The following is a 57,671-nucleotide window of genomic DNA, read 5'->3' on the forward strand; positions in this document are numbered from 1 at the left end:
CTTGAAGCGGAACTGTTGGAATTAAAGGCCAATCCGGACAAATTAGCTTCGGGTACGGTTGTGGAGGCATTCCTTGATAAAGGAAAAGGATATGTTTCAACAATATTGGTTCAAGCGGGTACCTTGAAAATCGGGGACTACGTTTTGGCGGGTACATGCAGTGGTAAAGTAAAGGCCATGCATGATGAAAGAGGAAAAGAGATTAGTGAGGTAGGACCTTCACGACCTATATCCATACTAGGATTGGATGGTGCGCCTCAGGCGGGTGATAAATTCAATGTACTTGAGGATGAGCGAGAAGCGAAGCAAATTGCGACCCGAAGGTCCCAATTGCAACGTGAGCAATCCGTTAGGACACAAAGGCATATTACCTTGGACGAAATTGGAAGACGTATTGCTTTGGGTGATTTCAAGGAATTGAATATTATCCTTAAAGGTGATGTGGATGGTTCTGTTGAGGCATTGACCGATTCGTTCCAAAAATTATCCACCGAGGAAATACAAGTCAATATTATACATAAAGGTGTAGGACCGATTACAGAGTCTGATGTGCTCTTGGCTTCTGCTTCCGATGCGGTTATCATAGGATTTAACGTCAGGCCAATGGGTAATGCCAGGATGTTGGCTGAAAAAGAGGAAATCGATATTCGAATGTACTCTATAATCTATGATGCCATCAATGATCTTAAGGATGCCATGGAAGGTATGCTGTCTCCAGAAATGAAGGAAGAGATTACGGGTACGGCTGAAATCAGGGAGACCTTTAAAATATCCAAAATCGGAACCATTGCAGGTTGTATGGTTACCAACGGAAAAATATTCAGGAACTCCAATATTCGCTTGATTCGCGATGGTGTGGTTATCTATACGGGTGAATTGGCATCGTTAAAACGATTCAAGGACGATGTGAAGGAAGTTGCCAAAGGATATGATTGTGGATTACAGGTTAAGAACTACAATGATATTAGGGAACTGGATATCGTTGAAGCTTTCCAAGAGGTGGCCGTTAAAAAGAAATTGAAATCAAGATAGTGGTTACTATCAAATAGGATAAAAAAAAATCGACTTTTTCAAGTCGATTTTTTTGGTTTTAAAAGCATGGCATCCGGGTATTTTTCCCGAACCTCTATGAATTTTCGCTCGGCTTCAAGTTTGGTTTTGAAACGGCCAACCCTTACGCGATACGTAGGGGAGTCAAAATCTATCTTAGAAAATAGATTGGGAAAATCAACCTCCACACTCTTCTTGATGCCTTGGGCCTTGGCGTAAGATCCAAAACCTACCTGTATTCTATAATAGTCATGATTTTCATTGGAGGATTTGTAAATATCCAGTAGGTCCTCTATGCGGTTGTCCTGTTGAATGTTTACCTGTCCCTGTTGTGCAAGGCCTATGGTGGTGGAGAAAGTGATAATCCCGATAATTAACAGTGACTTCATTATGATGTGTTTATAAGGTATATTCGTTTGCACAAAAGTAAATTTTTAATGATTATTGAAAGCTTTTCGGTCTTATTTAGAATAATTATAAATTGGTATTATCAATACATTAACATTTTGCAGATAAAGTCTAATCCTTATTTTTGCCGTCAATGCAGGTACGGTTTTTTTAAATGTGTTTATCTTTTGATGTAGTAATAACCGTGCCAAAAATTTCGATTGAAATATTCTATATATGAAAAAGGTAACATACCGCAATCAAATTTCCAGGGTTTTAGGTGTTAGTCTAGTAGTTTTCCTGCTTTTTTCCATTTCTATTTTTGCACAGGATGGGGCTGTTGCTTCTGGTGATCCTGCAAAAGGAAAGGCACTCTTTAATCAGAATTGTGCTGCTTGTCATGCGTTGAATAGGAAGATGACAGGGCCGGCCTTGGCTAATGTGGAATCCCGTCTTAATGCCGATGAAGGTTTGGATCGGGAATGGATTTATGCTTGGGTTAAAAATAGCCCTGGAGTGATTAAATCAGGGGATGATTATGCCAATAAGGTGTTCAATGAGTATAATCAGGCTCCAATGACTCCTTTTCCTACCTTGTCAAATGACGATATTGATAATATTTTGGCCTATACTGCTGCGCCACCACCGGAACCGGTTGCTGCGAGTGCTGCTGTAGCCGAAGGGGGTGAGGGTGGTTCTTCTTCTACAGGAATATCCAATGAAATGATCTTAGGGGCTCTGGTTATTATACTGGGTCTTTTGGTGATGATGTTGGTCTTGGTGCAAGGAACCTTAAAGCGAATAGCGGTGGCCAATGGTCTCGATTTGGAGAAAGCCAAATCGGAGAGCGGTTTGCCTTTGTGGAAAGCATTCGCCCAGAATCAATTCTTGGTTTTGGTCACGGTGGTCATTTTGTTGTTGTCGGGTGCGTATTTTGTATATGGATGGATGATGCAAGTGGGGGTTGATCAAGGGTATGAGCCTATTCAGGAGATACACTATTCGCATAAAGTGCATGCGGGTGATAATAAAATAGATTGTAAGTATTGCCATTCATCGGCTAGGGTTTCCAAAACTTCGGGTATTCCTTCCTTGAATGTATGTATGAATTGTCATAAATCCATTTATGAGTATAAGGGTAACCCAGAAGGGCCTTCACAAGAGGATTTGGCCAATGGGTATACGAATGAGTTCTATACGGGTGAGATTAAAAAATTATATAAGGCCGTTGGTTGGGATGAGGAAAATCAAAGTTACACAGGGGAAAGCAAGCCGGTGGAATGGATAAGGATCCATAATCTTCCTGATTTGGTTTACTTCAACCACTCCCAGCATGTTTCTGTTGCGGGAATTGAATGTCAGACTTGTCACGGTCCTGTTGAGGAAATGGAAATCATGTCACAGTTTGCTCCCCTTACTATGGGATGGTGTATCAACTGTCATAGGGAAACCAATGTTAAGGTTGAGAATAACGAGTACTATGCAAAAATCCATGAAGAGCTTTCCAAGAAATATGGGGTTGAAGAGCTTACCGCTGCCCAGATGGGTGGTTTGGAATGTGGAAAATGTCATTATTAATAAAATAAAGTAGCTAATTACAGATAGATCGTATGGCATCAAACAAAAAATATTGGAAAAGCGAAGCGGAGTTAAATCCAAACGATTCCATTGTTGAGGCGCTAAGACAAAATGAATTTGTTGAGGAAATTCCAGTTGATGAATTTTTGGGCAACAAAGAGAATTTGTCTTCAACAAATACGAACAGAAGGGATTTCCTTAAATACGTTGGTTTTAGTACCGCTGCCGCATCATTGGCGGCGTGCGAGGGGCCGGTGAGAAAATCAATTCCTTACGTTGTTCAGCCAGAACGCATAATTCCTGGTGTTGCAAATTATTATGCAACGACTATAGCCAACGGATTCGACTTTGCTAGTGTCCTGGTTAAGACAAGGGAGGGTAGGCCGATAAAAATCGAGAATAATACCGATGCCAAAGTGAATGGGGGTGCAAATGCCCGTGTTCAAGGTTCTGTGTTGTCCTTATATGATAGTACGCGTCTGCAGGGTCCTATGAAGGCTGGTGAGCCGGTTGAATGGACTGCTCTTGATACAGAGGTGAAGGCCAAGTTGAATACTTTGAAAGCGTCTGGAAAACAGATTGCTTTGTTGACGCAGACCTATGCAAGTCCGTCGACTGCCAAACTTATCGCTGAATTCAAGGAGATGTATGGTGCGGTAAACCACGTGGTTTACGATGCAATTTCCGAAGATGCTGCCTTAACCGCTTTTGAAGCGCGCTATGGCGATAGGGCATTGGCGGATTATGATTTTGAAAAAGCTGAGGTAATAGTCTCATTTGGGGCAGACTTCCTTGCAGATTGGCAAGGGGGCGGATATGATAGTGGTTATTCCAAAGGGCGTATTCCCAAAAACGGGAAAATGTCAAAGCATGTGCAGTTCGAGGCTAATATGTCCTTGTCCGGCGCCAATGCGGATAAACGAGTGCCATTAACACCAATGCAACAAAAAATCGCACTTGCCAAACTGTATGCCAAATTAAATGGGTCTTCCGTTGGTGGTGAAATTCCTGAATATGCACAACAGGCCATTGATGGGGTTGTTGGTGAGATCAATAAGAATAAAAGTGCTGCCGTTGTAGTCACTGGTTTGCAGGACGTAGATGCCCAAGCCGTTGTTTTGGCTATAAACGAGATGTTGGGAAGTAAGGCTTTCGATGCCAAAGCCCCTAAATATGTCCGTCAGGGTAGTGTTAAAAATTTGAATGCCCTAGTGGCGGATATGAAGGCGGGTCGTGTTGGTGCCTTGATCATGGATGGTGTTAATCCAATGTATACATTGCCCAACGCTGTTGATTTTGAAGAGGGACTTGCTAAGGTCGATCTTTCTGTTACCTTTTCAGGTAATTGGAATGAGACTACGGAATTGACGGATTATGCCGCTGCCGCTAACCATTATTTGGAATCATGGGGTGATACAGAGATTAAAAAAGGGCATTTTGGTCTGATCCAGCCTACGATAAAAGAGCTTTTTGATACAAGACAGTTTCAATCGGCACTATTGAAGTGGATGGATAGCGATAAAAGCTATTATGATTATATAAAGGAAACTTGGAGTACGGATGTATTGGCTGGAAACGACTGGAATAAAGCCTTGCATGATGGTGTTTATGTATCGGCAGGTTCCAATGCTGTTGGGGAAATTGTTGAGGCGGTGGCTTCAGCGGTAGGTCTTGATGGTGCGGATACTTCTGGTATGGATGTTTCCTCTGCAGTGAAAAGGCTGTCAAATGCCGTTAGTGGTGGAGGTCTTGAGCTTACATTGTATTCAAAGGTAGGTATGGGTGATGGGCAACAAGCTGGAAACCCATGGTTGCAGGAATTTCCGGATCCGATTTCCAGAGTGTCTTGGGATAACTATGTTACCGTTTCCAAAGCGGATGCAACACGTTTGGAATTGATTAATGAGCACGCTGCCAACGGAGGTTTGGATGGTAGTTATGCCAAACTAACCGTGAATGGTGTGGCTTTGGATCAGGTTCCTGTGTTGATTCAGCCCGGTCAGGCTCCAGGGTCAATAGGTTTGGCGTTGGGTTACGGTCGTAAGGTCGGAATGAAGTCCGAGATGCAGACAGGGGTAAATGCCTATCCGTTATATCAAGGATTCAACAATGTGCAATCGGTGACCATTGAGAAGGCGGCCGGAATGCATGAATTTGCCTGTATTCAATTACACAATACCCTTATGGGTAGGGGTGATATTATAAAAGAGACCACTTTGGAAATCTTTAACACTAAAGATCATGCCGAGTGGAACAAGGTGCCAATGGTTTCTTTAAACCATCAGGAAGTAGAGGCTACAACAGTTGATTTATGGGATAGTTTTGATCGTTCTATAGGGCATCACTTCAATATGTCCATAGATTTGAACGCCTGTACCGGTTGTGGTGCTTGTGTTGTGGCATGTAGTGCGGAAAACAACGTACCGGTGGTCGGGAAGGAAGAAGTGCGACGTTCCCGTGATATGCATTGGTTGCGAATAGACAGATATTATTCCTCTGAGGATTCCTTTGAGGGTGATAATACCAAAAAGGATGAGTTCAGTGGTTTGTCTGGGGAGAAAGGTTCCCTTGGAGGCTTTGGTGAACTGGAACATCCTGCAATTAATCCTCAAGTGGCCTTTCAGCCTGTAATGTGTCAACACTGTAACCATGCTCCTTGTGAGACTGTTTGTCCTGTAGCGGCAACATCACATGGTCGTCAGGGTCAAAACCAAATGGCGTACAACAGATGTGTGGGGACTAGGTATTGTGCGAACAACTGCCCTTATAAGGTTCGTAGGTTCAACTGGTTCTTGTATAACAACAATGACGAGTTCGATTTCCATATGAACAACGATTTGGGGAAAATGGTCATTAATCCAGATGTTACTGTTCGGTCAAGGGGTGTTATTGAAAAATGCTCTATGTGTATCCAAAAAACACAGAAAACCATACTTGATGCGAAGAGGGATGGTAGGGTGATAAAAGATGGTGAATTCCAAACGGCCTGTTCCATGGCCTGTAATAATGGAGCCATTATATTTGGTGATGTCAATGATAAGGAAAGTAAGGTCGCTGAGTTGAAAGAGAGTGATCGTATGTATCATTTATTGGAACATGTTGGGACCAAACCAAATGTATTCTATCACGTTAAAGTGAGAAATAACAACGAAGCGTAAAAATATTATTTAGCAAAGTAACTATAAAAGATTATGGCGTCGCATTACGAAGCACCTATACGAAGACCCTTAGTACTTGGAGACAAAGGCTATCACGATGTAACAGTGGATATAGCCGCTCCTGTTGAAGGAAGAGCCAATAAGCATTGGTGGATAGTTTTTTCCATAGCCTTGTTAGCATTCCTTTGGGGGATTGGTTGTATAATTTATACTGTTTCTACCGGTATCGGTACCTGGGGTTTGAATAAAACCGTAAACTGGGCATGGGATATTACCAACTTTGTTTGGTGGGTAGGGATAGGTCACGCAGGAACCTTGATTTCTGCAGTACTATTGCTTTTTAGACAAAAGTGGAGAATGGCCATTAACCGTTCTGCGGAGGCGATGACCATATTTTCCGTAGTACAGGCAGGTCTGTTTCCCATTATCCACATGGGTCGACCTTGGTTGGCTTATTGGGTATTGCCGATACCAAACCAATTTGGTTCGTTGTGGGTGAACTTCAACTCTCCCTTGCTCTGGGATGTATTTGCGATATCTACTTACCTATCTGTTTCCTTGGTTTTCTGGTGGACAGGATTGTTGCCCGATTTTGCAATGATACGGGATAGGGCAGTACTGCCATTCCAAAAGAAAATATATAGCTTATTGAGTTTTGGTTGGACAGGCCGTGCGAAAGATTGGCAACGTTTTGAGGAAGTGTCCTTGGTTTTGGCTGGTTTGGCCACTCCGTTGGTACTTTCTGTACACACCATCGTATCTTTTGACTTTGCTACTTCGGTCATTCCAGGATGGCATACCACGATATTTCCTCCATATTTTGTGGCTGGGGCGGTATTCTCAGGTTTTGCAATGGTGAATACCTTGCTGATAATTATGAGAAAGGTATCTGGTCTTGAGGCTTATATCACTGTTCAGCATATAGAATTGATGAACATTGTTATCATGATTACGGGTTCTATTGTAGGTTGTGCCTATATTACGGAGTTGTTCATGGCTTGGTATTCCGGGGTTGAGTACGAGCAGTATGCTTTCTTGAATAGGGCAACAGGTCCTTATGCCTGGGCCTATTGGGCAATGATGAGCTGTAATGTATTCTCACCACAGTTCATGTGGTTCAAAAAGTTGCGAACTAGTATTATGTTCTCTTTCTTTATTTCGATCATCGTGAATATCGGAATGTGGTTTGAGCGTTTTGTGATCATTGTAACGTCATTGCACAGGGATTATTTACCTTCTTCATGGAGTATGTTCTCCCCTACGTTTGTAGATATAGGGACATTTATCGGTACCATTGGGTTCTTCTTTGTACTTTTCCTTTTGTATTCAAGAACCTTCCCTGTAATTGCACAGGCGGAAGTGAAGACGATTTTAAAATCCTCGGGGGAAAAATATAAGAAACTAAGGGAGGCAGGTAAGCCTTTGTACCAAATTAATGCGAATACCGTAATTAGGGAAGATGTGGTTGAAACGGCGACCGAACCTGTAGAGGAAAAACCTTCTGCTGCAAAAGAGAGCGTTTCCAGTCTATTGGACTCCATAGGAACGTTCGATGCTTCCAGGGATAAGGCGGATGACCTTAAGAAGGTGAAGGGTATTGGACCTCAAATGGAGAAGACCTTAAACCAAATAGGTATTTATACATTCGCCCAAGTTAGTCGAATGACCGAGAAGGAATATAATTTGTTGGACTCAATTACCGGTTCGTTCCCAGGTAGGGCGCAACGTGATGATTGGGCCAGTCAGGCAAAAAAATTAAATAACAAGTAAGAAGATATGGCATCTAAAGTTATACATGCATACTACGATGATGACGACGTGCTGATGCATGCCGTCAAAAAGGTGAAGGACGCCAAGCATCATATAGAGGAAGTGTATTGTCCTTTTCCAGTTCATGGATTGGATAAGGCCATGGGGCTTGCGCCCACTAGAATTGCCATAACCTCTTTTATTTATGGTTGTGTCGGTCTTGCGGTTGCAATAGTGATGATGAATTATATCATGATTCAGGATTGGCCTCAGGATATAGGTGGTAAACCTAGTTTTAGTTATTTGGAAAACATGCCGGCATTCGTTCCGATCATGTTTGAGTTAACGGTTTTCTTTGCTGCGCATTTAATGGTAATCACTTTTTACCTAAGAAGTAGATTGTGGCCTTTTAAAAAGGCAGAGAATCCTGATGTACGAACTACCGACGACCATTTTGTTATGGAGTTGGCCATTCACGACAACGAAAAAGAATTAAAGAACTTATTGATGGATACCGGTGCGGTAGAAATCAATGTTTCAGAAAAGTAGTCCTAAGATGATGAACAATTTTATTAAAGTAGGAATAGCATTTGGTTTGGTACTGTTAATGGCTTCATGTTCCAATAAGAGAAGACCTAATTATCAGTATATGCCTAATATGTATGAACCAGTGGGCTATGAGACTTATCAAGGTTTCAATGAGGATGAGGTCACTAGGATTGCATTGTTCAAAGGTGTTTCGGAAGCCATGTTGCCACCGGATAATACAATTCCAAGAGGTTGGATGCCTTATGGGTTGGAGAATACCATTGAAGGGAAGGAACTTTCCAGGTTAAAAACCAGTCCTTTGGATTCCTTGAAAAGTGAGGCCAATTTGGCAAAGGGCAAAGAGCTTTTTAATATCTATTGTGCTATTTGTCATGGACCAAAAGGGGATGGACAAGGTACATTGGTTAAAAGGGAAAAAATTCTGGGCGTGCCCAGTTATGCGGATGCAGCCCGCGATATTACGGTGGGTAGTACGTATCACGTAATATATTATGGTTTAAACTCTATGGGATCGTATGCCGTACAATTGAACCATGAAGAACGTTGGCAAGTTGCCGAATACGTTATGAAATTGAAACAAGATTTATAAAATAATACATAGAGTAAGATATGTACACGTTTTCAAGCAGACTAAGAATGGCTTCCTTCATCATGATGATTGTAGGCTTATTAGGTATCGGAATTGGTTTTATGTCGGCCCCAAGCACCGTTGAAGAGGCTAAGGCCATGGTCGCCAGTCACGATGGGGGTCATGGTGATGCACATGCCGAAGAGGTAGGACTCGCTGAGGCAAATGCCCATGGGGAGCATGCTGAGGCCCACGATGCAGCACATGATGAGCATGTTTTGCATCAATTGCAGAATAAACCATGGTCAGCGTTGTATGTGGCAGCATTCTTCTTTTTTATGATCGCATTGGGTGTTTTGGCATTTTATGCCATACAAAGGGCATCCCAAGCCGGTTGGTCTCCATTGCTGTTCCGTGTAATGGAAGGGATAACCGCTTATTTGGTCCCTGGGGGGATTATTATATTCGTTATTTTGGTATTGTCTGTTTTGCACATGAACCATCTATTTGTTTGGATGGATGCTGATGTTGTAGCGCATGATAAATTGTTAATGGGCAAGTCGGGTTATTTGAATCCTACTTTCTTCTTGATCCGTGCGGCTATTTTCTTGGGAGGCTGGATACTCTATAGGGAGTATTCCAGAAAGCTTTCCTTAAAGCAGGATGCCTCGGATGACAACTCGAATTTCAAATTGAACTTTAGGATATCCGCTGCATTTTTGGTGTTTTATTTGATCAGTGAGTCGATTATGTCTTGGGATTGGATTATGAGTGTGGATCCACACTGGTTCAGTACCTTGTTCGGATGGTATGTGTTTGCAAGTATGATCGTTTCAGGAATTACGGTTATTGCCATGGTAACGATTTATTTGAAGTCAAAGGATTACTTACCGGATGTCAATGATAGTCATATTCATGATTTAGCCAAGTTCATGTTCGGTTTTAGTGTTTTCTGGACCTACCTTTGGTTCTCGCAATTTATGTTGATCTGGTATTCGAATATCCCTGAAGAGGTTACCTATTATGTAACGCGTATCGAGGATTTTAAACTTCCTTTCTTTGGAATGGTCGTTATGAACTTTGTGTTGCCATTACTACTTTTAATGAATAGTGACTATAAAAGAATCAACTGGTTTGTCATCCTTACCGGTATTATCATACTGGCAGGTCACTATATGGATATTTTCAATATGATCATGCCTTCTACGGTAGGTGATCAATGGTCTATCGGAATTCCTGAAATTGGAGCCATTCTGTTCTTTGCCGGATTGTTTATCTTCTGGGTTTTTAGGGCATTGACAAAAGCACCTCTTCAACCTAAACGCAACCCGTTTATCGAGGAGAGTAGACATTTTCATTATTAATTTTAGAATAAATATATACCCTCCTTCCCAGTGTTTGCTGGGTAGTGGGGGATAAATGTTTTTACCCATCGTTGAAGGGTGTTACTTCGGGGATAGTGGGTTTAAGTTTTTTTTACTAAGTTTAAAGCGAAATTTTAAATATAACAATGACTACAATATTGATTTTAGCCGTTTTGGTTCTAGTGGCAATTGCCATTTGGCAAATGACCAAGATTTTTGAATTGTCACAGATTAAAGCAGTGGACTCCCAAATCGCCAATGACAATGATAATAAGTACAATGGGTATTTGTTGTTTGTGTTTTTGATCTTTATCTATGGTATTACCATATTTAGTTTTTGGAAGTACGGGAAAATGCTTTTACCAGAGGCAGCATCCGCACATGGCGCTGAATACGATAGTTTAATGCTTGTCTCTATGGCGATTATATTTTTCGTGCAGACAATTACCCAGGCATTATTGTATTATTTCGGTTATAAATACAGAGGTGTGGAAGGGAAGAAAGCCCTTTTCTATGCCGATAATGATAGATTGGAGTTTATTTGGACAATCATCCCTGTTATCGTTTTGGCTGGTTTGATACTTTGGGGACTTTATACATGGACCAATATCATGGATATCAACGATGATGACGACCCCATAGTTGTTGAGCTCTATGCACAACAATTCAATTGGACGGCTAGATATGCCGGTGCAGACAATGTTTTGGGAGGTGCCAATGTTAGGATGATAGATATTGATAAGGCCAATATCCTAGGTGTCGACGAATCGGATACTTATGGTAAGGATGACATTATCGTTAAGGAACTACATCTACCCGTAGGTAGAAAGGTGAACTTTAAAATGCGCTCACAGGACGTTTTGCATTCCGCTTATATGCCTCATTTTAGGGCGCAGATGAACTGTGTACCTGGTATGATAACACAATTCTCATTTACGCCGACAATCACGACTGCGGATATGAGGAACAAACCCGAGATTATAGAGAAGGTAAAAAGAACCAATGCTATGCGGGCTGAAAAGGCAGCGGCAGGGGCTGAAAATATGGATCCATGGGAATTTGACTATATATTGCTATGTAATAAGATTTGCGGTAAATCACATTACAATATGCAAATGAAGATTATTGTGGAAGAGGAGGAAGAATACAATAAATGGCTTGCTGAGCAGCAAACCTTTTCCCAATCAATGGTATCAGTTCAATAGAGTTAAGTTTAAAAAATAAAAAAAATAAATATTTATGTCGGCCACAGCACATGCACATATTGAAGACCACGTTGATGATCATGGGCATCATCACAAGGAGACTTTTGTGACCAAATACATTTTTAGCCAAGACCATAAAATGATAGCAAAACAGTATTTGATTACTGGGGTTTTGGTTATGGGCTTTATTGGTATAGCCATGTCCTTATTGTTTAGGATGCAACTGGCATGGCCAGGGGAATCGTTTGCGATTTTTGAGACCTTGTTGGGCAAATGGGCCCCAGAAGGGGTTATGGATGCGGACATATATTTGTCCTTGGTGACCATTCATGGTACCATTATGGTCTTTTTCGTACTAACAGCTGGGTTAAGTGGTACCTTTAGTAACCTGCTTATTCCATTGCAGATCGGCGCACGGGATATGGCCTCAGGTTTCTTGAATATGGTTTCCTATTGGTTGTTCTTTTTGTCCTGTGTAATCATGGTTTCCTCTCTTTTTGTGGAGGCTGGACCGGCAGCAGCGGGTTGGACGATTTATCCACCATTGAGTGCATTGCCCATGGCCCAATCAGGGTCAGGATTGGGTATGACCCTTTGGTTGGTGGCGATGGCTATCTTTATCGCATCATCCCTTTTAGGTTCATTGAATTATATCGTAACGGTTATTAATCTTAGAACAAAAGGTATGTCAATGACTAGATTGCCTTTGTCTATATGGGCATTCTTTGTTACCGCAATTATTGGGGTAGTTTCGTTTCCGGTACTTTTATCAGCAGCACTATTGTTGATTATGGATAGAAGTTTTGGAACATCGTTCTTCCTTTCGGATATCTTCATACAGGGTGAGGTATTGCATTATCAAGGGGGTTCTCCGGTATTGTACGAACACCTATTCTGGTTTTTGGGACATCCCGAAGTTTATATTGTATTACTACCTGCATTGGGTATAACCTCGGAGGTGATGTCTACCAACGCTCGTAAGCCCATATTCGGTTATCGTGCGATGATTGCCTCTATTATCGCGATTGCCTTCTTATCGACAATCGTTTGGGGTCACCATATGTTCATTTCAGGGATGAACCCATTCTTGGGATCTGTATTTACATTTACGACCTTATTGATTGCCATTCCTTCAGCGGTAAAGGCCTTCAACTATATCACTACGCTTTGGAAAGGTAACTTACAATTGAATCCGGCCATGTTGTTTTCCATTGGCTTGGTATCAACCTTTATCACGGGTGGACTTACCGGTATAATCCTAGGGGATAGTACATTGGATATCAATGTCCATGATACCTACTTTGTGGTTGCCCACTTTCACTTGGTAATGGGTATTTCCGCACTTTACGGAGTGTTCGCAGGGATTTACCATTGGTTCCCAAAAATGTTCGAAGGTAAGATGTTGAATAAAAACTTGGGATATGTTCACTTCTGGATTACAGCAGTCTGTGCTTACGGGGTGTTCTTTCCGATGCATTTCGTTGGAATGGCAGGAGTGCCAAGACGATATTATGAAAACACGGCATTCCCTATGTTCGACGAATTGACCGATGTACAAGTATTGATGACTGTCTTTGCTTTGATAGCCGGACTTGCACAGTTGGTTTTCTTGGGGAATTTTATCTATAGCATGTTCTATGGAAAGAAAGGACCTCAAAATCCATGGAAATCAAATACCTTGGAATGGACAACACCACAAGAGCATGTTCACGGAAACTGGCCAGGAGCAATTCCAGAGGTATACCGTTGGGCTTACGATTACAGTAAGACTGGGGATGATGGTGAATACATCATTGCGGGGCAGGATTTTATTCCACAGAATACACCTATACAAGATAACGAGGAGGAAGAAAACCATTAGGATTTCGAAACCAATACATAGAAAAATGCCCAACTTATCAAGTTGGGCATTTTTTTTGTAATATATTTAATAAACAAAAGGGTGTCATATAAAGCATATGGACCGTTGTAGAACACAAACCATTGAAATGAAAAATTGTATAACCCTTATCGTGCTGCTTGTTTGCTTCCAAACATTTGCGCAAAGAAAACCTAAGATTAAAGGAAATAAGAATGTCATAGAGGTGCAAGAGGAGCTCCCTTTCTTTAATGCCATTAAATTGGTTGACGATTTGGAGTTGGTGCTTCAGAAAGGCCCAAATAACGCATACACCATTAATGCGGACGATAATTTAATCGATGTACTCAAATTCAAGGTAGCGGACAGTACCTTGGTTATTGGTTCATTCTATAAGATTACTTCGAAGAAGAAATTGGATATAGTCGTAACCTATACCGATTTGGAGACCATATCGATGATAGACGGTAAGGTCAACATGAAGGATGTTATTTCATCCGATAGGTTTACGGTGAACCTCGACGGTCCGTCACGGTTGGAATTGAATGCCACGGCCCCAATCATGACCGTGAATATGAAGGGGATGAGTTCCGGGGACTTTAATTTGGCAAGTGATTCATTGCATATTTCCCTAAAGGATAGGGTTGATGCCCGCATCTATGCCGTTGGGATGTCCAATACCATTTGGATGTCGGAAAATGCCAGTGCAAGTATGGAAGGAAATGCAGATGTCCTGAATGTAAAACTCAAGGGGAATTCAAACTTAAAGGCGGAAAGAATGGAAGCAACTTCCGTTGTGGCTGACATGAAAGGGTCCCCAAATGTTAAGATCAAGGCTTTGGAGGAATTTAAATTAGCTTCCCGAGGGTCTTCCAAAACACAGCTTTATGGTGACCCTAAGATAATCATTGAAGCATTTTTGGATACTTCCCAATTGCTTAAGGAAAATTAATATAGGGGTTCCCCTTATTGAAAAAGGGTAGGAAAAAAGAAAATCCCCATTGCATTTGCAATGGGGATTTTACAGTAAAGGAAAGTATTGGTTTGGATTATAAAGCTACTTAGGCTTTTGGGCCAGCTGCAATAATATCCGGGTTTGTGTTCGCTTCGAACTTCTTGAAGTTTTCTTTGAAAAGATTGATAAGTTTCAATTTAGTAGCTTCATATTTAGCTTTGTCTTCCCAAGTGTTTCTAGGAATCAATACCTCTGAAGGTACACCAGGACAACTTGTAGGAATCTGGAATCCGAATGCTTCATCCTTCACGTATTCAACATTGTCAAAATCGTGGTGGTGAATGGCATCTACCATGGCTCTAGTGTATTTCAACTTCATTCTGGAACCACTTCCTGTCCAACCAGTGTTGATCAACCATGCATTAACTTTATGGTTTTTGATTTTCTCAGCCAACAATTCAGCATATTTGTTAGGGTGCCACATCATAAAGGCAGCTCCATAACATGCACTGAAGTTAGGTGTTGGTTCTGTAATACCCATCTCTGTACCTGCCATCTTAGCGGTATAACCCGAGATAAAGTGGTAACTAGCTTGTTCAGGGGTTAGTTTACTTACTGGAGGCAATACACCAAAAGCATCACAAGTTAAGAATATTACATTTTCAGGGTGTCCGGCAACACAAGGGATCTGTACGTTATCAATATAATTGATAGGGTAAGAGGCTCTAGTGTTTTCGGTTATTGAAGTATCTGTGTAATCAACCGCTCTGGTCTCCTTGTCATAAACCACATTTTCTAAAACGGTTCCAAAACGGATGGCGTTGTAAATGTCCGGCTCTTTTTCAGCGGATAAATCAATTGCTTTCGCATAACATCCACCTTCAATATTGAAAGTACCTTCGTTGGTCCAACAATGCTCATCATCACCGATCAATCTACGTTTAGGATCCGCACTCAAAGTGGTTTTTCCTGTTCCTGATAGACCAAAAAGGATGGTTACATCATCTTTCTCACCGACGTTGGCAGAACAGTGCATTGGTAATACGTCTTGTAAAGGCATCAAGTAATTCATTACTGTGAAAATACCTTTTTTCATTTCACCTGCGTACTCTGTACCTAAAATCACGATTTCCTTACGTTCCAAGTTCAAATCAACACTGGTCTTGGAGGTCATTTCAGAAGTGTAACGGTTGGCGGGGAACTGACCTGCATTGAAGATCACATAATCAGGTTCTCCAAAATTCGCCAATTCTTCCTCTGTAGGCATAATCAACATGTTCTGCATGAACAATGCATGGTAAGCCCTTGTACAAACGATTCTGGTTTTGATTCTATAATTAGGATCCCATCCGGCAAAAGCATCAACAACAAAAAGGTGATCACGTGTATTCAAGTAATCAAGGGCCCTTTCATGGTTGACCATGAATGTGTGCTCATCCAATCCCATATTGATTTTTCCCCAATCAATATTTTTTTCAGAATCTGGGTGGCGTACAATTCTTTTGTCTTTGGGGCTACGACCGGTTTTTTCACCAGAGAAGGTCATTAAGGCTCCTACATCGGAAATGGCGGTTCCCTTTTCCAAACGGAGGCCAAGTTCATATAAAACAGGGACACTACTGTTCCTGTAAATTTTTTCGGTATCGATACCATACTTTTTAAGATCAAATGTTGCTGACATTGTTTTCTGCTTTAAAATGGTTGTTAAAAATTCTTGTTTTTAATTCTGCGCAAAGATTGATAATAATCACCTCACAAAAGATGACAATTATCATGATTGTTACAAGATATGCAACAATAACGATATAGTTGGTACGCCACAAGTGAATTTTAACATTTGATTTTCACTATCTTTGTTCGTATATGAATGAGTATTTAGATCCCACCACAGGCAATTTTTCGCCTGAGGAAATTGATATAGAAAGAGCACTGCGGCCCGTAACTTTTAATGACTTTACAGGGCAGGATCAAGTGCTTGAAAATTTGAAGGTTTTTGTTGAGGCAGCTAACCAGAGGAATGAGGCCCTCGACCATACCTTGTTCCATGGTCCTCCGGGATTGGGGAAAACAACCTTGGCCCATATACTCGCCAATGAATTGGGGGTAGGTATAAAAATCACATCTGGTCCAGTATTGGATAAACCTGGGGATCTGGCGGGTCTTTTGACCAACCTAGAGGAAAGGGATGTACTTTTTATTGATGAGATCCATAGGTTGAGTCCGATAGTTGAGGAATATCTTTATTCTGCCATGGAGGATTATAAAATAGATATTATGATAGAGACAGGTCCCAATGCCCGGTCTGTCCAGATCAATTTAAATCCTTTTACCCTTATTGGGGCAACGACCCGGTCGGGCCTATTAACCTCACCCATGCGGGCGCGTTTTGGCATACAAAGTCGATTGCAGTATTACTCTACCGAACTATTGTCCACCATTGTTGAACGTAGTGCCGAGATACTAAAGGTGCCCATTACGCAAGATGCCGCTATTGAAATCGCAGGCCGTAGTAGGGGAACACCCCGAATTTGCAATGCACTTTTGCGCAGGGTTCGCGATTTTGCCCAAATCAAAGGGAATGGTAGTATCGATATGGAAATATCGAAATACAGTTTAAAAGCCTTGAATGTGGATGCACACGGCTTGGATGAAATGGATAACAAAATATTGACAACCATTATCGATAAATTCAAAGGAGGACCGGTAGGAATATCCACAATCGCTACTGCGGTTTCGGAAAGTTCAGAGACCATTGAGGAAGTATATGAACCTTTTTTGATTCAACAAGGTTTTATCATGCGCACTCCCCGTGGGCGTGAAGTTACCGAATTGGCCTATAAGCATTTGGGAAGGATCAAGGGAGGTACGCAACCCGGACTTTTTTGAACTTCGCATCAAAACATACCCAATTGATCAAAACCGAAGCCAAACGCCTCGGTTTTTTGTCCTGTGGTATTTCCAAAGCAGCTTTTTTGGAGGAGGAGGCCCCTAGGTTGGAAACGTGGCTCAATAAGAACATGAATGGGGAAATGCAGTATATGGAGAACCATTTCGACAAGCGGTTAGATCCGACCAAATTGGTCGAGGGCTCAAAATCGGTTATTTCCTTATTGTTGAATTACTATCCGGAAGACAAACAAAAAGAAGGCACTTATAAGGTATCAAAATATGCCTACGGACAGGATTATCATCACATCATAAAATCAAAACTTAGACAGTTACAGGAATTTATCACTACCGAAATAGGGGAGGTCGATGGGCGGGCCTTTGTGGATTCGGCCCCTGTTTTGGATAAAGCTTGGGCAGCCAAAAGTGGCTTGGGGTGGATCGGAAAGCATAGTAATCTATTGACCCAGAAAGTGGGCTCATTCTATTTTATTGCGGAATTGATCGTAGACTTGGAATTGGACTATGATCATCCGGTCACCGATCATTGTGGTTCCTGTACCGCATGTATTGACGCCTGTCCCACACAAGCAATCGTTGAGGACCGGGTGGTTGATGGGAGTAAATGCATTTCCTATTTTACGATTGAATTGAAGAATGGGATTCCCGCCCAATTCCAAGGGAAGTTCGATGATTGGATGTTCGGATGTGATGTTTGTCAGGATGTGTGCCCGTGGAATCGGTTTTCAAGAGCGCACAATGAACCCTTATTCAATCCCCACCCTGATTTGTTGTCAAACGATAAAAAAGATTGGGAAGAGATAACCCAGGAGGTCTTTAATACGATCTTTAAAAAATCAGCGGTAAAGCGAACCAAATTTTCGGGATTGAAACGGAATATTCAGTTTTTAAAATAAACTTTTCCACACGCAAACGTTTGATGGGGCCCCACTTTTGGTTTTATTTTGGGGTTTTCTTTATAGCCGTCCATAAAATGGTATCTTGTTGGATAGATTAACCACCAAACCATAAAAACATGGGCCTTATAAAAAAGCCAAACCTGAGTTTTTGGCAGATTTTCAATATGAATGTAGGATTCTTGGGAATCCAGTTCAGCTTTGGATTGCAACAAACAGCGATCAATCCCGTATTTCTTTTTCTAGGTGCTCCTGAGGATATGTTGCCTATTCTGAATATCGCCGGTCCTGTAACAGGTTTGGTCGTACAACCTATTATCGGCGCGATTTCGGATAAGACCTGGTCACCACGTTGGGGCAGAAGAAAACCTTTTTTTCTTATAGGAGCCATCATTGGAAGTATATGTCTGTTTGCATTTCCCTTGAGTCCGGCGTTATGGTTTGCCGTAGGGTTACTTTGGATTTTGGATGTAGGCAATAACATGGCCATGGAGCCTTATCGGGCCTTTGTTGGTGATAAATTGCCGGAGAAACAGTTGAGTTTGGGGTATCAAATGCAGAGCCTATTCGTAGGGGCCGGGATTGTACTGGCGAATGCCTCTATCTTTTTGTTTCAGGATTGGTTCGGAGGGGATGCCGCTTCGGAAGTGGTTGGGTCGATACCAAAATGGTTGTATTATTCGTTCTTCATTGGATCGGTACTATCTGTGGGCACCATTTTATGGTCGGTATTGAAAACCCCGGAAATTCCACCTTCCGAAGAAGAGCTGGCAGATATTAATGCGCATAAGGGCTTGCCTTTCGCTGAACGTTTTAAAATGCCATTTGTTGAAATTTCCAAGGCAGTGAAAGAGATGCCTCCTTTCATGTGGAAATTATCCATTGTGTACCTTTTTCAATGGTATGCCCTTTTTGTCTACTGGCAATTCATAACCCCCTTGTTCAGGACAACTATGGGCTATGATCTTTCGGAAGCTGCTGCGCAGGCGGCCAAAATGAGTACCACCTATAATATAGCGACAATCGTAGTGGCCTTGATGCTTGTTCCCCTCACCTTGAAATACGGGGGGAAGAAAATTTATGCGGCCAGCTTATTGGGTACGGGATTGGCCCTCTTGTCCATACCTTACATAAGTGATCCGATCTATGTGTTGATCCCCATGGTCTTATTCGGCATAGGTTGGGCGGCAATGATGGGGATTCCTTATACCATGGTTTCCAAAATCGTGCCCCAGGAACGACGCGGCGTATATATGGGTATCCTAAATATGATGATTGTAATCCCCATGGGCATTGAAACCTTGACTTTTGGAGCTATTTTCAAAAATATTTTAGGGGCCAATGCGGTAAATGCCATGTTGTTTGCTGGAATCTTTTTCATTATCGCCGCGGCCTTCACTTTACGGTTGAACGTTTCCAAGGAGGAATTGGGGGAGTAAGCTCAATAATAATATTCATATTGTGGTTAAGGACGAATGCTTCAAATCGACCTTGGATAATTATGTCATAGGCACATAGGGTATACGATGTTGTTATATCGGTAATATTTGTACTTGGAACTTATTTTTTTTCAAAGATTACCCCTAAATTTGACATACAATTAATGATTATGCGCGACAAGAAGTTAAGAAGTGAAGCATTGATTTATCATGCGAAACCCCAACCGGGAAAAATTAAAATAATACCTTCAAAAAGCTACTCCACCCAACGCGATTTGGCATTGGCATACTCCCCAGGGGTAGCAGAACCTTGCTTAGAGATAGCAAAAAATGTAGATGACGTATACAAATACACCTCCAAGGGGAATCTGGTGGCGATCATTTCCAACGGAACGGCAGTTTTGGGGTTGGGAAATATAGGGCCGGAAGCCTCCAAACCGGTAATGGAAGGTAAAAGTCTTTTGTTTAAGATTTTTGCTGATATAGATGCAATCGATATTGAACTGGATACGACCGATGTCGACAAATTCGTTGAAACGGTAAAGACCATTGCACCAACCTTTGGTGGTATTAACCTTGAGGATATAAAAGCACCCGAGGCTTTTGAGATAGAAAGAAGATTAAAGGAGGAATTGGATATTCCCGTAATGCATGATGATCAACATGGAACGGCCATTATTTCTTCGGCAGCCTTATTGAATGCCTTGACGGTTACCAATAAGAAAATCGAGGATGCGCGCATTGTAATCAGTGGCGCTGGGGCAGCGGCAATCTCCTGTACAAGATTGTACAAGGCCTTTGGGGCTAAGGCCGAAAATATTGTAATGTGCGATAGTAAAGGTGTAATCCATAAAAATAGGGAGAACATTACCTCTGAGAAGCTCGAATTCGCCACGGAGAGAAAAATAGAGACCTTGGCTGAGGCCATGAAAGACGCTGATGTTTTTATAGGGCTTTCAATAGCTGATATAGTTACTCCGAAAATGCTGAAAAGCATGGCCAAGGACCCGATTGTCTTTGCTTTGGCCAATCCAGATCCAGAGATATCGTACGAATTGGCCATAAAAACCAGAAAGGATATCATAATGGCTACGGGTAGATCGGACCATCCTAACCAAGTGAATAATGTATTGGGCTTTCCCTTTATATTTAGGGGGGCACTCGATGTAAGGGCTACCAAGATCAATGAGGAAATGAAAATGGCGGCTGTGGTCGCCTTAGCGGAATTAACGAAACAAACGGTGCCAGAACAAGTGAATATTGCTTATTCCGAGACTAGGCTGACTTTTGGCAAGGATTATATTATTCCCAAGCCTTTTGATCCTAGGCTGATTTCCGAGATTCCACCGGCGATAGCCAAGGCAGCTATGGATAGTGGGGTGGCCAAAGAACCCATAAAGGATTGGGCAAAATACAAGGAAAAATTATTAAGACGCTCCGGAAGTGACAATAAAGTGGTGCGCTTGCTGCATGAAAGGGCGAAAATAAACCCTAAAAAAATCGTATTTGCCGAAGCCAATCATCTAGATGTCCTAAAAACGGCGCAGATTGTTTATGAGGAGGGTATCGCTATACCAATCTTATTGGGTGAGGAAGAGGTGATCAGGGAACTGAAGAAAGAAATAGGGTTCAATGCCGATGTCAAGATTATTGACCCGAAATCGGAGGACTCGTTAAAGACTAGGGAACGATACGCCAAAAAGCATTGGGAAGCGACCCAAAGGCATGGATTGACTTTGTATGGGGCAATGACCAATATGAGGGAACGTAATTATTATGCGGCCATGATGGTGAATGAGGGTGATGCCGATGGAATGATTTCAGGTTATTCAAGGGCATATCCAACGGTTATTAAACCTATTTTTGAGGTAATCGGAAGGGCTAAGGGGGTACGACGTGCGGCCACGGTCAATATAATGAATACAGAAAGGGGGCCATTGTTCTTGGCTGATACATCAATTAATATTGATCCTACGGCTGAGGTCCTTGCCGAGATTGCCGTTATGACCTCAAATTTGGCAAAAGCCTTTGGTTTTGAGCCTATTATGGCCATGTTGTCCTATGCCAATTTTGGGTCTTCATCACATCCAAATGCGAAAAAGGTAACCGAAGCGGTAAAGATTTTACATAAAAATTATCCTAAATTGGTGATTGACGGTGAAATCCAAACAGATTTTGCGTTGAATATGGAATTGCACCAAAGCCAATTCCCATTTTCAAAGTTGGCAGGGAAGAAGGTCAATACCTTGATATTCCCAAATTTGGACTCGGCCAATATTACGTATAAGTTATTGAAAGAGCTCAATGGGGCAGATTCCATAGGGCCTATCATGTTAGGACTTAATAAAACAGTGCATGTATTGCAATTGGGGGCCGATGTCGATGAAATGGTGAATATGACCGCCGTAGCCGTTATCGATGCCCAGGAAAGGGAAAAACGCAAGCGCCTTAAAAGGGAATAGTTAAAAAATAAAGGCATAATGTCTTGGGGTATAGGGGCGAGGTCGTGTATGCGATTATCGGAGTGAAAATCTATACCTTTGGGTTTTGGAACCCATTGACACATTAAACAGCAATCAACCCATTGGGGCACTTGCCAAGACTATTTGAATTTGAAATATTATTCCCCATGATACACCATCTTAACGGAAAATTAGTTGAAAAGAATCCGACCCATGTTATTATCGAATGTGCGGGGGTAGGGTATTTTGTGAATATCTCCTTGAATACCTTTTCACATATAAAGGATCAGGAAAACATCAATCTGTTTACCCATTTGCAGGTTCGGGAAGATGCCCATACACTTTTTGGTTTTGCCGAGAAGTCGGAACGGGAGATTTTTAGGTTGCTATTATCGGTTTCCGGGATTGGGGCAAGTACGGCCAGAACCATGCTTTCCTCCTTGTCACCTGTACAGATCAGGGATGCAATCGCCAATGGTGACGTTGCGACGATTCAGGGTATCAAGGGTATTGGGGCTAAAACGGCCCAAAGGGTTATTCTTGATCTTAGGGATAAGATTTTAAAGGTATACGATATTGACGAAGTTTCCATCAGTTCAAACAATACAAATAAAGAAGAAGCGTTATCTGCTTTAGAGGTTCTAGGATTTGTCCGAAGACAAGCTGAAAAGGTTGTTGACAAGGTAGTAAGCCAAGAACCTGCACTAAGCGTAGAGAACATTATTAAACTGGCGCTTAAAAATTTGTAATAAGTTTGAAAAAAGGGGCAAAAAAAATTCTTAAATTTTCATTTAAGCTTATATTCCTATACGCTTTTTTACTCGGGTGCATTGAGGAATCCTACGCACAAGAAACTGAGGGCGATAGTGATACTGAGCAAGTGCAAGACTCTGTGAAATCCGGTTTTTCCTTGGGGAGGTTAAAAATGGATAATCCGGAGAGCATTATTTCCAAGTATAATTATGATCCCAATCTTGATAGGTATATCTATTCCGAGAAGGTGGGTGACTTCAATATTGGTTATCCTATTATCCTTACCCCAGACCAGTATTATGAACTGGTTCGTAAAGAGGGCATCAAGGATTATTTTAAGGAGAAACATGATGCTTATTCCGGCAAGAAGGAAGGGAGTGAGGATGCTAGAAAGAACCTATTGCCCAATTTCTACGTCAATAACAACTTTTTCGAATCTGTTTTTGGGGGTAATACCATCGAAGTGATTCCCCAAGGTTCTGTTGCGATGGATTTAGGGGTGATTTGGCAGAAAAACGATAATCCTTCCCTTTCCCCAAGAAACCGTACCAATCTTTCTTTTGATTTTGACCAACGTATTAGTTTGAGTATGTTGGGTAAAATAGGTGAACGACTTCAGGTTACGGCCAATTACGATACCGAGGCCACTTTCGATTTCCAGAATATTGTAAAACTGGACTATACACCGACAGAGGATGACATTCTTCAGAAAATAGAAGTGGGTAACGTAAATATGCCGCTTAATAGTTCATTGATCACGGGTGCTCAAAGCCTGTTTGGGGTAAAGACCCAATTGCAATTCGGCAAGACCAAGGTCACAGCGGTATTCTCGGAACAACGTTCCCAAAATAATACAGTGGTTGCCCAAGGTGGTGGTACGATCAACGAATTTTCACTTACGGCCTTGGATTATGATGAGGATAGGCACTTTTTCTTGGCCCAATACTTTAGGGATGCTTATGATGGAGCCTTAGCCAATTACCCGTACATTCAAAGTCAGGTGCAGATAACCCGTTTAGAAGTATGGGTAACCAATAGGAGTCAGCAGACCTTAAATGTGCGAAACGTCGTGGCCCTTCAGGATTTGGGGGAATCACGGGAAGAAAGAACAAGGATTGGTATCGCAAACGGTGATCCAGCAGGATTTTTCAATAACCCAAGTAATGCCTTGCCAAGAAATAACGCCAACGATTTTAACCCCACAACCATTGGTTCGGGAGGGGCATTGACGGCGTCAATACGGGATATTGCCACAGTGGAATCGGGCTTCAATATACCGGGATATCAAGTTAATCAAGGTTTTGATTATGCCATTTTGGAAAATGCCAGGAAACTTGAAGTGGATCGGGATTATCAATTCAATACCCAATTGGGTTACATCTCCTTGAATCAAAGGTTGAGTAATGATGAGGTTTTGGCGGTTGCATATCAATATACCTATAACGGGGAAGTGTACCAGGTAGGTGAATTCGCCAATGGCGGATTGGATGCCACGACGGTTTCCGGGGGTGTGAATCCTGTGGTGAACAACAATACCTTGGTTTTGAAATTGCTGAAAAGTAATATCACCAATATCACCGATCCCATTTGGGATTTGATGATGAAGAATATTTATGCAACGGGTGCCTATCGTTTGAGTGAGGATGATTTTAAAATGAATATCCTGTATTCCGATCCCACCCCAAGAAATTATATTACACCGGTGGCCGAAGGTCCTGGTTCGGGATGGCCGGATGAAACCAGTGCAGATGGCCCTCTCGAGGAAAGGATTTTATTGGAAGTGTTCAACTTTGATAGGCTTAATACGTATAAGGACGTACAGCCCGGTGGTGATGGCTTTTTCGATTTTGTGTCAGGTCTTACCGTAGATACCCAAAACGGAAGGATCATTTTCACCAAAGTAGAACCCTTTGGGGAGTTTTTGTACAACCAACTGGGTGGTGGTGGAAACTACGATAATGAGACGACCTATAATGAGAATCAAGGAAAATACGTCTTTAGGGAAATGTATGAGCTTACCCAGGCAGCCGCCTTACAGGACCCGGTTAAGAACAAGTTCTTATTGAAGGGTACCTACAAGTCGGAAGGCAGTAACGGTATTTCAATAGGGGCATTTAATGTGCCACAAGGCTCTGTGACCGTTACGGCGGGAGGGCGGACGTTGCGGGAAGGTATAGATTACACGGTGAATTATCAGGCGGGTACGGTACAGATTTTGGACCCTAGTTTGGAAGCATCGGATACCCCCATTAATATTTCGGTGGAGAACAATGCCGTATTTGGGCAACAGACCAGAAGGTTTACGGGGATAAATGTTGAGCATCAGGTAAACAACAATTTTATCTTGGGGGCTACCTTATTGAACTTGAACGAAAGGCCCTTAACACAAAAATCGAACTATGGGGTTGAACCTGTAAATAACACGATTTTCGGATTGAACGGTAACTTCTCGACGGAAGTACCCTTCTTGACACGTTTGGCAAATAAACTTCCTAATATAGATACGGATGTTCCCTCGAATCTTTCAGTACGGGGTGAAGTGGCTTGGTTAAAGCCGAATTCTCCTAAAAATGCTGATTTTGAGGGTGAGACCACAACCTATTTGGATGATTTTGAAGGCGCCCAGGCGTTAATAGATATCCGTTCCTCACTAGGTTGGTCACTGGCCAGTACACCATTGGAATTTGCGCCAGGTGGAGTACTTTCGGGTAGTTCGCCAGAAGACCCCGCGAACCTAATCAATGGGTATGGGCGGGCTAAAATGGCATGGTATACGATTGATCCGATTTTTTATACCAACCAAAGGCCTTCAAGTGTTAGCGATAATGATGTCTCTACCAATGCGACCCGAAGGGTGTTCGTGGATGAGGTCTTTCCACAGACAGATATCGCCCAAGGGCAAACGACGGTGCAAAGTACCTTGGATTTGGCGTATTACCCCAATATTAAAGGACCTTATAATGCCAGTTCGGACTTTGAGACTGAGAATCCCGATGATAAATGGGCTGGTATCATGCGCTCATTAAGCAGCACCGACTTTGAACAGTCGAATGTGGAGTTTGTGCAATTCTGGGTTTTAGACCCCTATGTTGATGGTATAGCAACTGATCCAGGGGAACTTGTTATAAACTTAGGGAACATTTCAGAGGACATATTAAAGGATGGTAGAAAACAATATGAAAATGGATTGCCGGTAGATGATGATGGATTGATTTACGAACCTTCTTGGGGTGTTGTTCCGGCAACACAAGCCTTGGTGTATGCCTTTGATGCCAATGAAAGTAATCGCGTGTTGCAGGATGTTGGTTTCGACGGCTTGGATGATACGGCGGAAGCTGCCATTTATGGTCCAGGGGAAGACCCGGCGTTGGATAATTATGAATACTACCTCAATCGGGAAGGAAGTATTTTGGAAAGGTATTTGAATTTCAATAACCCCGATGGTAACTCCCCTGTACAGGTTACCGATACCAACCGTGGTTCAACCACATTGCCCGATGTAGAGGATGTGGACCGTGATTTGACCATGAATACGGTCAATAGCTATTATGAATATCGCATTCCCATAAAGCCCAATACGAGTATAGATGATAAATACGTAACCGATATTAATGAAGGACTTACGCCTGACCTGCCCAACGGTAATCAGTTAAATAGTAGGTGGATCCAATATAAGATTCCATTAAGTGATTTTACGGATGCAATCGGAGGAATTACAGATTTCAGGTCTATAAGTTTTATGCGAATGTACCTTACCGGTTTCAGTAGCGATGTCGTACTCCGATTTGCTACCTTGGATTTGGTGCGTGGCGATTGGCGTACATATACAAAGACCTTACAGGATGAGTTGATTGATAGTGACCCTTCGGATGATGGCACTATCGTCGATGTGAATACGGTTAATATAGAAGAGAATAGTTCTAGGTCGCCAATTCCTTATGTTTTGCCTCCAGGAGTAGAGCGCGAACAGTTGAACAATAACAATACCATTATACGGCAAAATGAACAATCCTTGTCCTTCAAGGTTGAAAATCTGCAATCTGAGGATTCGAGAGGGGTTTTCAAAAGTTTGAATATTGATATTCGTCAATATGAAAAACTGAAGATGTATATGCATGCCGAAAAAATCGGTGATGGAGATTACTCTGATGATGATACACCTTTGGTAGGGTTCCTGCGAATAGGAACCGATCTTTCAGAGAATTACTATCAAATTGAATTGCCTTTGCAATTCACGCCTTTCGGGGCATCCTTTGATGAGGATGTTTGGCCGGATGCCAATGAGATGGAGGTTATATTGAGCGATTTGAATAAAGTAAAATCCTTGAGGATTGCCAATATAGCGGATGTTCCCCTCAATGAACTCCAGTTTTATGAAATTGAGGGCAGCGAGGCAGTTGCCGTTGATGAATTTGCATCCAGGACTTTAGGGAAATTAAGGATAGGTATAAAAGGGAACCCGTCATTGGGAAGCATCAGGAATATGATGGTCGGTGTAAAGAATATCGATGATCTTCCTGCCCGGGGGGAAGTATGGTTCAATGAATTGCGTTTGGCAGGTTTGGATAATGATGGGGGCTGGGCCGCCATAGCATCGGTTGATGCGAATATTGCCGACTTTGCGAACGTTTCGGCAACAGGAAGTAAGAGTACATCAGGTTTTGGGTCTATAGATCAAACGCCGAATGAAAGGTCTCGTGAAGATGCCGTTTCCTATGACTTGGTCACCAATGTCAATGTAGGTCAATTGTTGCCTGAAAAATGGGGGGTACAGATTCCTTTCAATTATGGTATTTCCGAAGAGATAATCACTCCTGAGTTTGATCCGGTATACGATGATTTAAAATTGGATGATCGGATTGCGGCCGCTACCACAGAGGAAGCTGCCGATAAGATTTTGGAACAGGCAGAGGATTATACGAAACGAACCAGTATTAATTTGATCGGGGTTCGTAAGGATCGGGGTGAGGAAGCCGATGCCAATTTCTATGATATTGAGAATTTCACCTTTAATTATTCGTATAACGAAACAGAGCATCGCGATTATGAGATTGCCAATATGCAAGATCAGAGTGTGGTTACGGGCTTTGTCTATAATCATAGTTTTAAACCGGTAGAGGTGGCACCTTTTGCCAAGAAGGATTCATTGTTCACAGGGGCCTATTGGCAGTGGTTGAAAGATTTGAACTTCAATCTTCTGCCAGCCAGTGTTTCGGTCAATTCGAACATCAATCGACAGTTCAACCAACAGAAATTCCGAAATGTCTTTGAGGAAGGCGTAGAGGCGTTGGACCTGCCGTTCCTTCAACAACGTAATTATATGTTCAATTGGCAGTACGCCATTAATTACAGTCTTTCGAAATCCTTAAGCCTCAATCTAACGGCAAGTAACAATAATATCGTTCGTAATTATTTTACGGAGGAAGGGAATCCGGATTCTGAAATCAACCAAGCTTTGGGATTATGGGACGGATTCTGGGATTTAGGGGAACCCAACAGGCATGCGCAACAGATGCAACTCAATTACCAACTTCCTTTTAATAAGATTCCGGCTTTGGATTTTATCAGTGCCCAATATTCGTATACCAGTAATTTTGATTGGCAACGTGGAGGGGACGCCTTGTCCGAGGTTGCTAGCGAGTCCCTAGGTTATGAAACAACGATCAATACGGTTCAGAATGCAAGTACCCATAACATTTCCGCAACATTGGCAATGCAGAAGTTTTATGATCTTATTGGACTTAAAAAACGTGATGGAAAAGGAATCACGAATCAAGGGCCGGTACGAAGGGATAAGGCGGGCAATGTGGCTTCCGATACAAAAGGACCCAAGCAAAAAACAGGGGCATTGTTCAATACCGCCGTCGATATTCTTACCATGGTCAAAAGATTGAACATAAATTATAATGAGAATAGTGGTACGGTACTTCCAGGGTATACCCAGTCCGTTGGTTTTATTGGAACGGCCCGTCCAACGATAGGATTTGTTTTCGGTAGTCAGTCCGATGTACGCTATGAGGCGGCGCGGAATGGATGGCTGACGAATTTTGCGGACTTCAATGAGCAGTTTATCAAAAGGACCAATAAGCAATTGAATATAACCGCTACCGCACAACCCTTGAAAGATTTGACCATAGATCTCTCGGCAGATCGACAATATACCAGTAGCTATCAAGAGAATTTTGAAGTGAGTGATCTGGGTAATGGGCAATATGAGTACATTAACCAATTGGGTAATGAATACGGTAATTTCAGTATTTCGACCATGATGATCGGAACGGCATTCAGTAAGAGCGATGAGTTCAGTTCAGAGCTTTTTGAAACATTCAAGCAGAATCGGATCACGATTGCCAATCGGTTGGTATCCGATCGAGGGGAATTGCCAGGAACCTTGGATGAAGATGGATTTCCACAACGATACGGAAAAACCCAACAAGAAGTGCTGCTTCCAGCTTTCTTTGCCGCCTATACGGGTCAGGATGTAAACCGTGTGAACTTGGATGCCTTTAGGCAGATTCCGATTCCAAATTGGAATATTAAGTTTACAGGATTGATGCGAAACAAATGGTTTAAAAAGAAATTCAAACGTTTTTCATTGAGCCATGGGTATAGGGCTTCCTATAGTATCAATTCCTTTCAGACAAATCTTGAAAAACAGAATACCGAGTTCGATGCTGAGACAGGGGATAGGTTGCCTGATCTTATTTTGAACAATTTGGTGTTGACCGATCAGTTCAATCCCTTGGTGCGTGTCGATTTTGAGATGAAGAACTCAGTAAGTGTCTTGGCGGAGATTCGTACCGATAGGGCCTTGTCCTTGAGTTTTGATAATAATCTGATGACCGAGATCAATGGAAAGGAATATACGGTTGGTTTGGGCTATCGATTCAAGGATGTTAAATTCGTGACCAATATTGGAGGTAATAAAACAAGGTTGAAGGGGGATTTAAACCTTAAAACGGATGTTACACTTCGCGATAATATTACGATCATCCGAAATCTGGATATCGATAACAATCAGATAACTTCCGGACAAAATTTATTTTCACTCAAATTTACCGCTGATTATGCCTTGAGTAAAAATTTGAATGCTTTGTTCTTTTATGATCATTCGTTCTCCAAATTCGCGGTTTCCACAGCATTCCCGCAGACAACGATCAATACCGGGTTCACGATCAAATATAATTTCGGTAATTAAGGGGTTGTCCATGCTAAGTGGTCTTGCCTGTAAAAAAGCGATGCCCGCATGACGTTTTTCTCTAAACACCTTCTTAAAGGGTGTTGATCGTAAGGTTCAAAAAGGAAATAGGCTTTTTGCATACCGTTCTAACTGTAGGTAGGTAAAACTTGTAATTGATTTTTTTGAATACCTTTTAGGAATCATTTACATTTGTTTTGTTAATAATAAAAATTCATATAATGAATATACCTTCAGATTTAAAATACACCAAAGACCATGAATGGGTAAGGATGGATGGCGATGTCGCTACCGTTGGAATTACGGACTTCGCCCAAGGAGAACTGGGGGATATCGTTTATGTAGAGGTTGAGACCGTTGATGAAACCATGGATAAGGATGAGGTTTTCGGTTCGGTAGAAGCCGTTAAGACCGTTTCCGATTTGTTCTTGCCCTTGTCCGGGGAGATCATTGAGTTTAATGAAGGCTTGGAAGATGCCCCAGAGAACGTCAATACAGATCCTTATGGGGAAGGTTGGATGATCAAGGTTAAGATAAGTGATGCTGCAGAAATTGATAGTTTACTAAGTGATGTAGACTATAAAGCATTGATTAGTGCATAAAAGGCACTTATTCGCAATTTTGTTTATAGGCTGGATGGTGTTTGTCACCTTTTCCAGCTTATATTCGTTTGAGGGGGATGATTTGCCGACGTTCAGTATTCCTTACGCAGATAAAATCGTGCATTTTACATTTTATTTTGTAGCGGTTATTTTGGGATCACTGTATTTTTTATCATTGAATAACCCTTGGGCCAAAACTTTGGTTAAAATCATAAAATTGGCTCTTTTACTTGTTGTTTTTGGTATGGTTATTGAAGTTATTCAGGGTACATTGACAGTGAAGAGGTCTGGCGATGTGTTCGATGCGATGGCAAATAGTACGGGTGTGGCCGTGGGTTTCATTATCATTTTGTCCCAATTTTACGGCCAAAGAGGGTTAAAATAAAGTATTACTTGTTTTTTTGTCAATTATTTAGTTAAATTAGCGAACATTAAAAAATTAAATATGGAATTAAAAAAGAACCCAAAAGCGGATTTAAGAAGAAATAGCGGCACCTATTTCGTTATAGGACTGGCCGTTGTGATGTTTTTGGTTTGGAGGGGATTGGAATGGAAGACCTATGAGAAGAGTAATGAGTATGATGTCTCCATGAATGTTGAGGATATGTTGGACGAAGAGGTTCCGATGACTGAGCAAATTAAGACTCCACCACCTCCACCGCCACCAGCAGCACCTGAAATTATCGAGATTGTTGAGGATGAGGTAGAAGTTGAGGAAACCGTTATCGAATCTACAGAGACCAGTCAGGAAGAAGAGATTGTTGAAGTTGAGGATGTTGAAGTAGAAGAGGTGGAAGAAGATATCGATGTGCCTTTCGCAGTAATCGAGGATGTGCCAATTTTTCCAGGTTGTGAAGGGGAAAAAGGAAAAGGGGCAAAAGCCATGCGTGATTGTTTCCAGGCAAAAATGCAAAAGCATATCGCCAAAAACTTCCGTTACCCTGAAATCGCCCAAGAAATGGGTGTTCAAGGTCGGGTTAACGTAATGTTCGTTATCCAGAAAGATGGTAGTATCGGAGGCGTTAGAATGCGTGGACCAGATAAGAACTTGGAGAAAGAAGCAGCTAGGATTATTTCCAAGCTTCCTAAAATGACTCCAGGGAAACAAAGGGGTAGGGCTGTAAGGGTACCTTTTAGTATTCCTATTACCTTTAGATTGCAATAATTGACATTGCTATACACTTACTGAATATGTGTCAGTAGTATAGGAATGACTTCATATTTAATGTACAGAATCCTGGGCCTTGGCTCAGGATTTTTTTATGGACCCAGATTTGATTTGAGGATAATCTTCTGTTTTTTCGTTTGTTTACAGGGGATTGTAAGATTGAAATTCCCTAATTGGGACTTGTAAATTGGGGTGGGCGGTTCTACTTGGTTATAAGTCTTTGGATGAACATCATTTTAGGGACCATAAAATGTTTGGGAACTCCTTTGTGGGGTTGTTTGGGTTGTATGGTGTTGATAAATAGTGTGTTGTAAAGGATGTGGGGACGTGGTTGGAAGAAATCATAAACCTTGGTATTTCGTTGCACACCTTGCTTACTACGATTATATTTGCGTTTTGATAAAAATGATAATGAAGACCGTGATTAAACCAGCAAAAAGTACCTCATGGTCTATGAGGTTTGCTGATTTTAAGGAAATTACAAAAGTAAGACTGGCGGTCAGTGTCGTTTTTTCTTCCCTTGCCGGCTATTTGTTGGGTGCTGATGAAATCAGTTTTGTATCCTTATTGTTACTTGCCTTTGGAGGCTATTGTATGGTAGGGGCTTCCAATGCCTATAATCAGATTATCGAAAAGGACCTGGATGCTTTGATGAAGCGGACCATGAACAGGCCAATACCCTCAGGAAGGATGTCGGTTAACCAAGGAATGACCATTGCGGTTGTGTTGACGGTTCTTGGGGTTGTATCCTTATATTTCCTGAATCCCAAGACGGCCATGTTCGGTGCGATTTCCATCTTTTTGTATACCAGTGTCTATACCCCCCTAAAAACCATGACCCCGCTGTCGGTATTCGTTGGTGCTTTTCCAGGCGCTATTCCCTTTATGTTGGGTTGGGTGGCGGCTTCCAATGAATTTGGTATTGAACCGGGTACCTTGTTCATGATTCAGTTCTTTTGGCAATTCCCACATTTTTGGGCATTGGCTTGGATGTTGGATGACGATTATAAAAAAGGGGGATTCAAGATGCTTCCTACAGGTAAGAAAGACAAGGGTACGGCCCTACAGATAATTATGTACACCATATGGATGATGGTCATATCCGTCGTTCCGGTATTGGGGATCACAGGTCGCTTGCAATTGTCCATTCCCGCAGCCGTAATAATATTCATTATGGGGGGTGTAATGCTTTTCTTTGCATTTAGGTTGTATGAGAAAAGGGATAATGTATCCGCAAGGAAATTAATGCTGGCCAGCGTAACCTATATCACCTTTATGCAAGTGGTGTATGTATTGGATAAATATATTCCGGCCCTTTTTTAAGGGTATGGAATCACTAATTGTTACCGTGTGGTAAATAGGGAAAGATCGACTTTTTAGTAATAAATTTTTATGAATAGGATTTTATGGATTTAACGCAAGGAACCCAAAAGGAAAAGAATGATAGGTCAAAAAAAATGATGCTATGGTTCGGAATCGTGAGTTTGCTCATGGCTTTTGCCGGTTGGACCAGTGCTTATATTGTAAGTAGTAAGCGGGAGGATTGGCTTGACAATATAGAGATGCCATCTGCTTTTTATTTTAGTACGGTAATCATTGTTCTAAGTAGTGTTACATATATGTTGGCAAAGAAGGCCATACGTAAGGATGCGGTTAAGGCGTGTACAAATTGGTTGTTCCTTACTTTATTGTTGGGGTTGGTCTTTATTGCTCTGCAGTTTAAGGGTTTTTCGGAAATGGTGGCCCAAGGCTATTATTTCACCGGACCCACAAGTAGTATTAAAATGTCCTACATTTTCCTTATTGCAGCAGTCCATGTCGTGCATGTCGTGGCAGGTATCATTTCTTTGTTGGTAGTGCTGTTCAATCAGAAAAAAGGGAAGTATTCGTCCCAGGAATACCTAGGGTTGTCATTGGGGGCCACATTTTGGCACTTTCTTGATCTTCTATGGGTCTACCTACTCTCTTTCATGATTTTGGTCGATTAAAAGTCCATTTTTTTTTGATTTCTTGGTCTTAGACTTTTGTATCTTATGAAAAAATGTATTTTTGTGAAAATTCTAATTGTAAGATAACTGACTAATTTATGGATTCTACGGTAACAACGGGTGTGGAAGAAAACGTTTGGGGGGGTGGTAACCGTCCCTTAGGAGCGAGCTACGGAAAATTGATGATGTGGTTCTTTATTCTTTCCGATGCTTTGACATTTTCCGGTTTTTTGGCCGCATATGGTTTTTCAAGGTTTAAGTTTATTGAAACTTGGCCGATTGCCGATGAGGTGTTTACTCACGTGCCTTTCTTTCATGGCAACTACCCCATGTACTATGTCGCATTTATGACATTTGTATTGATTATGTCCTCTGTGACAATGGTTCTTGCCGTTGATGCGGGTCATAAAATGAAAAAGAACAGTGTAATTTGGTATATGTTCCTGACCATTATCGGGGGTGCGATTTTCGTAGGCTCCCAAGCCTGGGAATGGGCTACTTTCATAAGTGGTGATTATGGTGCAGTGGAAACCAAGGGAGGACGTATTTTACAATTTGTGAATGCTGATACAGGTGAAAGGGCCGCATTGGCTGATTTTGCCATGACCCTACCTGACGAAAGGGTTGTACACGAGAATAAAAATGGAATATGGTTCTACGATGAAGGATACCAGCCCAGTTATTCGGTAAATGAGGTTTTGGAAGGTTTTAAGGCCAATAGCAATATTCTTGTACGTACCGAAGTTATTACTGAAGAAGGTGTAAAGCAGGTATTGTCGAGGCAGGAATCCTTGGCGAAACTTCAAAATGCAACCCAGGTTGTAGAAGGTGCCAATCTTATACACAATGAGTATGGGAGCCGGTTATTTGCGGATTTCTTTTTCTTTATAACAGGATTCCACGGTTTTCACGTTTTTTCGGGGGTGATGTTCAATCTCATTATCTTCTTTAATGTGGCTTTGGGTACCTATGAAAAAAGAGGTCATTACGAAATGGTCGAGAAAGTCGGACTCTATTGGCATTTTGTGGATTTGGTTTGGGTATTTGTATTTACTTTCTTTTATTTGGTTTAACCTGGATTGGTTTTAGGTGACTTTTTAAGGAATGATTTAAAATTTAATAGATAGAATTAACATGGCACACGCACATAAATTGGAGATTTTCAGGGGACTTTTAAAATTCAAGTCGAATACCCAAAAGATTTGGGGAGTCCTTGTGTTTTTAACCATAGTTACGGGAATTGAGGTTGCCTTGGGTATTTCCAAGCCGACAGTACTTACACATAACCATGTGTTGGGGATGAAAGTATTGAACTGGATATTCATTATTCTAACCTTGGTAAAGGCTTATTATATCGCATGGGACTTTATGCATTTACGGGATGAAAAAAGCTCGTTGCGAAGGGCTATTGTTTGGACCCCGGTATTTTTGGTCGCCTATCTGGTGTTTATCCTTTTGGTAGAAGGGAATTACATCCACAATGTTATTCAGGATGGCTTTATGACCTGGGACTTCAACTAAGAGATATAATTAACAAATTAAAAGACGGTTTAAAGACCGTCTTTTTTATTTTTGTATATGCTGGAATGAATTCAGCATCTTATATTCGTTTGCCGTAAAAGGGCAACATTTCCAGAATGAAAAAGACCGTTGTTTTAGTAGTATTGTTTATCCTGCCAATCGTGGCTTATCTCTTTTTTGCCTCGGGCATTAATAATTTCGGAAAGCTTCCTGTTCTCACGGAAAATATACCTGACATCACAGACGTTGATGCAAATATCCTCCTTCAGGATAAGATTACGATATTGGGGTTTTTGGGCAGTGATTTGGAAAACAAAAAAGGCGTTGCGTTCAATCTAAACCAGAAAATTTATAAAAGGTTCTATGAATTCAATGACTTTCAGTTCGTAATGGTAGTGCCCAAGGGTAGTGAAAGTAAGGTGGAGGCCCTTAAATCCGAATTGGGTAATTTGGCCGATGTCGTTAAATGGAACTTCGTTTATGGGGATAAGGAACAGATACAGGCGTTGTTCGATGCATTGAAAACAGATTTGACCTTGGATGGCAATATGGCCACCCCTTATGTTTTTATTGTTGATAAGGATAGGAATCTTCGCGGAAGGACCAATGATGAGGATGAAGGGACTAAATTTGGTTTTGATGCCACTTCGGTTGCCGATTTGAACAATAAGATGGAGGATGATGTGAAAATTATCTTGGCAGAATACCGGTTGGCTTTAAAAAAGAATAATGCCGAACGTAAAAATCTATAATAAAACATTGGACCTTATGCAGTGTTGCTAAAATCCAAACAACCCTTTTAATGCCCTTTAGGGTGAAAAAGTGGTCTGTCCGTAGCGAATAGTGATAGGTTTGGTTTTGCCGATGCTAAGTGATAAAAGTAAAAAGTATGAAAAACAAATACACCTATGTTTGGGTATCCTTGGTGATCTTGGTCTTTGGTATCATCTTTGTTCCCAGGATCGTGGATCGAATAGGGTCGGGTACGGTCGTGGAGAACGATCGTATAAACCTAAAGGATAACAGGGCTGAATTGGCATACCTTTATTTGAATGGCAAAAAAAGACGCGTACCGGCATTCGAGTTTATGGATCAAGACAGTTTGGTCATCACGGATAAGGATTATTTAGGCAAAGTATATGTGGTCGAGTTCTTTTTCACTTCCTGTCCGTCAATATGCCCCATAATGACCAAGAATTTGGTCGACATTCAGGAGGAGTTTAAAACAGCACAAAACTTTGGGGTAGCCTCTTTTACGATTACCCCTGAATATGATACCCCTATGGTTTTGAAGGCGTATGCCGAAAAACATGGTATTACCAATTTGGATTGGCACTTGTTGACAGGTGATCAAGATGCCATTTATGAGTTGGCCAATAAAGGATTCAATATTTTTGTTTCAGAGATGTCCGATGCCCCCGGTGGTTTTGAGCACGCAGGTCTATTCGCTCTTGTCGATAAGAAAGGGTTCTTGCGCTCCAGGGTGGATGGTTTTGGGAACCCGATTATTTATTATCGAGGTACCATAACCGAGGATCAAGGTGAGAATAGTCAGGGTGAGAAAGAACAGATATCCATTTTAAAGGAGGATATTCAGAAACTTTTAAAGGAATAATTGACATGGATTCAGTCGATATAAGGGAGAAAAAATTCAATAAGTTGATAACTGTGGTCTCCATAGCCGTTCCGGTTGTGGTTGCGGTATTGTTTGGGGTGAAAATCCCGAATGTGGAGCCATTGTCTTTTTTACCTCCTATTTATGCTTCAATAAACGGACTTACGGCCCTTGTCCTGATCATTGCCGTTTGGGCCATTAAAAATGGAAAAAGGGAACTTCATCAAAAATTGATGACCTTCTGTATTGTGCTTTCACTCCTGTTTTTGGTAATGTACATCGCTTATCACATGACCTCCGATTCCACGACCTTTGGTGGGGAAGGGCCTATACGATATGTGTATTATTTCATATTGATTACCCATATTATTTTGTCCATCGTAATCATACCATTGGTTTTAAGAACGTATGCCAGGGCTTATTTGAAGAAGTTTGAGGCCCACAGGGCGTTGGCAAGGATCACCTTTCCCATTTGGCTGTATGTGGCGATTACCGGGGTTGTGGTTTATTTGATGATTTCACCTTATTATGTGTAGCAATGAAAACAAAACTTATCTTACTCCTGATCCTTGTTTTTCTTATGGTTCCTCTGAACATGGAGGCCCAATGTGCCATGTGTAGGGCGGTTCTTGAAAGCGAAGGCAATACGTCGGCTGCTGAGGGAATAAACAATGGGATTGTTTATTTAATGGCCATACCGTATATCCTGGTCGCAGGTGTTTTCTATTTCGTTTACAGAAAAATGAAAACATGATCGGTTTCTTTTTTTATGATTTATTTAAGGTCTTACTGTAACATTTGGCGGGTTTTGTAGTCTTATGGTAGTACAATATTGATTATTGTATCCATCAATCAAAATCAACCCTATGTTCGACATCGAAAGGTGGCAAGAAATCTTTGATACCATCCGTAAAAATAAATTACGGACGTTCTTGACCGGTCTATCCGTGGCATCCGGTATTTTTATCCTCGTTATTTTATTGGGTTTTGGACAAGGCATGCAAAATGGTATCTCAGAGGAATTTAAAGGTGATGCCGTGACGAGTATATGGGTATGGCCTGGTCGTACGACAATTGAGTATAAAGGTCTTAATCCAGGTAGGCGTGTTCAATTGCGTAACGAAAACTATCAAACCGTACAAGCTATGTTTGATGGTGATTATGAAAAAGCATCCATCCTCTATTTCCCAAGCAATGTCAAAGTGGTCTATAATAATGATCTATTGGTATATGATGTGGTAGGTACCAATGGTGATTTACAGCGCATTGAAAATGAGTTTCTATCCGCAGGAAGGTATATCAATGAGATCGATGTTCAGGAGAACGCAAAGGTTGCTGTCATTAGTAATAAGATCAAGAGGGAGGTTTTTGGTCATTTGGATACACCTATTGGGGAATACATTTCCATTTCAGGTGCGGGTTTTAAAATAGTAGGTGTATTTGGCGAATACGGCGAGGAGGAAGGTGAGGAGGAACGTATTTTCATTCCTATTTCCACTGCCCAACTTGCATTTAGTGGTTCGGACAAGATCAGTAATCTGAACTTTATGCTTCCGGAAATGGAATCATTTGAAGCTACCGTTCAAAAGAACAATGATTTTACGGCAAGACTGTTGACCTATTTAAAGCAGGCCCATGTTGTTGCGCCTGAAGATGACCGTGCCATTTATATTTGGAACCCTATTCAGGATGCAGAGCGTTTTTATCAATTAATGGGGGGTATTAAGTTGTTTTTCTGGGTAATAGGTTTTTTTACGATTGTAGCGGGGGTGGTAAGTGTTAGCAATATCATGTTGATTGTCGTTAAAGAACGTACACGCGAAATAGGAATACGAAAGGCATTGGGGGCAAAACCATGGTCGATTATAGGAATGATAATGCACGAGGCAATATTTGTAACGGCAATATCGGGTTTCGCTGGATTGATCTTTAGTATGGGACTGTTGGAGATTGTTGGTCCATATGTCGAGGTCGATTATATATTAAATCCATCAGTTAATTTCAATGTAGCGGTTTCAACCGTTTTATTGCTTATGGTCGCTGGTTCCTTAGCGGGGTTTTTCCCTGCATGGAAGGCGGTTAAAGTTCAGGTTATTGAAGCCTTACGCGATGAATAATAATGCCATTACCTTAATCTAGGAAATTAAATGTTCAGTAAAGATCGTTGGAAAGAAATAATGGAGGTGCTCTCAAGCAATGTGCTCAGAACCGTAGCGACCGCATTTGGGGTGGGGTGGGGTATTTTTATTTTGATCATCTTACTTGCTGCGGGTAAAGGCCTCGAAAATGGTATTCGACAAGAATTCAATGGGGTGGCCACCAATACATTGTTTATGTGGTCAGAGAAGACCTCAATGGCTTATCAAGGGCTTCCAGAGGGTAGGGAGTTTAGTTTTAAATTAGAGGATGTCGATTTGATTCGTCGCAATGTACCCGGCCTACGGATTGTATCCCCAAGAAATAGTATGGGGAGGTCAGATGGCGATAATGTGATTCGGGGCACGGAAGGCGGACAATATCGCGTGTTTGGCGACTATCCGGAAATCATAGAGCAGAATTCCATATTCACTTCAAAAGGGCGTTTTTTAAACCATAAGGATATCAATGAGAAACGAAAGGTGGTTGTTATTGGAAACGGCATCAGAAAAGATCTTTATGATACCGATGAAGAGGTTATAGGTACGTATGTAAAAATAAGTGGTATCAATTTTATGGTTGTTGGAATTTATAAGGAAAAATCGAGTAATGGTGGGGGTGAGGACAGTGAGCGCCAAATTTATATGCCATTTACGACATTCTCACAAGCTTATAACCGGGCCGATAATGTAGGGTGGATGGCCATAACGGCTGAGGATGGAAAATCGATAAGTCAACTGAACAAGACGATATTGAAAACGGTAAAGGAAAGCAGAAAAGTACACCCGGATGATGAGCGGGCCATTGGGTATTTTGACCTTTATGAACAGTATAATCGCGTAGAAAGCCTCTTTGGTGCCATAAGTTTTATCGCTTACTTTGTGGGTGTATTAGTGCTTATTTCCGGTGTTATTGGGGTCAGTAATATCATGTTGATCGTCATCAAGGAGCGTACGAAGGAAATAGGTATTCGTCGCGCTCTAGGGGAAAACCCATGGTCAATCAAACTACAAATATTGATGGAGTCTATTTTTCTGACCATTGTATCCGGGATGGTGGGTATCATATTTGGTTCCTTCACCATCTATAGTATCAATGCCGTTTTGGATTCGGTTGGGCCCGTCAATATGTTTTTAAATCCAAGTGTAAGTCTGGGTGTGGTTTTAATAGCAATGGGCATTTTGGTGATAGCAGGGCTATTGGCTGGGTTTATCCCCGCAAACAAAGCCATTAAGATCCGGCCTATTGAGGCATTACGAATAGAGTAACATCAATCAAACTGAAAAATAATAAAAAATGAAAAAGTCGGTTACAAGAATTATTTTAGTGCTTATCATCGTTTTATTCGGTGGGGCTATGTATTACTTATACCATAAGAATGCTGAAGATCCCGTGGTGTATGAAACCGAAACACCAAGCAAGAAAAACATCATTAAAAAAACTGTCGCAACGGGTAGTATTCTTCCCTTGGAGGAAGTACTCATAAAACCTAATATTTCGGGAGTCATCGAAGAGGTTTTCGTAGAAGGGGGTGATTATGTTAAGTCCGGTGACCTTTTGGCCCGGATCAAGGTAGTGCCAAACTTAAATGCTTTAATTGATGCAAGGAACAATATTGATGAGGCCCGGATTTCCCTTGATGATCAAAAACGAAATTTGGATCGCCAAAAAAGTCTTTTTGATAAAGGAGTGATTTCTAAAGTAGATTTGGAGAGGGCCCAGGTTACTTTTGATCAGGCACAACAGTCTTATAGGGCTGCCAATAAACGTTATGATATTGTAAAAACAGGTACTACCAGTGGTTATGGCAATGCAGCCAATACCATGATCCGGGCAACCGTTAGTGGTATGGTCCTGGATGTACCCGTTGAAGTGGGCAATCAAGTGATTGAAAGCAATAACTTTAATGAAGGTACGACCATCGCAGCCATCGCGGATGTTGAAAAAATGATTTTCGAAGGTAAGGTCGATGAGTCGGAGGTGGGCAAGATCAAGGAGGACCTCCCCTTGGAGATTACGGTGGGAGCCATTGAAAATAAGGTGTTTGATGCGGTTTTGGATTATATTGCGCCTAAAGGGAAGGAAGAGAATGGTGCCATCCAATTTGAAATCAAGGGAACCCTTAGTAAACAAGATACCGTATTCATTAGGGCCGGTCTTAGTGCCAATGCCTCGATTATTCTTGGAAGGGCCGATAGTGTCTTGGCCGTCAAGGAAGCTTTGGTGCAGTTTGATGTCGATACCAAGAAACCTTTTGTTGAAATTGAAAAGGGCGAACAGGATTTTGAGCGCAAGGATATTGAATTGGGCATTAGTGATGGAATTTTTGTCGAGATCAAATCCGGGATTTCGGAAGGCGATAAGATCAAGGTATGGAATGAGGTGAAACCCGATGAATTTGCCAATTAACACGATGTATTTTGAATATAAACGGGAGTGGAAAATCGTTTGAAGGTCCATAGGCATCCGTTTGAGTTTTTTTAACATAATATTTGGAGTTATTGTTGTAACATTTTAACAACTTAGGTGTCCTATTGTTGGATTCTATTCTAGATAATTCCAAACAACAAACAAACCGACATGATTGAAATAAAAGATCTTCATAAATCCTATAAAATGGGAAGTAATTCCCTTCACGTACTGAAAGGAATAAATTTTACGGCAGAAGCAGGTGAATTAGTGGCAATCATGGGGTCTTCGGGTTCAGGTAAATCAACCTTGCTGAATATCCTGGGTATGTTGGATGAAGCCGATTCGGGGGATTATACCTTGGATGGCGTACCGATTAAGAATCTCAATGAAACCAAAGCCGCCAAATATCGCAATAAGTTTTTGGGATTCATCTTTCAGTCGTTCAACTTGATCAATTATAAAAGTGCCATGGAGAATGTGGCCTTACCCCTATATTATCAAAAGATCCCAAGAAAGGAGCGTCAGGAAAGGGCGATGAAGTATTTGGAACAGGTGGGTTTAAAGGAGTGGGCACACCATTTGCCCAGTGAACTTTCCGGAGGACAAAAACAACGTGTTGCCATTGCCCGGGCCATGGCAGCGGAACCTAAGGTGCTATTGGCTGATGAGCCTACCGGTGCCTTGGATAGTACCACTTCATATGAGGTGATGGACCTTATCCAAAAAATAAATGACCAAGGGAACACGATTTTGGTGGTGACCCATGAAGATGATATAGCCCATATGTGCAAACGGATTATTCATTTAAAGGACGGCGTTATCGAAAAGGATGAAAAAGTCACCCAGGTAAGAGCTTCACAATATGTTTAGTAGGGATAGCTGGAAGGAAATATTCGAAACGATACAAAAGAACAAATTACGTACGTTCTTGTCGGGATTTACCGTAGCCTTGGGTATTCTGATATTCGTTTCTTTGGTTGGTTTGACCAACGGACTCCAAAACACTTTCGATGAGTTTTTCAATGATGACTCGACCAATACCTTCTTTATTTTTCCAGGGCGTACATCCATGCCGTATAAGGGCTATAAATCAAACCGACAGATCGAATTTGACAATAGTGATTTAGTCGATATAAAAAAGAATTTCTCGATGTTCGTCCAATATGTGTCCCCGAGAATCGATCGGAGCGGGCTTGTGAAATACAATAATGAATCCAATAATTATACAACCAGGGCCGTAAGTGAGTCATATCAATTTGCAGAGAAGACCATTATGATGAAGGGCCGTTATTTGAATTTCGAGGATGTAAAGAAGAAGGCCAAATATGCGGTAATCGGTAGGTTGGTTGAGAAGGATTTGTTTGGGAGCGAGGATGCAATAGCCAAATACATTGATGTTTCAGGTAGTGTTTTTAAGGTTATCGGTGTATTTCAGGATGATGGGGGTGATGATGAGGAACGCAGGATATACATCCCGTACACCACAAGGCAATTGATAGAAAAGAATACGGACAAGGTCGACCGAATTGTGGTTGGGTTCAAACCAGAAATCGGATATGCCGGGGCCATGGCCTTTGATAAAAGCCTCAATAATTTCCTTAGGGAAAAGAAGTATATAAGTCCAAAGGACCAGAATGGAATCTATATTCGAAACGTAATGGATCAATATGAGCAGAATCAGCAATTTGCAGGTGTTTTGGCGATTATCGGAGGAGCCATAGCATTTGGAACCATTTTGGCCGGTATCATAGGAATCAGTAACATCATGGTATTCGTGGTCAAGGAACGAACCAAGGAATTGGGAATCAGGAAGGCCCTAGGGGCAACCCCCCGGGCTGTGGTTGGCTCAATATTACTGGAATCAACTTTCATAACCACTATTTCAGGGGTGTTTGGAATGGTTCTGGGGATGGCGATTTTAAGCTCTATGGGTGAAAAATTGAAGGATTATTTTATTACCAATCCGTATATAAATTTAGGGTTGGCAATCTTTGCAACGGTTCTATTGATCGTATGTGGTGCGATAGCCGGGTATATACCAGCCAGACGTGCTGCAAGGATTAAACCAATAGTGGCATTAAGAGACGATTGATATGGGATTCTTATTCGATAAAAATACATGGCAGGAAATTTTTGGTTCTATTGGAAAAAATAAGACCAGAACAATCATCACTATGATTGGGGTACTATGGGGAATCTTTGTCTACATAGGCCTTTCAGGTGCTGCAAAGGGAATGGACAATGGTTTTGAGAAGGTGTTCAAAACGGTGTCAATGAACAGTATGTTCGTATGGGGGCAGAGTACAAGTAAACCTTATGATGGTTTTAAAACCGGTAGGCAAATGCAATTGAAGTTGGACAATGTGACCGAATTGCAAAACAGGATTCCTGAAATACAATATATAGCACCACGAATAACATTGGGCAACTTTGGTTCCGATCCGGTTTATACGGTTCGCGGTCAAAAATCAGGAACGTATACCATAAATGGGGATTATCCGGTGTATACCAAGATCGCTACCAAGAAAATATTCGACGGTGGTAGGTTTATTAATGATGAGGATATCAGACAGGCCCGGAAGGTTTGTGTGATAGGGGAACGGAATCTGCAGGAGTTATTCGAAAAAGATGAAAATCCGGTTGGTCAGTACATTCGAATCGGTAGTGTGTATTTTCAAGTAATCGGTGTGCATAAAATGGCCCAGGGTGTCAGTTTTGATAATGATGGCGACATTTTTATACCCTTTTCCACATACAGGAAATTGTATAATTCGGGGGATAATATCGGGTATATGTGTATTGCCGCTTATGATGATGCAGACGTTGTGCAGGTTGAGAAGGATGTAAAGTCGATCTTGAAAAGTATCCATAGGGTCGACCCAGAGGATGAAAGGGCGTTTGGTTCGTTCAACCTAGGGGAAATGTTCACCAAGATTTCCGGTTTTGCCAAGGGGTTGACCTTTGTGTCCCTGATTGTGGGAATCGCTACCATTTTGGCGGGTGTAATTGGTATTGGTAATATCCTTCTGATATCGGTTAAGGAAAGAACCAAGGAGTTGGGCGTAAGACGGGCGCTTGGGGCCACACCCAAAGAGGTAAAATCACAGATCATACTCGAGTCCGTATTCTTGACCGTTTTGGCGGGAATTATTGGGGTCATCCTCGGGGCGGGGGTATTGAGCCTAATCAACAATATGACGAAAGATGTCGATTTCCCATATACCAATCCGACCGTGCCTATTCCTTATGTTTTGGGGGCCTTGGCCATCATGGTGGTATTGGGAACACTGATAGGGCTTATACCGGCACATCGGGCGGTAAGTATAAAACCAATTGATGCATTGCGCGAAGAATAAAAACAAACAACAAACCAGTATATAAATAAACATCTATTAAAATGAACAAAATTTTAAAATATTCGTTGATTGGACTTTTGGTGCTAGGAGCGCTTTGGGCTGCGGCATTTTTTATAAAATCCAACAGTAAATCTGCGGTTACCTATGAAACCATGAAACCGTTCATTGCCAATATTGAAAAGAAAACAGTGGCTACTGGAAAGGTTGTTCCTGAAGACGAAATCGAGATCAAACCACAGATTTCAGGGATAATCGAGAAGATCTTCATGGAAGAAGGGGCTAAAGTAAAATCGGGGGACTTAATCGCCAGGATAAAGGTAGTGCCTAACGAACAGTCGTTGAACCAAGCTCGCGGCCGAGTGCGAAATGCCGAATTGGCGTTGAACAATGTAACCATTGAATACAATAGGAATAAAGCCTTATTCGATAAGGGGGTTATATCGAGTCAAGATTTTAACAACCTGCAATTGCAGTATGATCAAGCCAAACAGGAGTTAAGCAATGCCCAAAGTGATTACCAAATCATTAAAAGGGGTTCTGCCGGAGGGTCAGCAACTGCAAATACGAATATTAGGGCAACGGTAGATGGGACTATTCTCGAAATTCCTGTAGAGGAAGGAGATCAGGTCATCCAAAGTAACAACTTCAATGATGGTACCACCATTGCCACCATTGCCGATTTGACCAAAATGATCTTCGAGGGCAAGGTCGATGAGGGTGAGGTAGGGAAACTGAAATTGGGAACCGCTTTGAAAATAAGCCTTGGAGCTGTTGAAGGAAAGGAATTGGATGCCAAACTACGATTTATTGCCCCTAAGGGAATCGAGGAAACCGGAGCCGTACAGTTCAAGATAGAAGGGGATGTCGAGGTGGATGACGATGTTTTCATCCGTGCGGGTTATAGTGCCAATGCATCGATGATCTTGGAAAAGAAAGATAGTGTTATGGTCATACCGGAAGCACTATTGCAATTTGATAAGAAAACGGATAAACCCTATGTGGAAGTTGCGGTAGGAAATGTGGAGGATCAAAAATTTGAGCGTAAGGATATTGAAATAGGGATTTCCGACGGGGTAAACGTTGAAATCGTATCCGGTATTACCCAAGACGACGAAGTTAAACAATGGAACAAAACCGAGCCTATCAAAAAAGGAGAGGAAGAGGGCGAGGAAGGTTCCGAGGATAGTGAGGAATAAATCATCAATCAATAATCAAAAAATGAAACGGGTACTAAGAAATTTTAAATATGACTTCACAAAAGAAGCGGTTTAAAGTTTTTAATGAGGGAACGGGAGTGGTTTTGGACATTCTTGGTTCTTTAATCAACTTATTTTCATTTAATTACAAAAATTTAATCGTATGAAATTTAAACTAACAGCAATACTCCTGGTATTTACCATTGGATGGGCAACGGCCCAGCAAAAAAAGTGGACCTTGGAAGAATGTGTTTCCTATGCTGTAGAAAACAATTTGACCGTAGAACAGTATGAGTTGGATCTGGAAAATGTTAAGATCGATGAAAAGGATGCCTTGGGTGGTTTGTTGCCAAGTTTAAATGCATCCACATCATTTTCAAGTAATACGGGTTTCTCATTTAACCCAACCAATAACGAGCCTACCAGTAGTACTGCCAACAACTGGAGTGGGGGTATTAGTTCCAATATTACATTATTTGACGGATTACAAAACATCAAAAGATTGAACAGGGCAAAATTGTCGGCCCTTTCAAGTCAATACCGTTTGGATAACTTAAAGGATGATATTCGATTGAACGTGGCCAATGCCTATCTTCAAATATTATCCAACAAGGAAGCCTTAAAAGTGGCAAAGGCACAATATGCCGTTACCGTACAGGATTTGAAGCGGACCAAGGAGTTGGTCGAATCCGGGGTGGTGGCCAAAGGGGATTTGTTGGAGATTGAGGCTACAGCGGCCAATCAGGAACAGCAAATCGTGAATAATGAGAGTCTGGTACTCATATCCAGGATCAACCTTGCCCAGCTTTTACAGATAACCGATTATGAAAATTTTGATGTGGCCGATGAGACCTTCGAGATCCCTCCTTCCGAGATTTTGAATAATACTCCCAAGACCATATTTGCCAAGGCGTTGGAGTTCCGGAACGATATTAAATTCTCCAAGTCCAATGTTGAGCTTGCAGAAAAGGATTTAGAAATTGCCAAAGGGGCCTACGCTCCAACCTTGTCGGGGTTCTTACAGTACGGGACAAGATATTCCGATGTAACGGCAATTCCTGATAGTAACGGGGTTCCATATACGCCAGGATTTAAGGATCAATTATGGATTTTCGATGGGATCTCTTATGGGGCGCAATTGAATATTCCTATTTTTAACGGATGGAGTACACGAAATAACGTGAGTCGTTCTAAGATCAGTTTGGAGAAATCGAAACTACAGTTCGAACAGGATAAATTAGATCTTGAGACGACCATAAACCAGGTTTATGTTGATGTCACCACATATTACAAGGCCTATGAGGCTGCGAAAAAAACCTTGGAGGCTAGAAGATTGGCCTATGACTATGCCAGGGAACGTTTTGATGTGGGGTTGATGAATTCCTTTGAATACAGTCAGGCGCAATCCCGAGTCGATAATGCCGAAGCCGATGTGGTACGATCCAAGTATGCCTATATCTTTAAGTTGAAAATCCTTGAATTCTATTTTGGTATCCCGATTGCATTGAATTAGACTCTTTTATACCTTATAAGGAGGTCCATTGCGAATTTACGTATTGGGCCTTTTTGCTTTTATAGAGATGGTCTATCTTTGCAGGCTATGGCTTTAATTCTGAATTTAGAGACGGCTACGACGAATTGCTCTGTTTCCATAGCGAAAGATGGGGACGTAGTAGCGATTAAAGAACACAATACGCCTAATTTTTCCCATTCCGAACAATTGCATGTCTTTGTTGAAGAGGTCTTGCGGGAAGCCTCCTTGGACAAGAATGATCTTGATGCCGTTGCTGTCAGCAAAGGTCCTGGATCGTATACGGGATTGCGTATTGGGGTGTCGGCGGCCAAGGGGTTGTGCTATGCCTTGGATCTGCCGTTGATTTCGGTGCCTACCCTTCGAAGTATGGCCGAACAGGCCAAGGCTTCCGAATTTGATTTTATCGTGCCTTTATTGGATGCCCGAAGAATGGAAGTGTATTCCACGGTTTTTGATGGGGATTTGAAGGAAGTGCGAGGGACGAAAGCGGAAATCATTGATGGGGAATCCTTCCAAGAATACGCAAGTAAAGGTAAGGTGCTTTTATTGGGGAGTGGGGCTGAGAAATGTATGGGGGTAATCGAGCATGAAAATGTGACCTACAATACAGTGGTTGTCCCCTCTGCTCGTGAGATGGGGATTTTGTCCTTTAGGAAGTATCAGGATAAGGAATTTGAGGATGTAGCCTATTTTGAACCTTATTATCTAAAGGATTTCATGATGCAACGCAAAAAGTCCTAGGACTTCCCTTGGTGTATAACCCTTTGTGGAAAGGGGATTTCTATTCCAGCCGCATCAAACCTATTTTTCAATTCTTCCATAACATGGAAATGCGCTGCCCAGAATACGTCGTTTTCTGCCCAAAAGCGCAGGGAGAGGTTAACGGAGCTGTCGGCCAATGCCTCAACATATACTTCCGGCGCGGGATCTTCTAGAATATCCTTGTTTTCTGCGCAGATCTCAAGTAAAATATCTTTTGCTTGTTTTATGTTGGAGTCATATCCTATGCCCACCGTTATTTTATCCCTTCTGGTATTTTGGGCGTTATAATTAATGATGTTGTTGTTGGATAATTGTCCGTTGGGAATTATGGCGATTTGATTGCCAAAGGTGCTTAATTTAGTGGTGAAAATAGTGATTTCCCTAACTGTGCCATCGATACCCTGGGCGGAGATGAAATCACCTACCTTAAAGGGTTTAAAGACAAGGATAAGTACCCCGCCTGCAAAATTGGCCAGGGAACCCTGTAGGGCCAATCCAATGGCCAGTCCGCCCGCACCAATAATAGCGACTAACGAAGAGGAGTGTACACCCAATTGGGTAATCACCAAAACGAAAAGCATTATTTTCAGGCCAATGCTGATAAAACTTTGCAGGAACGTTTCCAGGGAGGGGTCGTAATCCGCTTTAAGGAAGAACTTCCTGACCATTCTGTTGATTAATCTAATGAGCCATAGTCCCACTATTAAAATGAGGAAGGCAGTAACTAGGGAAGTGACCAGTCCTGGAAGGATTTCCCACAGCCATTCCTGGGCTTTGGTAATGCTTTCTTCGTAATCGTTAAGTATATTCACGTGCTATTGATTTTTGTGCAAAAAAAATAAAATTCCATTCCCCTGTCAAATTATAAGCACTAAACAATTGTTAATCTTGAAGGGATAGGGCAATGGTGCAATCCTTGGCAAGGGATCGATAACGTATACCACAAAAAAAGCGCCCGAAAAGGACGCTTTGGTATTCGATTCAAGCAAGGCTTATTTAACCTCGAAAGTGATTTTTACATTAACGCGAAAATCGGATATTTCACCGTCTTTTACACTTGCACTTTGGTCTTGAACGTAAACGGAACGAATATTCTTAACGCTTTTTGATGCTTCAGCAACTGCTTTTTTTGTAGCATCTTCCCAACTTTTTTCTGAGTTGGCCAATACTTCGATAACTTTTAATACTGACATAATTAGTGTTTTTTATTGTTTTCTTAAAGTTAGCGAATTAAAAGAAGAAAGACTAATCGGTTTAAGTAAATCAACCGTTTAAGGCAACGACCTCATTAACCTTGTCGCCCATCATATTCTTAAGCATGGTTTCTATGCCATTCTTTAAGGTATAGGTCGATGAAGGGCATCCACTACAGGCTCCCTGGAGGATAACGTTTACGGTTTTGGTTTCCGATTCATAGGACTGAAAAAGGATGTTGCCACCATCACTGGCTACCGCAGGTTTTACATATTCCTCCAGTATGTCGATGATCTGTTTGGATGTATCGTCCAAGAAATCGGGAAGGGCATCGGTTTTTGCGGTCTCTGCCTTGGAAACAGCAATGCTGTTTTCCGAAATCACCTCATTGCCATTGGCTATGAATTCCCGTATCATTTCACGTAGTTCCATTGTAATGTCATCCCATTCGGCAACATCATACTTGCTTACGGAAACGTAATTCTCATCCAAGAATACTTCTTTTACAAAAGGAAATTGAAAGAGCTGTTTCGCTAATTTGGAGTCCTTGGCCTCATCGATGTTCTTGAACTCGAAAGTGGCTGGTACAATACGCATGTTACAGACAAATTTCATGACCGATGGGTTTGGTGTAACTTCGGCATAAACGGTAACGGGTACTTTATTGGTTTTGGTCGTGTCATCTTCGATGACAACAGGCTCCCCTGAATTCAGGTAGTCGGCCAATTGTTGTGCTACCTCATCCTGGACATCGGCCCATTCGATGATGTTAAAACGTTCCAATCCTATGAAATTACCCGAAAAATAAACGGTTTTGATAAAAGGAAGATGGAACAATTGTTGGGCCAAGGGTGATTTTTTGGCCTCATCTATATTTTTAAACTCGTAATTATTGTTTTTGGTAATGAAATGGTTGGTCTCAAATTTTACAACCGCTGGGTTGTTCGTTTGTTTTACAGCTATTGAGTACGACTTCATATAATTATGTTTTCGGCAAAAGTACGAACTTATTCGTACTTTGTGGAAATATAATAATGTTGCGATTCAACCGTTATATTTAATATTTGGTCGATATTAAAATAGAAATCCCCATTATTTATATGAAATTTCGCTTACTGCTAATTTTCGTTTTTATAGCTTTTGGTTTTAGGTCCTTGGCCCAAGAAGGCATTCCCGTATATTTTGATTATCTGTCCGATAACTATTATCTGGTTTATCCTTCAATGGCGGGTATAGGGGAAGGCGGTAAGATTAGGGGAACCATTCGAAAACAATGGTTTTCCGTGGATGAAGCCCCGAACCTACAAACGCTGAGCGCCAATTTTCGACTTGGTGACGGACCAAGTGGTGTGGGGGCCATATTTTTTAACGACGCCAATGGATATCATTCCCAAACGGGTCTAAAGCTTACCTATGCGCATCACTTAAAACTGGGTGGCGATGTGCGCTATTTAAACCAATTGTCTTTCGGTATCAGCGGTGGATTGCTGCAAAGTAGTCTGGATGAATCCGAATTCCGTTCCGTTATTCCCGATCCGGTGATAACCGGAGGTAATAATAGTGTGAGTTATTTTAATGTGGATTTAGGGATGTCGTATAGCTTAATGGACTTTTATGCGCATTTTTCCGTATTGAATGCCTTGGGTAGCGGAAGGGACCTGTATTCGGCGATTGAATTTGATAACCTAAGACGATATCTGATTTCCGCGGGATATGTTTTTGGAAAGAGCGAATGGCAGTATGAGCCATCTGTTCTTTTCCAGCTTACCGAATTTACGGAAGAAAAGACGATGGATATCAATGCCAAGGTTTATAAGGATGTTGATTTTGGTAGAATTTGGGGTGGTTTGTCCTATAGAAGAAGTTTCGATGGGGCACAGTTCCTGGTCGATGGTTCCTTTGGTGAGCAGCGACTGCAATTGATAACCCCAATCATTGGTGCGAACTTCAAAAATTTTATGGTTTCCTATAATTACTCCTATCAAATGGGTGATGTGCGTTTTGATAACGGAGGATTCCATCAGATTACCGTGGGGTACGATTTTGGACAATCGGAACGTAGGTACGACTGTTATTGTCCTGCTGCGCAATAGAGGGCTTAAACACGAAACGCCATATACCGTTTCAATAGTATATAGCGCTTAGCGTAAAGAAGTACAAGGCGTATTAATCCCACCTATAATTTTTCTTTTCGGCCTGTTTTTTTATGGCTTCCAACATGGCGTTTTCCAATTCTCCAGAAGCATTTTCCTTTTGGTTTTCGGCAATGTATGCCTCCCGTTTTGCATTGAGTTCCTGTATCTCTCTTTGGATATCGGCACGTTCATTCTTTTTGGTTTCGATATACTTTTCTATCGCTGCTTTGGACTTTCCTTGCAACTCCTGGGGCAATTGCTCATTTTCGATCTCCGCAACATTAAAATCCTCGTCTTCCATGGCATCGACCAAATCCCAGGATGCGTTGTTGTACATCCTAGAGCTTTTACTTACGGCCCTTTTGACGATTACCACCTCTTCTAAGGCTTCGGCATTGGCATCTTGTTCTGCCTGCATAGCCATTTTAGAGGCCCCGAGACTACCGTACGATATGTAGGTTTTGTTCAATTTGCCATTCAATTTAATGATAACGTCATCATAAGGGGTGTCGATGTGCACAACACGTTTGTTGTGGTCTATGGCCAAATATTCCCCTCCGGTCATGGTCGCCCCTTTTTTCCAGGCTGTATTGATGCCTTGTTCATAATTGCCACAGAAAATAGTGTTCACAACCACATGTTTTTCCACGGCATTGGCAACAGCATCTTTGTAGTTTAGTTTTCCTTGGGTAAAGGGTTCGTTGCCGGCAATGAAGATCATCTTCAAGTGGTCTGGGTTTTTGCCCCAGTCCAATTGCTTCAATGAGGTTTGAATGACCTGTCCACAGAATTCCTCACCTCCATTGGTGGTCAATGAAAAGAGTTTTTCTGAGATCTCATCAAGATCACTGCTAAAATCCAGGACTTGTTGAATGTACCCTTCTTGGGATGATAGATTGTCGTTGCCATATTGATACAGGGCAATTTCCAATTTTGGTCGTGTGTCGTTGCCACATTTGGCATGGGTAAATTCGTTTATAATATCCCAAAGTTGTGATTTGGCTTGGTTGATCAACCCGTCCATGCTGTTGCTCGTATCCAATAACAATGCGATTTTGACCGTATTGTTGTCGGATTTTACATTTTCGTCACCAATGATGGCTTCGGCTATAATTGCTTTGTTTTTGGTATTTTTCGGACTTAATTCACAGCCATAGGAAGTATGGATTGTTGTGGCCAAAAGGCAAATTCCTAGAATTCGATGTAGATTTTTCATAATATTCATTTTTTTGTTTTACTTCCCGCGAAGTGGAAATCTGTTATGCTTCAATTAATTTTTTCGTAGTTTTTCAATGGTCGAAACCGTTAAGAAAGAGAACCCTGCTATGAACAATAAGACGAGCATTAATTGTAAATAGGTGGTGAGTGTCCATAAAAAGGCCGATGTTATCCGCTGTGTTAAACTGGTATTGGTGATCTTTTTTTCGGTAAGGGAGAATTTTACGGTGCAGAATTCATTTTCCTCATCAAAATTGCCCAAACTCACACCCAAGGCCTGTAGCTGTTGTTCAATTTCGAGTATCCTATCCTCCAATTGTATGTATTCCTCAATTCGTCCTCCTTCTGTCTTAAGATCGATCAAGGAAGTCCTTATTTTTTCGAGGGACATTTTTTTGGCACGCAATTCCTTGTACTCATTGGTTTTGTCCTTTTTGGTAATCTGTTTGGCTTGTATTGTACCTATTTGGATGAGTTGTTGGTATATGGCATCAAAATGTTCAGGAGGGACACCGATGGTTAGGTTTAAGCTACGATAGCCGGAATTTCCATTTTTATTTTCGAACTGTATAAGTCCGTTGTAATCGGAAACATATTTGCGTAGTTGGTTTTCGTCACGATCAAAGACACTGGATGTGGATTTGATGTCTGCTATTTTCTCATATTTCTGGTCCACTTGCATAGGGGCTTGTCCCAATGTCACATGATGTCTTTTGGTTGCGTAGTTCTTGCGTATTTCAAGATTGGATTCCAAAAGTTCTGTTTGCTGAAATAGGGGAGTAGGGGCAATGCTGTTTTCTTTTTCTGTCGACAGACGATAGGCGAATAAGATGATAAACCCTATGCCAAGTACTAGGGATAGTTTTCCGATTTTGTTTTTTACCGTTGTTTTCATGTTTGATGGTGTCATTTTATGGGGTAAATGTATTTCCTGATATTTTGATAAAAAACAAGGAATGAGGTAAAGCCCCTGTTCAATGAGTAAAGCGTCCCTTTGGTTTTGTAAAGTCCGCATTTAGGCCATCTTATTGCCTATTTTGGCTGTTTGGGCATTTTTTATTGCCGCATAAATCAGCTAAGTTTACGTTGTGTTTAAGTAATAATGAAAAGAATAAACCACATCATACTGCTACTGCTCATAGGGGCATTATCCTGCCTCCCAAAGGTTTTGACGGCACAGGCCAAGGTCGAGATCAAGGGGACGGTAAAAGGAATGGAGAACGATTCGCCGATCTCCGGTGTTGGGGTTTCCACAGATTCAGGGTCCTATACCTTGACCAATAGCTTTGGTGAATTTAAGATTGATGCGTTCATCGGGGAGGAACTCACCTTCCAGAGCCCTCATTTTGAAACGGTGCGTCATCGGATTCGAAGCAATGAGGATGTCGATGTGAAAGTCAAGGGGTATGAAGCAAAAAGCAACGGTAGTTTTAGAGGTAGTAAAAGTTCCCTTGATCGCTTGTCGCTACACGCGCTATATTTAGACTCGGCCAATTACTTTAAGAAGAGCGATATTGAAAAAAGTATCGACTACATCACAAAATCGATCGCGAACTTAGGGCCAAGGGCCGATAAAGGGGAATTGGCCCGATCATTGACAGTATTGGGAGAGGTTTATCTTTATCATAAGCAGTACGACTTGGCCATTACCAACTTTTCGGATGCCCTGGAGGCCCAGTCCACGACAAGAACCATTTTTTTATTGGGCAAGGCTTATGTGGCCAATAAGGATTTTGAAGAGGCAGAGCAAGCCTTGCTGCCCTTGACGAAAATCAATAAAATGGTTCCATTCCAAAAAGTGGAACTCTATGAGTATTTGGGGGATGCCTATTTGGGAATGGGGAACATTGATAAGGCCGTGGCATTTTATTCCGAAGGGTTGACCATAGCCGAAAAAAACCAGATTGCCCCTAAAGTGACCGACCTGAATTCCAAGATCGCCGATGCCTATGTAAAGGGAAACCGGAATATCGAGGCAGAGGGGTATTATTCCAATTCGTTGCAATTGGCCAAACGCGAGGCGCCCCAACGATCTATCCAAGAGAAGGAAAAAGTGGCGGACTTTTACAATAAGAAGAACCGATTCGATGAGGAAATCCAATTGCGTAAGCAGAGTTTGAACGAGTTGGGGGAGTTGCCCGCCAATACCAAAGTTAGTCGTGACAAACCCAAATCCCTTGATTCCATTACCTCACAACGTATCAATTACAAGATTGCCAATGCCTATATGGCCCAAGATAATTATGATGAGGCCATACCCTATCTTCAAAAGAGTATCGTGGAGGCGGATAGTGAGGATGACTTGATCATTCAAAAGGACGCCACACGCAAGTTGTCCGAGGCGTATGAGTACAAAGGGGAGTTCAATAAGGCTTTGGAGACCTATCAGGACTATGTGGCCGTGGTCGATACCCTATATATTCGTAAAGAACAGGAAATATCCCGTGCTGCGCGACTCAATCGTGAAATTGCGGCAAAGCAGAGTCGAATCGATGGTCTGGAACAAGAACGGCAACTGTCGCAGAGCAAGTATGATTTGGCGATTACCGACCAGCAATTGCAGGAGGAAAGCAACAAAAGAAAAAACTGGGTGATCTATTCCTTGCTTTTTGGCTTGTTGTTGATGGGATTGGCGGCCTTCTTTTTTTATAGGAGCAACCAACAGCAAAAATTGGCGAACAATCTTCTGGCCTTGAAATCGCTGCGTTCACAGATGAACCCGCATTTCATTTTCAATGCATTGAACTCGGTGAACAGTTATATCGCCAAGAGCGACGAACGTAGCGCCAATAGGTTTTTGAGTGATTTTTCCACCTTAATGCGGGCCGTTTTGGAGAATTCCGAGGAAGATTTCATTCCATTGGCCAAGGAGTTGGAATTGCTGCGCCTCTATGTGAAGTTGGAACATTCCCGTTTTCCTGATAAGTTCGATTATACGATTGATGTTGATGAAGCCATCGCTATAGAAAGCTACCAAATACCGCCCATGCTCTTGCAACCCTATATTGAAAATGCAATATGGCATGGTCTTCGGTATAAGGAAGGAAAAGGAAACTTGCGTATTCATTTGGAAAACATAGATAAGAATTCCATTCGGATCAGTATTGAGGATGATGGTATCGGACGAAAAAAATCCGCTGCCTTGAAAACCCAAAACCAGAAAAAGCAAAAATCAAAGGGTATGGGCAATATCAGTAAGCGAATTGCCATCCTCAATGAAATGTACAAGGACAAGGTAGACGTCCATATCACCGATTTGGGTAATGACGGTAGTGGCACCAAGGTCCTCTTCACTTTAAAAAAGGATAAATGAATTTAAAAGCGCTTATTGTAGAGGATGAGGCCAATAGTCGGGAGATCCTTCAAAACTATGTGTCGAAATATTGTAAGAATGTAACGGTCTTGGGCGAAGCGGCTTCCATACAGGAGGCACTTGAATTTATTCAAGGGAATGCGTTGGATTTGGTTTTTCTCGATGTTGAAATGCCGTATGGCAATGCCTTTGATCTTCTGGACCAACTGCCCGATAGGGAATTTGAAACGGTTTTTGTCACCGCGTACAATCAATATGCCATGGATGCCCTAAACAACCATGCGGCCTACTATTTAATGAAACCCATCAATATCGATGAATTGATAAGGGCGGTGGAATATGTCTCCGAGATCAAGACCAAGGAGACCGCTCTGGAAAATAAGGTGTTGAGTGCCCAATTACCGGGTGTGGAAGGTAAGATCACCATTCCCCAGCAAGACGGTTTCCAGGTGCTGAATGTGAATGAGATCTTCTACTGCAAGGCCGATGACAATTACACGGAAATCCATTTGGCGAACAAGAAGATCTTGGTTAGTAAGACCCTCAAGTATTTTGAGGATGCACTTTCCCAATTTCCCTTTGCACGTATCCATAAATCCTATCTGGTCAATGTGAACGAGATCGTTAAATACAAAAAAGGCAAAGGGGGCAGTGTGGTCGTTTCAAATGGGAAGGAACTTTTGGTTTCAGCATCCAAAAAGAAGGAATTATTGGCGTATTTTTGAACTGCAAAATAAAATACGATACAACCAATGTTAATGAAATCGGTTAGGGGAAAAACCCCAATAATAGGAGAAGATTGTTTTATAGCTGAAAACGCCACCATTGTAGGCGAAGTAACCATGGGCGATCAATGTAGTGTTTGGTTCAATGCGGTCCTTAGAGGGGATGTGCATTTTATCAAGATGGGAAATAAGGTCAATGTACAGGATGGTGCCGTTGTGCATTGTACGTACGAGAAATCACCGACAACCATAGGGAATAATGTTTCCATTGGGCACAATGCCCTAGTGCACGGTTGCACCATAAAGGACAATGTTCTGGTAGGGATGGGAAGCATCATCATGGATGATTGCGTGGTCGAAAGCAATAGCATTATTGCGGCAGGGGCCGTTTTGACCAAAGGGACCCACGTGCCTGAAGGTTCTATCTTCGCCGGTATGCCCGCAAAAAAAATAAAGGATATAAGTCCGGAATTGAGTAAAGGGGAGATCGATAGGATTGCCAATGCCTACATAAAATACTCGAGTTGGTTTAAGGAGGAGTAGTCCTTCGTCTATAATTCGGTCTGGAAAAGTGGCCTAAAGCGGCAGTTTTCAAAATTGGGTTGCCGCTGGTTATTTGGTCGCAATCTGTTTGTTGTCAAAGAAATGGCATTTGGATTGCTGCCGACCCAGGAGGGGTATTTTTGCGCCGTACTGTGGTCTGTGCGAGAATATTCCCTA

At 41.7% G+C, this 57,671-nt stretch carries 47 protein-coding genes (1 of these 47 only partly in view); 40 read left to right on the forward strand and 7 right to left on the reverse strand.

Annotation, left to right across the window (positions count from 1 at the left end; all coding sequences use genetic code 11):
* Positions 1-1,032, forward strand: the end of a protein-coding gene (gene infB / locus LX92_RS12870) for a translation initiation factor IF-2 (RefSeq protein ID WP_109651220.1). Its footprint begins 1,803 nt before the window's first position; 1,032 of the gene's 2,835 nt are visible here — the last part of the coding sequence; the start codon falls outside the window, past its left edge; its stop codon occupies positions 1,030-1,032.
* Between the two features lie 38 nt (positions 1,033-1,070).
* Here the strand turns inward: infB and LX92_RS12875 are convergent, their stop codons facing one another.
* Positions 1,071-1,439 carry an SPOR domain-containing protein gene (locus LX92_RS12875; RefSeq protein WP_109651222.1) on the reverse strand — a complete coding sequence of 123 codons (369 nt, stop codon included), beginning with the start codon at positions 1,437-1,439 and terminating at the stop codon, positions 1,071-1,073.
* A gap of 235 nt (positions 1,440-1,674) precedes the next feature.
* Here LX92_RS12875 and LX92_RS12880 point away from each other — a divergent pair, with 235 nt between their 5' ends.
* From LX92_RS12880 to LX92_RS12920, 9 genes are all read left to right on the forward strand, one after another.
* The gene (locus LX92_RS12880; RefSeq protein ID WP_109651224.1) at positions 1,675-3,015 is read left to right on the forward strand and encodes a cytochrome c3 family protein; all 1,341 of its coding nucleotides are present in this window, start codon (positions 1,675-1,677) and stop codon (positions 3,013-3,015) included.
* A gap of 32 nt (positions 3,016-3,047) precedes the next feature.
* Positions 3,048-6,173: a TAT-variant-translocated molybdopterin oxidoreductase gene (locus LX92_RS12885; RefSeq protein WP_109651227.1), complete on the forward strand. Its 3,126-nt coding sequence runs from the start codon at positions 3,048-3,050 to the stop codon at positions 6,171-6,173.
* Between the two features lie 33 nt (positions 6,174-6,206).
* Complete coding sequence (gene nrfD, locus LX92_RS12890) at positions 6,207-7,943, forward strand: NrfD/PsrC family molybdoenzyme membrane anchor subunit (protein ID WP_109651229.1); 1,737 nt, start codon at positions 6,207-6,209, stop codon at positions 7,941-7,943.
* Between the two features lie 6 nt (positions 7,944-7,949).
* Entirely contained in the window at positions 7,950-8,471 is a 522-nt protein-coding gene (locus LX92_RS12895; protein WP_109651231.1) for a DUF3341 domain-containing protein, read from the forward strand.
* A gap of 10 nt (positions 8,472-8,481) precedes the next feature.
* The gene (locus LX92_RS12900; protein WP_109651333.1) at positions 8,482-9,060 is read left to right on the forward strand and encodes a c-type cytochrome; all 579 of its coding nucleotides are present in this window, start codon (positions 8,482-8,484) and stop codon (positions 9,058-9,060) included.
* Positions 9,061-9,080: 20 nt separating this feature from the next.
* Entirely contained in the window at positions 9,081-10,403 is a 1,323-nt protein-coding gene (locus LX92_RS12905) for a quinol:cytochrome C oxidoreductase (RefSeq protein WP_109651233.1), read from the forward strand.
* 146 nt (positions 10,404-10,549) lie between these two features.
* Positions 10,550-11,608 carry a cytochrome c oxidase subunit II gene (locus tag LX92_RS12910; RefSeq protein ID WP_109651235.1) on the forward strand — a complete coding sequence of 353 codons (1,059 nt, stop codon included), beginning with the start codon at positions 10,550-10,552 and terminating at the stop codon, positions 11,606-11,608.
* Between the two features lie 34 nt (positions 11,609-11,642).
* Positions 11,643-13,469: a cytochrome c oxidase subunit I gene (locus tag LX92_RS12915; RefSeq protein WP_109651237.1), complete on the forward strand. Its 1,827-nt coding sequence runs from the start codon at positions 11,643-11,645 to the stop codon at positions 13,467-13,469.
* Between the two features lie 127 nt (positions 13,470-13,596).
* Positions 13,597-14,418, forward strand: coding sequence for a GIN domain-containing protein (locus LX92_RS12920; protein WP_170117846.1), 822 nt, complete (start codon positions 13,597-13,599; stop codon positions 14,416-14,418).
* 109 nt (positions 14,419-14,527) lie between these two features.
* Here the strand turns inward: LX92_RS12920 and pckA are convergent, their stop codons facing one another.
* The gene (gene pckA / locus LX92_RS12925) at positions 14,528-16,102 is read right to left on the reverse strand and encodes a phosphoenolpyruvate carboxykinase (ATP) (protein ID WP_109651241.1); all 1,575 of its coding nucleotides are present in this window, start codon (positions 16,100-16,102) and stop codon (positions 14,528-14,530) included.
* A gap of 182 nt (positions 16,103-16,284) precedes the next feature.
* Between pckA and ruvB the strand changes: the two genes are divergently transcribed.
* From ruvB to tsaB, 26 genes are all read left to right on the forward strand, one after another.
* Positions 16,285-17,307, forward strand: coding sequence for a Holliday junction branch migration DNA helicase RuvB (ruvB, locus tag LX92_RS12930; RefSeq protein ID WP_109651243.1), 1,023 nt, complete (start codon positions 16,285-16,287; stop codon positions 17,305-17,307).
* A 23-nt stretch (positions 17,308-17,330) separates the two neighbouring features.
* On the forward strand, positions 17,331-18,224 hold the full coding sequence (gene queG, locus LX92_RS12935) for a tRNA epoxyqueuosine(34) reductase QueG (protein ID WP_394340344.1): 894 nt from the start codon (positions 17,331-17,333) through the stop codon (positions 18,222-18,224).
* Positions 18,225-18,343: 119 nt separating this feature from the next.
* A complete protein-coding gene (locus LX92_RS12940; protein ID WP_109651247.1) occupies positions 18,344-19,663 on the forward strand; it encodes an MFS transporter in 1,320 nt (439 codons plus the stop codon).
* Positions 19,664-19,833: 170 nt separating this feature from the next.
* Entirely contained in the window at positions 19,834-22,125 is a 2,292-nt protein-coding gene (locus LX92_RS12945; RefSeq protein WP_109651335.1) for an NADP-dependent malic enzyme, read from the forward strand.
* A 167-nt stretch (positions 22,126-22,292) separates the two neighbouring features.
* Positions 22,293-22,874: a Holliday junction branch migration protein RuvA gene (gene ruvA / locus LX92_RS12950; RefSeq protein WP_109651249.1), complete on the forward strand. Its 582-nt coding sequence runs from the start codon at positions 22,293-22,295 to the stop codon at positions 22,872-22,874.
* 5 nt (positions 22,875-22,879) lie between these two features.
* Positions 22,880-30,076 carry a T9SS outer membrane translocon Sov/SprA gene (gene sov, locus LX92_RS12955; protein ID WP_109651250.1) on the forward strand — a complete coding sequence of 2,399 codons (7,197 nt, stop codon included), beginning with the start codon at positions 22,880-22,882 and terminating at the stop codon, positions 30,074-30,076.
* Positions 30,077-30,297: 221 nt separating this feature from the next.
* Positions 30,298-30,678 (forward strand): glycine cleavage system protein GcvH, encoded by a 381-nt coding sequence (gene gcvH / locus LX92_RS12960; RefSeq protein WP_109651252.1) that lies wholly within the window; start codon positions 30,298-30,300, stop codon positions 30,676-30,678.
* Positions 30,671-31,063, forward strand: a complete 393-nt coding sequence (locus LX92_RS12965; protein WP_146197831.1) for a VanZ family protein — start codon at positions 30,671-30,673, stop codon at positions 31,061-31,063. Before gcvH ends, LX92_RS12965 begins: the two co-directional genes overlap by 8 nt.
* Positions 31,064-31,123: 60 nt before the next feature.
* Positions 31,124-31,843, forward strand: a complete 720-nt coding sequence (locus LX92_RS12970; RefSeq protein ID WP_109651257.1) for an energy transducer TonB — start codon at positions 31,124-31,126, stop codon at positions 31,841-31,843.
* A gap of 408 nt (positions 31,844-32,251) precedes the next feature.
* Complete coding sequence (cyoE, locus tag LX92_RS12975; RefSeq protein WP_394340345.1) at positions 32,252-33,169, forward strand: heme o synthase; 918 nt, start codon at positions 32,252-32,254, stop codon at positions 33,167-33,169.
* An 83-nt stretch (positions 33,170-33,252) separates the two neighbouring features.
* Positions 33,253-33,834 (forward strand): cytochrome c oxidase subunit 3, encoded by a 582-nt coding sequence (locus tag LX92_RS12980; RefSeq protein ID WP_109651261.1) that lies wholly within the window; start codon positions 33,253-33,255, stop codon positions 33,832-33,834.
* A 98-nt stretch (positions 33,835-33,932) separates the two neighbouring features.
* Positions 33,933-34,907 (forward strand): cytochrome c oxidase subunit 3, encoded by a 975-nt coding sequence (locus LX92_RS12985; RefSeq protein ID WP_109651263.1) that lies wholly within the window; start codon positions 33,933-33,935, stop codon positions 34,905-34,907.
* Between the two features lie 61 nt (positions 34,908-34,968).
* The gene (locus tag LX92_RS12990; protein ID WP_109651265.1) at positions 34,969-35,355 is read left to right on the forward strand and encodes a cytochrome C oxidase subunit IV family protein; all 387 of its coding nucleotides are present in this window, start codon (positions 34,969-34,971) and stop codon (positions 35,353-35,355) included.
* A 116-nt stretch (positions 35,356-35,471) separates the two neighbouring features.
* Positions 35,472-36,107: a hypothetical protein gene (locus LX92_RS12995; RefSeq protein ID WP_109651268.1), complete on the forward strand. Its 636-nt coding sequence runs from the start codon at positions 35,472-35,474 to the stop codon at positions 36,105-36,107.
* Between the two features lie 137 nt (positions 36,108-36,244).
* On the forward strand, positions 36,245-36,970 hold the full coding sequence (locus tag LX92_RS13000) for an SCO family protein (RefSeq protein WP_109651270.1): 726 nt from the start codon (positions 36,245-36,247) through the stop codon (positions 36,968-36,970).
* A 5-nt stretch (positions 36,971-36,975) separates the two neighbouring features.
* Positions 36,976-37,506, forward strand: a complete 531-nt coding sequence (locus LX92_RS13005; RefSeq protein WP_109651272.1) for a DUF420 domain-containing protein — start codon at positions 36,976-36,978, stop codon at positions 37,504-37,506.
* 2 nt (positions 37,507-37,508) lie between these two features.
* Entirely contained in the window at positions 37,509-37,724 is a 216-nt protein-coding gene (locus LX92_RS13010) for a hypothetical protein (RefSeq protein ID WP_109651274.1), read from the forward strand.
* A gap of 112 nt (positions 37,725-37,836) precedes the next feature.
* Entirely contained in the window at positions 37,837-39,087 is a 1,251-nt protein-coding gene (locus LX92_RS13015) for an ABC transporter permease (RefSeq protein ID WP_109651276.1), read from the forward strand.
* Between the two features lie 30 nt (positions 39,088-39,117).
* Positions 39,118-40,374: an ABC transporter permease gene (locus LX92_RS13020; RefSeq protein WP_109651277.1), complete on the forward strand. Its 1,257-nt coding sequence runs from the start codon at positions 39,118-39,120 to the stop codon at positions 40,372-40,374.
* Between the two features lie 28 nt (positions 40,375-40,402).
* Positions 40,403-41,515, forward strand: coding sequence for an efflux RND transporter periplasmic adaptor subunit (locus LX92_RS13025; protein WP_109651280.1), 1,113 nt, complete (start codon positions 40,403-40,405; stop codon positions 41,513-41,515).
* A gap of 171 nt (positions 41,516-41,686) precedes the next feature.
* Positions 41,687-42,388: an ABC transporter ATP-binding protein gene (locus tag LX92_RS13030; RefSeq protein WP_109651282.1), complete on the forward strand. Its 702-nt coding sequence runs from the start codon at positions 41,687-41,689 to the stop codon at positions 42,386-42,388.
* Positions 42,381-43,610: an ABC transporter permease gene (locus tag LX92_RS13035; RefSeq protein WP_109651284.1), complete on the forward strand. Its 1,230-nt coding sequence runs from the start codon at positions 42,381-42,383 to the stop codon at positions 43,608-43,610. Before LX92_RS13030 ends, LX92_RS13035 begins: the two co-directional genes overlap by 8 nt.
* 1 nt (position 43,611) lies before the next feature.
* The gene (locus LX92_RS13040) at positions 43,612-44,874 is read left to right on the forward strand and encodes an ABC transporter permease (protein ID WP_109651286.1); all 1,263 of its coding nucleotides are present in this window, start codon (positions 43,612-43,614) and stop codon (positions 44,872-44,874) included.
* Positions 44,875-44,915: 41 nt separating this feature from the next.
* On the forward strand, positions 44,916-46,070 hold the full coding sequence (locus LX92_RS13045; protein WP_109651289.1) for an efflux RND transporter periplasmic adaptor subunit: 1,155 nt from the start codon (positions 44,916-44,918) through the stop codon (positions 46,068-46,070).
* 163 nt (positions 46,071-46,233) lie between these two features.
* Positions 46,234-47,583: a TolC family protein gene (locus LX92_RS13050; RefSeq protein ID WP_109651291.1), complete on the forward strand. Its 1,350-nt coding sequence runs from the start codon at positions 46,234-46,236 to the stop codon at positions 47,581-47,583.
* 87 nt (positions 47,584-47,670) lie between these two features.
* Positions 47,671-48,345: a tRNA (adenosine(37)-N6)-threonylcarbamoyltransferase complex dimerization subunit type 1 TsaB gene (gene tsaB / locus LX92_RS13055; protein ID WP_109651293.1), complete on the forward strand. Its 675-nt coding sequence runs from the start codon at positions 47,671-47,673 to the stop codon at positions 48,343-48,345.
* Here tsaB and LX92_RS13060 read toward each other — a convergent pair.
* The 3 genes from LX92_RS13060 to LX92_RS13070 form a co-directional block, all read right to left on the reverse strand.
* The gene (locus tag LX92_RS13060) at positions 48,342-49,178 is read right to left on the reverse strand and encodes a mechanosensitive ion channel family protein (RefSeq protein WP_109651295.1); all 837 of its coding nucleotides are present in this window, start codon (positions 49,176-49,178) and stop codon (positions 48,342-48,344) included. The genes tsaB and LX92_RS13060 overlap by 4 nt on opposite strands.
* A gap of 180 nt (positions 49,179-49,358) precedes the next feature.
* Entirely contained in the window at positions 49,359-49,559 is a 201-nt protein-coding gene (locus tag LX92_RS13065; RefSeq protein ID WP_109651298.1) for a dodecin family protein, read from the reverse strand.
* A 70-nt stretch (positions 49,560-49,629) separates the two neighbouring features.
* Positions 49,630-50,538: a NifU family protein gene (locus tag LX92_RS13070; RefSeq protein ID WP_109651299.1), complete on the reverse strand. Its 909-nt coding sequence runs from the start codon at positions 50,536-50,538 to the stop codon at positions 49,630-49,632.
* Between the two features lie 122 nt (positions 50,539-50,660).
* On the opposite strand from LX92_RS13070, the gene LX92_RS13075 reads away from it, so the two are divergent.
* On the forward strand, positions 50,661-51,653 hold the full coding sequence (locus LX92_RS13075; RefSeq protein WP_190263522.1) for a PorP/SprF family type IX secretion system membrane protein: 993 nt from the start codon (positions 50,661-50,663) through the stop codon (positions 51,651-51,653).
* 73 nt (positions 51,654-51,726) lie between these two features.
* Here the strand turns inward: LX92_RS13075 and LX92_RS13080 are convergent, their stop codons facing one another.
* Positions 51,727-52,911, reverse strand: coding sequence for a VWA domain-containing protein (locus tag LX92_RS13080; protein WP_109651339.1), 1,185 nt, complete (start codon positions 52,909-52,911; stop codon positions 51,727-51,729).
* A 54-nt stretch (positions 52,912-52,965) separates the two neighbouring features.
* A complete protein-coding gene (locus LX92_RS13085) occupies positions 52,966-53,808 on the reverse strand; it encodes a DUF4349 domain-containing protein (RefSeq protein ID WP_170117847.1) in 843 nt (280 codons plus the stop codon).
* Positions 53,809-54,015: 207 nt separating this feature from the next.
* Between LX92_RS13085 and LX92_RS13090 the strand changes: the two genes are divergently transcribed.
* The 3 genes from LX92_RS13090 to LX92_RS13100 are packed head-to-tail and all read left to right on the forward strand — an operon-like array spanning position 54,016 to position 57,494.
* A complete protein-coding gene (locus LX92_RS13090) occupies positions 54,016-56,226 on the forward strand; it encodes a tetratricopeptide repeat-containing sensor histidine kinase (protein ID WP_109651304.1) in 2,211 nt (736 codons plus the stop codon).
* Positions 56,223-56,951 (forward strand): LytR/AlgR family response regulator transcription factor, encoded by a 729-nt coding sequence (locus LX92_RS13095; RefSeq protein WP_109651306.1) that lies wholly within the window; start codon positions 56,223-56,225, stop codon positions 56,949-56,951. Before LX92_RS13090 ends, LX92_RS13095 begins: the two co-directional genes overlap by 4 nt.
* 27 nt (positions 56,952-56,978) lie before the next feature.
* Complete coding sequence (locus LX92_RS13100) at positions 56,979-57,494, forward strand: gamma carbonic anhydrase family protein (protein ID WP_109651308.1); 516 nt, start codon at positions 56,979-56,981, stop codon at positions 57,492-57,494.
* The last annotated feature ends 177 nt before the right edge of the window (positions 57,495-57,671 follow it).

This window comes from Maribacter polysiphoniae (assembly GCF_003148665.1).
Lineage (GTDB): Bacteria > Bacteroidota > Bacteroidia > Flavobacteriales > Flavobacteriaceae > Maribacter_A > Maribacter_A polysiphoniae.

Bases quoted from the DNA above. Each gene is read 5' to 3' on its own strand.
- LX92_RS12875 (WP_109651222.1), bottom strand. From the start codon at position 1,439: ATGAAGTCACTGTTAATTATCGGGATTATCACTTTCTCCACCACCATA.
- LX92_RS12880 (WP_109651224.1), top strand. From the start codon at position 1,675: ATGAAAAAGGTAACATACCGCAATCAAATTTCCAGGGTTTTAGGTGTT.
- LX92_RS12885 (WP_109651227.1), top strand. From the start codon at position 3,048: ATGGCATCAAACAAAAAATATTGGAAAAGCGAAGCGGAGTTAAATCCA.
- nrfD (WP_109651229.1), top strand. From the start codon at position 6,207: ATGGCGTCGCATTACGAAGCACCTATACGAAGACCCTTAGTACTTGGA.
- LX92_RS12895 (WP_109651231.1), top strand. From the start codon at position 7,950: ATGGCATCTAAAGTTATACATGCATACTACGATGATGACGACGTGCTG.
- LX92_RS12900 (WP_109651333.1), top strand. From the start codon at position 8,482: ATGAACAATTTTATTAAAGTAGGAATAGCATTTGGTTTGGTACTGTTA.
- LX92_RS12905 (WP_109651233.1), top strand. From the start codon at position 9,081: ATGTACACGTTTTCAAGCAGACTAAGAATGGCTTCCTTCATCATGATG.
- LX92_RS12910 (WP_109651235.1), top strand. From the start codon at position 10,550: ATGACTACAATATTGATTTTAGCCGTTTTGGTTCTAGTGGCAATTGCC.
- LX92_RS12915 (WP_109651237.1), top strand. From the start codon at position 11,643: ATGTCGGCCACAGCACATGCACATATTGAAGACCACGTTGATGATCAT.
- LX92_RS12920 (WP_170117846.1), top strand. From the start codon at position 13,597: ATGAAAAATTGTATAACCCTTATCGTGCTGCTTGTTTGCTTCCAAACA.
- pckA (WP_109651241.1), bottom strand. From the start codon at position 16,102: ATGTCAGCAACATTTGATCTTAAAAAGTATGGTATCGATACCGAAAAA.
- ruvB (WP_109651243.1), top strand. From the start codon at position 16,285: ATGAATGAGTATTTAGATCCCACCACAGGCAATTTTTCGCCTGAGGAA.
- LX92_RS12940 (WP_109651247.1), top strand. From the start codon at position 18,344: ATGGGCCTTATAAAAAAGCCAAACCTGAGTTTTTGGCAGATTTTCAAT.
- LX92_RS12945 (WP_109651335.1), top strand. From the start codon at position 19,834: ATGCGCGACAAGAAGTTAAGAAGTGAAGCATTGATTTATCATGCGAAA.
- ruvA (WP_109651249.1), top strand. From the start codon at position 22,293: ATGATACACCATCTTAACGGAAAATTAGTTGAAAAGAATCCGACCCAT.
- gcvH (WP_109651252.1), top strand. From the start codon at position 30,298: ATGAATATACCTTCAGATTTAAAATACACCAAAGACCATGAATGGGTA.
- LX92_RS12970 (WP_109651257.1), top strand. From the start codon at position 31,124: ATGGAATTAAAAAAGAACCCAAAAGCGGATTTAAGAAGAAATAGCGGC.
- cyoE (WP_394340345.1), top strand. From the start codon at position 32,252: ATGATAATGAAGACCGTGATTAAACCAGCAAAAAGTACCTCATGGTCT.
- LX92_RS12980 (WP_109651261.1), top strand. From the start codon at position 33,253: ATGGATTTAACGCAAGGAACCCAAAAGGAAAAGAATGATAGGTCAAAA.
- LX92_RS12985 (WP_109651263.1), top strand. From the start codon at position 33,933: ATGGATTCTACGGTAACAACGGGTGTGGAAGAAAACGTTTGGGGGGGT.
- LX92_RS12990 (WP_109651265.1), top strand. From the start codon at position 34,969: ATGGCACACGCACATAAATTGGAGATTTTCAGGGGACTTTTAAAATTC.
- LX92_RS12995 (WP_109651268.1), top strand. From the start codon at position 35,472: ATGAAAAAGACCGTTGTTTTAGTAGTATTGTTTATCCTGCCAATCGTG.
- LX92_RS13000 (WP_109651270.1), top strand. From the start codon at position 36,245: ATGAAAAACAAATACACCTATGTTTGGGTATCCTTGGTGATCTTGGTC.
- LX92_RS13005 (WP_109651272.1), top strand. From the start codon at position 36,976: ATGGATTCAGTCGATATAAGGGAGAAAAAATTCAATAAGTTGATAACT.
- LX92_RS13010 (WP_109651274.1), top strand. From the start codon at position 37,509: ATGAAAACAAAACTTATCTTACTCCTGATCCTTGTTTTTCTTATGGTT.
- LX92_RS13015 (WP_109651276.1), top strand. From the start codon at position 37,837: ATGTTCGACATCGAAAGGTGGCAAGAAATCTTTGATACCATCCGTAAA.
- LX92_RS13020 (WP_109651277.1), top strand. From the start codon at position 39,118: ATGTTCAGTAAAGATCGTTGGAAAGAAATAATGGAGGTGCTCTCAAGC.
- LX92_RS13025 (WP_109651280.1), top strand. From the start codon at position 40,403: ATGAAAAAGTCGGTTACAAGAATTATTTTAGTGCTTATCATCGTTTTA.
- LX92_RS13030 (WP_109651282.1), top strand. From the start codon at position 41,687: ATGATTGAAATAAAAGATCTTCATAAATCCTATAAAATGGGAAGTAAT.
- LX92_RS13035 (WP_109651284.1), top strand. From the start codon at position 42,381: ATGTTTAGTAGGGATAGCTGGAAGGAAATATTCGAAACGATACAAAAG.
- LX92_RS13040 (WP_109651286.1), top strand. From the start codon at position 43,612: ATGGGATTCTTATTCGATAAAAATACATGGCAGGAAATTTTTGGTTCT.
- LX92_RS13045 (WP_109651289.1), top strand. From the start codon at position 44,916: ATGAACAAAATTTTAAAATATTCGTTGATTGGACTTTTGGTGCTAGGA.
- LX92_RS13050 (WP_109651291.1), top strand. From the start codon at position 46,234: ATGAAATTTAAACTAACAGCAATACTCCTGGTATTTACCATTGGATGG.
- tsaB (WP_109651293.1), top strand. From the start codon at position 47,671: ATGGCTTTAATTCTGAATTTAGAGACGGCTACGACGAATTGCTCTGTT.
- LX92_RS13065 (WP_109651298.1), bottom strand. From the start codon at position 49,559: ATGTCAGTATTAAAAGTTATCGAAGTATTGGCCAACTCAGAAAAAAGT.
- LX92_RS13070 (WP_109651299.1), bottom strand. From the start codon at position 50,538: ATGAAGTCGTACTCAATAGCTGTAAAACAAACGAACAACCCAGCGGTT.
- LX92_RS13075 (WP_190263522.1), top strand. From the start codon at position 50,661: ATGAAATTTCGCTTACTGCTAATTTTCGTTTTTATAGCTTTTGGTTTT.
- LX92_RS13080 (WP_109651339.1), bottom strand. From the start codon at position 52,911: ATGAAAAATCTACATCGAATTCTAGGAATTTGCCTTTTGGCCACAACA.
- LX92_RS13085 (WP_170117847.1), bottom strand. From the start codon at position 53,808: ATGAAAACAACGGTAAAAAACAAAATCGGAAAACTATCCCTAGTACTT.
- LX92_RS13090 (WP_109651304.1), top strand. From the start codon at position 54,016: ATGAAAAGAATAAACCACATCATACTGCTACTGCTCATAGGGGCATTA.
- LX92_RS13095 (WP_109651306.1), top strand. From the start codon at position 56,223: ATGAATTTAAAAGCGCTTATTGTAGAGGATGAGGCCAATAGTCGGGAG.
- LX92_RS13100 (WP_109651308.1), top strand. From the start codon at position 56,979: ATGTTAATGAAATCGGTTAGGGGAAAAACCCCAATAATAGGAGAAGAT.